General features: G+C 70.3%; 52 protein-coding genes, 1 tRNA gene and 1 pseudogene (1 of these 54 running past the window's edge). 23 read left to right on the forward strand and 31 right to left on the reverse strand.

What is annotated here, in order from left to right:
• Positions 1-198, forward strand: a 198-nt coding sequence (locus ACFCXS_RS25625; RefSeq protein ID WP_376645673.1) for a hypothetical protein, incomplete at its 5' end; no start/stop codon positions are given.
• Here the strand turns inward: ACFCXS_RS25625 and ACFCXS_RS25630 are convergent.
• Positions 176-1,207 (reverse strand): NAD(P)H-quinone oxidoreductase, encoded by a 1,032-nt coding sequence (locus tag ACFCXS_RS25630; protein WP_376645674.1) that lies wholly within the window; start codon positions 1,205-1,207, stop codon positions 176-178. The genes ACFCXS_RS25625 and ACFCXS_RS25630 overlap by 23 nt on opposite strands.
• Positions 1,208-1,400: 193 nt before the next feature.
• Here ACFCXS_RS25630 and ACFCXS_RS25635 point away from each other — a divergent pair, with 193 nt between their 5' ends.
• The 5 genes from ACFCXS_RS25635 to ACFCXS_RS25655 all read left to right on the forward strand — a co-directional run bounded on the left by ACFCXS_RS25635 (position 1,401) and on the right by ACFCXS_RS25655 (position 3,679).
• On the forward strand, positions 1,401-1,607 hold the full coding sequence (locus tag ACFCXS_RS25635) for a hypothetical protein (protein ID WP_376645675.1): 207 nt from the start codon (positions 1,401-1,403) through the stop codon (positions 1,605-1,607).
• Positions 1,591-2,112, forward strand: a complete 522-nt coding sequence (locus ACFCXS_RS25640) for a DUF6879 family protein (protein ID WP_376645676.1) — start codon at positions 1,591-1,593, stop codon at positions 2,110-2,112. The genes ACFCXS_RS25635 and ACFCXS_RS25640 overlap by 17 nt, the downstream gene beginning before the upstream one ends.
• Positions 2,102-2,950 (forward strand): Scr1 family TA system antitoxin-like transcriptional regulator, encoded by an 849-nt coding sequence (locus ACFCXS_RS25645; RefSeq protein WP_376645677.1) that lies wholly within the window; start codon positions 2,102-2,104, stop codon positions 2,948-2,950. The genes ACFCXS_RS25640 and ACFCXS_RS25645 overlap by 11 nt, the downstream gene beginning before the upstream one ends.
• Positions 2,951-3,017: 67 nt before the next feature.
• Entirely contained in the window at positions 3,018-3,449 is a 432-nt protein-coding gene (locus ACFCXS_RS25650; RefSeq protein ID WP_376645678.1) for an ATP-binding protein, read from the forward strand.
• Entirely contained in the window at positions 3,446-3,679 is a 234-nt protein-coding gene (locus tag ACFCXS_RS25655) for a hypothetical protein (RefSeq protein ID WP_376645679.1), read from the forward strand. Before ACFCXS_RS25650 ends, ACFCXS_RS25655 begins: the two co-directional genes overlap by 4 nt.
• Positions 3,680-4,199: 520 nt before the next feature.
• Here the strand turns inward: ACFCXS_RS25655 and ACFCXS_RS25660 are convergent.
• The 6 genes and pseudogenes from ACFCXS_RS25660 to ACFCXS_RS25685 all read right to left on the reverse strand — a co-directional run.
• Positions 4,200-5,540: a phage major capsid protein gene (locus ACFCXS_RS25660; protein ID WP_376645680.1), complete on the reverse strand. Its 1,341-nt coding sequence runs from the start codon at positions 5,538-5,540 to the stop codon at positions 4,200-4,202.
• Positions 5,541-5,751: 211 nt separating this feature from the next.
• The gene (locus ACFCXS_RS25665; protein ID WP_376645681.1) at positions 5,752-6,003 is read right to left on the reverse strand and encodes a hypothetical protein; all 252 of its coding nucleotides are present in this window, start codon (positions 6,001-6,003) and stop codon (positions 5,752-5,754) included.
• Complete coding sequence (locus ACFCXS_RS25670) at positions 6,003-6,338, reverse strand: hypothetical protein (RefSeq protein ID WP_376645682.1); 336 nt, start codon at positions 6,336-6,338, stop codon at positions 6,003-6,005. The genes ACFCXS_RS25665 and ACFCXS_RS25670 overlap by 1 nt, the downstream gene beginning before the upstream one ends.
• Positions 6,339-6,364: 26 nt before the next feature.
• Positions 6,365-6,613: a hypothetical protein gene (locus ACFCXS_RS25675; RefSeq protein ID WP_376645683.1), complete on the reverse strand. Its 249-nt coding sequence runs from the start codon at positions 6,611-6,613 to the stop codon at positions 6,365-6,367.
• Between the two features lie 1,741 nt (positions 6,614-8,354).
• Positions 8,355-10,112 carry a recombinase family protein gene (locus tag ACFCXS_RS25680; RefSeq protein ID WP_376645684.1) on the reverse strand — a complete coding sequence of 586 codons (1,758 nt, stop codon included), beginning with the start codon at positions 10,110-10,112 and terminating at the stop codon, positions 8,355-8,357.
• Between the two features lie 23 nt (positions 10,113-10,135).
• Positions 10,136-10,522: pseudogene (locus ACFCXS_RS25685) on the reverse strand (alcohol dehydrogenase catalytic domain-containing protein); the annotation flags it as partial.
• Between the two features lie 170 nt (positions 10,523-10,692).
• Between ACFCXS_RS25685 and ACFCXS_RS25690 the strand changes: the two are divergent.
• Together ACFCXS_RS25690 and ACFCXS_RS25695 are read left to right on the forward strand one after the other, a co-directional pair.
• Entirely contained in the window at positions 10,693-11,730 is a 1,038-nt protein-coding gene (locus ACFCXS_RS25690) for an ATP-binding cassette domain-containing protein (RefSeq protein ID WP_376645685.1), read from the forward strand.
• Positions 11,727-12,575: an ABC transporter permease gene (locus tag ACFCXS_RS25695; RefSeq protein WP_376645686.1), complete on the forward strand. Its 849-nt coding sequence runs from the start codon at positions 11,727-11,729 to the stop codon at positions 12,573-12,575. The genes ACFCXS_RS25690 and ACFCXS_RS25695 overlap by 4 nt, the downstream gene beginning before the upstream one ends.
• Positions 12,576-12,760: 185 nt before the next feature.
• Here the strand turns inward: ACFCXS_RS25695 and ACFCXS_RS25700 are convergent, their stop codons facing one another.
• From ACFCXS_RS25700 to pdhA, 6 genes are all read right to left on the reverse strand, one after another.
• The gene (locus ACFCXS_RS25700) at positions 12,761-13,870 is read right to left on the reverse strand and encodes a potassium channel family protein (RefSeq protein WP_376645687.1); all 1,110 of its coding nucleotides are present in this window, start codon (positions 13,868-13,870) and stop codon (positions 12,761-12,763) included.
• Positions 13,867-15,255 (reverse strand): molybdopterin molybdotransferase MoeA, encoded by a 1,389-nt coding sequence (locus ACFCXS_RS25705; protein ID WP_376645688.1) that lies wholly within the window; start codon positions 15,253-15,255, stop codon positions 13,867-13,869. The genes ACFCXS_RS25700 and ACFCXS_RS25705 overlap by 4 nt, the downstream gene beginning before the upstream one ends.
• Positions 15,252-16,307, reverse strand: a complete 1,056-nt coding sequence (locus tag ACFCXS_RS25710) for an NTP transferase domain-containing protein (protein ID WP_376645689.1) — start codon at positions 16,305-16,307, stop codon at positions 15,252-15,254. The genes ACFCXS_RS25705 and ACFCXS_RS25710 overlap by 4 nt, the downstream gene beginning before the upstream one ends.
• An 86-nt stretch (positions 16,308-16,393) precedes the next feature.
• Positions 16,394-17,884 carry a dihydrolipoamide acetyltransferase family protein gene (locus tag ACFCXS_RS25715; protein WP_376645690.1) on the reverse strand — a complete coding sequence of 497 codons (1,491 nt, stop codon included), beginning with the start codon at positions 17,882-17,884 and terminating at the stop codon, positions 16,394-16,396.
• A complete protein-coding gene (locus ACFCXS_RS25720) occupies positions 17,884-18,888 on the reverse strand; it encodes an alpha-ketoacid dehydrogenase subunit beta (RefSeq protein ID WP_376645691.1) in 1,005 nt (334 codons plus the stop codon). The genes ACFCXS_RS25715 and ACFCXS_RS25720 overlap by 1 nt, the downstream gene beginning before the upstream one ends.
• Complete coding sequence (pdhA, locus tag ACFCXS_RS25725) at positions 18,885-20,036, reverse strand: pyruvate dehydrogenase (acetyl-transferring) E1 component subunit alpha (protein ID WP_376645692.1); 1,152 nt, start codon at positions 20,034-20,036, stop codon at positions 18,885-18,887. Before pdhA ends, ACFCXS_RS25720 begins: the two co-directional genes overlap by 4 nt.
• 190 nt (positions 20,037-20,226) lie before the next feature.
• Here pdhA and ACFCXS_RS25730 point away from each other — a divergent pair, with 190 nt between their 5' ends.
• Positions 20,227-20,712 (forward strand): Lrp/AsnC family transcriptional regulator, encoded by a 486-nt coding sequence (locus tag ACFCXS_RS25730; RefSeq protein WP_234847412.1) that lies wholly within the window; start codon positions 20,227-20,229, stop codon positions 20,710-20,712.
• Between the two features lie 127 nt (positions 20,713-20,839).
• On the opposite strand, the gene ACFCXS_RS25735 is transcribed toward ACFCXS_RS25730, so the two are convergent.
• Positions 20,840-21,430 carry a TetR/AcrR family transcriptional regulator gene (locus ACFCXS_RS25735; RefSeq protein WP_376645693.1) on the reverse strand — a complete coding sequence of 197 codons (591 nt, stop codon included), beginning with the start codon at positions 21,428-21,430 and terminating at the stop codon, positions 20,840-20,842.
• A complete protein-coding gene (locus ACFCXS_RS25740) occupies positions 21,427-22,944 on the reverse strand; it encodes a 3-hydroxyacyl-CoA dehydrogenase (protein WP_376645694.1) in 1,518 nt (505 codons plus the stop codon). The genes ACFCXS_RS25735 and ACFCXS_RS25740 overlap by 4 nt, the downstream gene beginning before the upstream one ends.
• 160 nt (positions 22,945-23,104) lie before the next feature.
• On the opposite strand from ACFCXS_RS25740, the gene paaN reads away from it, so the two are divergent.
• A complete protein-coding gene (gene paaN / locus ACFCXS_RS25745) occupies positions 23,105-24,835 on the forward strand; it encodes a phenylacetic acid degradation protein PaaN (protein WP_376645695.1) in 1,731 nt (576 codons plus the stop codon).
• 113 nt (positions 24,836-24,948) lie between these two features.
• Here the strand turns inward: paaN and ACFCXS_RS25750 are convergent, their stop codons facing one another.
• From ACFCXS_RS25750 to ACFCXS_RS25760, 3 genes are read right to left on the reverse strand one after another with little or no spacing between them, the layout of a single operon-like run.
• On the reverse strand, positions 24,949-25,698 hold the full coding sequence (locus tag ACFCXS_RS25750) for a TrmH family RNA methyltransferase (RefSeq protein ID WP_376645696.1): 750 nt from the start codon (positions 25,696-25,698) through the stop codon (positions 24,949-24,951).
• Positions 25,695-26,906, reverse strand: a complete 1,212-nt coding sequence (locus ACFCXS_RS25755) for an HTTM domain-containing protein (protein WP_376645697.1) — start codon at positions 26,904-26,906, stop codon at positions 25,695-25,697. Before ACFCXS_RS25755 ends, ACFCXS_RS25750 begins: the two co-directional genes overlap by 4 nt.
• Positions 26,903-27,670, reverse strand: a complete 768-nt coding sequence (locus ACFCXS_RS25760; RefSeq protein ID WP_376645860.1) for a DUF5819 family protein — start codon at positions 27,668-27,670, stop codon at positions 26,903-26,905. Before ACFCXS_RS25760 ends, ACFCXS_RS25755 begins: the two co-directional genes overlap by 4 nt.
• Before the next feature lie 294 nt (positions 27,671-27,964).
• Between ACFCXS_RS25760 and ACFCXS_RS25765 the strand changes: the two genes are divergently transcribed.
• Positions 27,965-29,098 (forward strand): acyl-CoA dehydrogenase family protein, encoded by a 1,134-nt coding sequence (locus ACFCXS_RS25765; RefSeq protein WP_376645698.1) that lies wholly within the window; start codon positions 27,965-27,967, stop codon positions 29,096-29,098.
• 44 nt (positions 29,099-29,142) lie between these two features.
• Here ACFCXS_RS25765 and ACFCXS_RS25770 read toward each other — a convergent pair whose 3' ends face one another.
• From ACFCXS_RS25770 to ACFCXS_RS25785, 4 genes are all read right to left on the reverse strand, one after another.
• Complete coding sequence (locus ACFCXS_RS25770; protein WP_053670196.1) at positions 29,143-29,472, reverse strand: rhodanese-like domain-containing protein; 330 nt, start codon at positions 29,470-29,472, stop codon at positions 29,143-29,145.
• 65 nt (positions 29,473-29,537) lie between these two features.
• Entirely contained in the window at positions 29,538-30,371 is an 834-nt protein-coding gene (locus ACFCXS_RS25775) for a hypothetical protein (RefSeq protein WP_376645699.1), read from the reverse strand.
• A 117-nt stretch (positions 30,372-30,488) separates the two neighbouring features.
• The gene (locus ACFCXS_RS25780) at positions 30,489-31,928 is read right to left on the reverse strand and encodes a DUF2252 domain-containing protein (RefSeq protein ID WP_376645700.1); all 1,440 of its coding nucleotides are present in this window, start codon (positions 31,926-31,928) and stop codon (positions 30,489-30,491) included.
• A 129-nt stretch (positions 31,929-32,057) separates the two neighbouring features.
• Positions 32,058-32,753 carry a ScbR family autoregulator-binding transcription factor gene (locus ACFCXS_RS25785; RefSeq protein WP_376645701.1) on the reverse strand — a complete coding sequence of 232 codons (696 nt, stop codon included), beginning with the start codon at positions 32,751-32,753 and terminating at the stop codon, positions 32,058-32,060.
• A gap of 502 nt (positions 32,754-33,255) precedes the next feature.
• Here ACFCXS_RS25785 and ACFCXS_RS25790 point away from each other — a divergent pair.
• Both ACFCXS_RS25790 and ACFCXS_RS25795 read left to right on the forward strand, forming a co-directional pair.
• Positions 33,256-34,293 carry a ScbA/BarX family gamma-butyrolactone biosynthesis protein gene (locus tag ACFCXS_RS25790; RefSeq protein WP_376645702.1) on the forward strand — a complete coding sequence of 346 codons (1,038 nt, stop codon included), beginning with the start codon at positions 33,256-33,258 and terminating at the stop codon, positions 34,291-34,293.
• Positions 34,290-35,213: an NAD-dependent epimerase/dehydratase family protein gene (locus ACFCXS_RS25795; RefSeq protein WP_376645703.1), complete on the forward strand. Its 924-nt coding sequence runs from the start codon at positions 34,290-34,292 to the stop codon at positions 35,211-35,213. The genes ACFCXS_RS25790 and ACFCXS_RS25795 overlap by 4 nt, the downstream gene beginning before the upstream one ends.
• Here the strand turns inward: ACFCXS_RS25795 and ACFCXS_RS25800 are convergent, their stop codons facing one another.
• The 4 genes from ACFCXS_RS25800 to ACFCXS_RS25815 form a co-directional block, all read right to left on the reverse strand.
• Entirely contained in the window at positions 35,214-36,500 is a 1,287-nt protein-coding gene (locus ACFCXS_RS25800) for a cytochrome P450 (protein WP_376645704.1), read from the reverse strand.
• 187 nt (positions 36,501-36,687) lie between these two features.
• Positions 36,688-37,464: a ScbR family autoregulator-binding transcription factor gene (locus tag ACFCXS_RS25805; protein WP_376645705.1), complete on the reverse strand. Its 777-nt coding sequence runs from the start codon at positions 37,462-37,464 to the stop codon at positions 36,688-36,690.
• A gap of 105 nt (positions 37,465-37,569) precedes the next feature.
• On the reverse strand, positions 37,570-38,229 hold the full coding sequence (locus tag ACFCXS_RS25810; RefSeq protein ID WP_376645861.1) for a response regulator: 660 nt from the start codon (positions 38,227-38,229) through the stop codon (positions 37,570-37,572).
• Positions 38,219-39,490, reverse strand: a complete 1,272-nt coding sequence (locus tag ACFCXS_RS25815) for a sensor histidine kinase (protein ID WP_376645706.1) — start codon at positions 39,488-39,490, stop codon at positions 38,219-38,221. The genes ACFCXS_RS25810 and ACFCXS_RS25815 overlap by 11 nt, the downstream gene beginning before the upstream one ends.
• 157 nt (positions 39,491-39,647) lie before the next feature.
• On the opposite strand from ACFCXS_RS25815, the gene ACFCXS_RS25820 reads away from it, so the two are divergent.
• The 3 genes from ACFCXS_RS25820 to ACFCXS_RS25830 all read left to right on the forward strand — a co-directional run bounded on the left by ACFCXS_RS25820 (position 39,648) and on the right by ACFCXS_RS25830 (position 43,501).
• Complete coding sequence (locus ACFCXS_RS25820) at positions 39,648-40,373, forward strand: ABC transporter ATP-binding protein (RefSeq protein WP_376645707.1); 726 nt, start codon at positions 39,648-39,650, stop codon at positions 40,371-40,373.
• On the forward strand, positions 40,367-42,802 hold the full coding sequence (locus tag ACFCXS_RS25825) for an FtsX-like permease family protein (protein WP_376645708.1): 2,436 nt from the start codon (positions 40,367-40,369) through the stop codon (positions 42,800-42,802). Before ACFCXS_RS25820 ends, ACFCXS_RS25825 begins: the two co-directional genes overlap by 7 nt.
• A gap of 165 nt (positions 42,803-42,967) precedes the next feature.
• Positions 42,968-43,501 carry a winged helix-turn-helix transcriptional regulator gene (locus ACFCXS_RS25830; protein ID WP_376645709.1) on the forward strand — a complete coding sequence of 178 codons (534 nt, stop codon included), beginning with the start codon at positions 42,968-42,970 and terminating at the stop codon, positions 43,499-43,501.
• Between the two features lie 104 nt (positions 43,502-43,605).
• Here ACFCXS_RS25830 and ACFCXS_RS25835 read toward each other — a convergent pair.
• Positions 43,606-43,689: transfer RNA gene (locus ACFCXS_RS25835), tRNA-Leu, on the reverse strand.
• 471 nt (positions 43,690-44,160) lie between these two features.
• Between ACFCXS_RS25835 and ACFCXS_RS25840 the strand changes: the two genes are divergently transcribed.
• From ACFCXS_RS25840 to ACFCXS_RS25870, 7 genes are all read left to right on the forward strand, one after another.
• A complete protein-coding gene (locus ACFCXS_RS25840) occupies positions 44,161-45,027 on the forward strand; it encodes an FhaA domain-containing protein (protein WP_376645710.1) in 867 nt (288 codons plus the stop codon).
• A gap of 10 nt (positions 45,028-45,037) precedes the next feature.
• Positions 45,038-45,550 carry an FHA domain-containing protein gene (locus ACFCXS_RS25845; protein WP_376645711.1) on the forward strand — a complete coding sequence of 171 codons (513 nt, stop codon included), beginning with the start codon at positions 45,038-45,040 and terminating at the stop codon, positions 45,548-45,550.
• 140 nt (positions 45,551-45,690) lie between these two features.
• Positions 45,691-47,244 (forward strand): Stp1/IreP family PP2C-type Ser/Thr phosphatase, encoded by a 1,554-nt coding sequence (locus ACFCXS_RS25850; RefSeq protein WP_376645862.1) that lies wholly within the window; start codon positions 45,691-45,693, stop codon positions 47,242-47,244.
• Positions 47,245-47,266: 22 nt separating this feature from the next.
• Positions 47,267-48,724 (forward strand): FtsW/RodA/SpoVE family cell cycle protein, encoded by a 1,458-nt coding sequence (locus ACFCXS_RS25855; RefSeq protein WP_376645712.1) that lies wholly within the window; start codon positions 47,267-47,269, stop codon positions 48,722-48,724.
• On the forward strand, positions 48,721-50,199 hold the full coding sequence (locus tag ACFCXS_RS25860) for a peptidoglycan D,D-transpeptidase FtsI family protein (RefSeq protein ID WP_376645713.1): 1,479 nt from the start codon (positions 48,721-48,723) through the stop codon (positions 50,197-50,199). Before ACFCXS_RS25855 ends, ACFCXS_RS25860 begins: the two co-directional genes overlap by 4 nt.
• 169 nt (positions 50,200-50,368) lie before the next feature.
• Complete coding sequence (pknB, locus tag ACFCXS_RS25865; RefSeq protein WP_376645714.1) at positions 50,369-52,399, forward strand: Stk1 family PASTA domain-containing Ser/Thr kinase; 2,031 nt, start codon at positions 50,369-50,371, stop codon at positions 52,397-52,399.
• 195 nt (positions 52,400-52,594) lie between these two features.
• Positions 52,595-53,626: a restriction endonuclease gene (locus tag ACFCXS_RS25870; protein ID WP_376645715.1), complete on the forward strand. Its 1,032-nt coding sequence runs from the start codon at positions 52,595-52,597 to the stop codon at positions 53,624-53,626.
• A 94-nt stretch (positions 53,627-53,720) separates the two neighbouring features.
• Here ACFCXS_RS25870 and ACFCXS_RS25875 read toward each other — a convergent pair whose 3' ends face one another.
• The 4 genes from ACFCXS_RS25875 to ACFCXS_RS25890 form a co-directional block, all read right to left on the reverse strand.
• Positions 53,721-54,470, reverse strand: coding sequence for a class E sortase (locus tag ACFCXS_RS25875; RefSeq protein WP_376645716.1), 750 nt, complete (start codon positions 54,468-54,470; stop codon positions 53,721-53,723).
• A gap of 13 nt (positions 54,471-54,483) precedes the next feature.
• Positions 54,484-55,656, reverse strand: coding sequence for a class E sortase (locus ACFCXS_RS25880; protein WP_376645717.1), 1,173 nt, complete (start codon positions 55,654-55,656; stop codon positions 54,484-54,486).
• Positions 55,653-56,291, reverse strand: coding sequence for an aminodeoxychorismate/anthranilate synthase component II (locus ACFCXS_RS25885; protein ID WP_376645718.1), 639 nt, complete (start codon positions 56,289-56,291; stop codon positions 55,653-55,655). The genes ACFCXS_RS25880 and ACFCXS_RS25885 overlap by 4 nt, the downstream gene beginning before the upstream one ends.
• Before the next feature lie 211 nt (positions 56,292-56,502).
• A protein-coding gene (locus tag ACFCXS_RS25890; RefSeq protein ID WP_376645719.1) for a class E sortase crosses the window boundary here: on the reverse strand, positions 56,503-56,592 show its final stretch. 588 nt of this gene lie beyond the right edge of the window; the window shows 90 of its 678 coding nt (coding positions 589-678); the start codon falls outside the window, past its right edge — the gene reads right to left on this strand; its stop codon occupies positions 56,503-56,505.

Raw genomic sequence — 56,592 nt, forward strand, 5'->3', positions numbered from 1 at the left:
GGCACCTCGCAGGGCGGGCGGCACCTCGCAGGGCGGGCGGCACCTCGCAGGGCGGGCGGCACCTCGCAGGGCGGGCGGCACCTCGCAGGGCGGGCGGCACCTCGCAGGGCGGGCGGCACCTCGCAGGGCGGGTGGGACCTCGCGGGCACGGCCTGCGGGGCGGGCCCGGCGAGTGTCAGGTCGCGTGAGGGGCGATGAGCAGCACCTTTCCGATGTGCCCGCTCTCCTCCACCACCCGGTGCGCGGTGGCGGCGTCCCGCATCGGGAGTTCGCGGTCGACGACCGGGCGCAGGTGGCCGCCCGCGAGCAGGGGCCAGACGTGTTCGCGTACGGCCGCGACGATGGCGGCCTTCTCCTCCCGGGGCCGGGCCCGCAGGGACGTCGCGCTGATGGCGGCCCGCTTGGCCAGCAGGGCGCCGATGTTCAGCTCGCCCTTCACACCGCCCTGCATGCCGATGATCGCGAGCCGGCCGTTGACGGCGAGGGTCTTGACGTTGCGCTCCAGGTACTTGGCGCCCATGTTGTCGAGGATGACGTCGGCACCGGCACCGTCCGTCGCGTTCCTGACCTCCTCGACGAAGTCCTGCTCGCGGTAGTTGACCAGGATGTCGGCGCCCAGCTCGGCGCACCGCTCCAGTTTCTCCTTCGTACCGGCCGTCACGGCCACCCGCGCGCCGACGGCCTTGGCCAGCTGGATGGCCATCGTGCCGATGCCGCTGGAGCCGCCGTGCACGAGGAGCGTCTCGCCGGGCCGCAGATGGGCGATCATGAAGACGTTGGAGCTTGTGAAGTCTCCCCCATCAAACCAGCCGAAGAGGTTGGACCAGACCGTGCAGACGGCTTCCGGGAGCGCTGCGGCGGCCACAAGGTCCACCCCGTCCGGGATAGGCAGCACTTGACCAGCGGGGACGGTGACCTTCTCGGCGTACCCTCCGCCGGTCAAGAGGGCGCAGACCTCATCCCCCACAGCCCAGCCAGCGACGCCGGGGCCAACGGAAGCGATCCGACCGGAGCACTCCAAGCCGGGATACGGGGACGCGCCGGGCGGCGGGTCGTAGAAGCCCTGCCGCTGGAGGATGTCGGCACGGTTCACGGCGCTAGCCGCTACGTCAATGAGGACTTCCCCGGGGCCGGGAACCGGGTCGGGCACGTCCGCCCACTTGAGCACTTCCGGACCGCCGGGCTGCGTGATGGTGACTGCCTTCATGGGGCCGACGCTACCCCTGTGGCTCAGCAGGAAGCCCCGCCCACCCGCTATGTGACATCACATCAGAACGCCTTGCCCAAGATCCCTACCCGACAACGCGAATATTGGCGATGGCGCATAGACGGCCGGGTCTCCCCCTCGTACCGTCGTGTTCAAGAGCCCCAACAGGGGCCAGACACAAGGGGTTTCAGCCATGGCGCGCGAGGAACTGACACGGCTTACCGGCAACGGAAACGGAAACTGCAACAACGACGATTGCCCGAACGTGTACCGCACGGCGAACGGCTCGTTCGTCGTCCAGGGCGACGTCTCCGACGCCTTCAACCCGCCGACCGGCGAAGGGCTCGTAGAGATCCCCGAGCACGTCATGAGGGAGGCTTTCCGTGCTCTTGGATGGTGAGGCGTGGACGGCTCGAATCCAGGGGTTCGAGAGCGAGGCATGGCGTCTTGAGACGCTCCCCTGGTACAGGGTTCCGAGCGAAGACGGGGATATCCGGGAGTTCCTTGCAGGACAGCGAATCGACGCGTCTGACTACTCGTCCAGCTATACGGACAGTCTCCGGAAGCTGCGGGCCGAAGGGAAATCCAAAGGGCGGGTTCACGTCGTTTCCCGACCCCTCACAGACTATCTCCGGTTTGAGTTCATGTACTACGCCGTTCACGCGGCAGCCGGAGACGATATCCGCATCATGGACGTGACCGACCGGCCGAACCCCCTTGAAGGGGTGCAAGACTTCTGGCTTTTCGACCGGTCAGAAGTCGTACTCATGAACTACGAGACAGACGGTACGCAGATCAGCCGTGAAATCTTCGAGGGGGACGTGACCCCATTCCTCGAATATCAGCGCATCGCGCTGGCTGAGTCGGTGCCCTTCGAGGAGTACGTGAAGGGCCTTGACCTTTGAACCAGAGTCCCTAGGTCAATCAAGGTCAGACCTAGCGGAAGCACTACGCAGCGAGCGCAAGCGGGCCGGGCTGACTCAAACCCGGCTCGCTCAGCGCTGCAATATGTCTCAGACAAAGATCAGCAACATCGAGGGCGGAAAGCTCACCCCCACTATTGTTGATGTTGAACTAATCCTTGAAGCTATCGGGGCTGATAGTCCCGTCGCTACGAAAATACTTGCTCTTGCGCGCACGGCTAACACAGAGTGGCAAGACCTATGGGCGTCTCGCCGCCGAGGAATTGACAAAAAACAGAACGATCTAGCCCGCCTTGAAGCCGTCACGACAGAGTTTCGGTTCTTCCTGCCGACGATGATTACGGGCCTACTGGCGACACCCGATTACGTACGGGCGAGCCTCGCACGGAACCCCGGCGACATGTCCAAGACCGTAGCCAAAAAGCTAGAGCGGCAACAGGTCCTCATGGACACATCGAAGTTCTTCACATTCCTACTGACGGAACAGGCCGTGCGGTGGCCGCTGGCCTCACCTATCGCAATGGCTATGCAGCTCGACCGGCTAGCGTCCGTCTCGCGCATTCCGAACGTACAGCTAGGCGTGATCCCTCTCGGAATAGTCGGCCCCGTCTCCGAGACGCCGCTAAGCGTCTTCACCATGTACGACCGGCGACTAGTCCAAGTCGAGACCCACACAGGCGCATTGATCCTGCGAGACCACAGGGACGTAAACGCATATCGGGAAGACTTCGAGCGGTACGAGTCCTACGCCGTTTTCGGGGACGAGTGCCGGGAACTCCTCTCCGAGTGGGCCATGATCTTTACCCGACAACGCCAATAACGTCAGGTTCACTTCTGTACCGCCGCTACCGTGGTTCCACGACCAAAGCAGGCGGAAGGAACGGCAGATGACGGCCCTTCAGGAGGAGGCCCCGGCAGCGCGCTGGAGTTGGACACGAAACGCAAAATGCGTGCGCCTGGCCCGGTCCCAGTTGCGGAAATACCTTCAGCACTGGAAGGCCGAGGAACTGACAGATTCCGGCACGTTGCTACTGTCAGAGCTGCTGACCAATGCGGTACGCCATGCGCGCGTGTCGCCAGGACGCCGTATCGAGACCGTTTTCGAGGTCACCGAGGAAATGCTACGCGTCGAGGTTTCCGACGCTTCTAACGACCTTCCAGCGCTGCGCCACCCAAGCGACAGCGACGAAGAGGGGCGAGGATTGGCCCTTGTCGCGATGGTGGCCACGCGATGGGGCACGGCTCCCCGAATGGTGAATGGGCAATACGCCGTCGGCAAAACGGTGTGGTTCGAGATCGACCGGAAGGCCGAGGAATGACCCGCGCGTTATACCGCTTCGTTGAATACAAAGCCGTCCAGGACCCGACCGGGGAACTGTCCTGGTCTGCTGTATGCGTGTCGGGCGACGAAGCAGATTGCGGCGAGTCTTCCGGCGAGATGGACGAAGAAAAGGCCGTCCGGTGGATGGCCGAGCACACCCGCGATACCGGGCACACGCGCTTTCGGCGGACCTTCGGTGACTACGCCATAATCACCCCGAAGGAATAAGCAGGGGCCCCCTCAGCCGTTCCCCCGTGACTGAGGGGGCCCCGTATTGAGACCCCCGCCCCGGCCCTGCTTTGGTCGAGCGCCCCGGGGCGGGCCTTTCCTTATTTCTGACGACCCGTCAGGAAACAGCCGGCTGACCCAATAATTACCCTGGGTAACGGCAAATGATCAAACCCCCGGGGTCAGAATTTCGCGATTTTGTGTCCCCCCATGGGTGCCGGGTCTCTGGGGATGCATCCCCTAGACATTTACCCTCCCCCCGTCTCTCACGCAGAGTGACCAAAAAAGAAATGGCCAGCCACCCGAGAGTGACTGGCCATTCTCTGACTACTCGTCTTCCTGCCCGCTGTTGCTATCGGCCGTGACAGCGTCTCTGAGGACCCGGAAGGCACTCAGTAGCTCTCGCCGTTCGTTAAGGCCAGCGGGGACCGTACAGCGCCGTTCAATGACGCTGACGGCCCGTTCGTAGGGTGTAGGCATGGTGCACTTCCCTTCGATTCAGGAAGACGAGATATCAAGATCAGAAGGTAGGCGTCACAGCGCCGGTACCCGTGATCTTCGTAATGGATGCCGGATAGCGACCGGGAATGAATGCCGCGTAGTTGTACAGACGCACGAACACAGACATCTGATTCGCGTAAGTCTGCTGGAATGCCTCACCCCTGAGATTCGATTCCCAAAGGAAGAGATCAGACGAACGCAGCATCAGAATCGTGTCCTGATTCGTGCCCGCACCGCCATTCGTGGGAATGGACGGGTCTAGGTAGACGTCAAGCCCCTGAAGGCGACCGACGGCCCCCTCAGCGGCAATAGCCGTCTGTGAACCCATGGCATTCTGCGCACCGCCAGCAATCGGGACCACGACCGGCCGAGACTGACTGTCACTCTGCGCGGTAATCCACGCCCAGCGACGCGGGTGCATCACGAGGCAATCCGGCGGAAGGTAGCGGCTCGAATACATCTGCTGTGCGGCATTCGCGAGAACGCCGTACAGACCGCCCGCACCCGTAAGGGCCGGGGTCGCCTGAGTCCACGCAACGGAAGTCGTGCCGCTCAGCGTGAGAATTCCCGTTAGCTGACCGGAAGACCCGGAGCCGCTTAGAACCTGAACATCTAGCTTCTGCGCGTAGTCCGCTGCCAGGTCGGAGAGAACCACTTCGTCAATGTTCAGCGGCGACTGTTCCATTAGCTGAAGGGAAACAGTCTGACCACCGGCAATCGTGATCACCGGGGACGAAACCGAAGTCGTCGTCAGGTCGGTGTTCTGAATGGCCGTATTCTGCGAAGCCTGAACGGCCGTAGCCGTACCGGTATTCACCTTGGGAATGTTGATCGAGTCGGTACCGGGCGGAAGAGGATTCCACTCGCACCGGTCCGCCGTGGTCCGTGCCGGTCGAGCCAGACGAACCCATTCCTCTTCGAGCCACAGCGGAGGGACGAATTCGCCACCCGCGTTGGTCGTGGTCGAAATGGCGCGCTTCTCGGTGGCCATCCGGTTATTGCGGTCGAGCCTGTCAAGCGCGTCACGGTCGCCGTACTGACGGGCCCGGTAAAGGTCCCGGAAGTACGAGTGTCCGCCACGCTGGTAAACCTGCGGCTCACGCACTCCGCTAATGCTCGGCGCGTACTTGCGGGCCATCGGCGCGGAAGCTTCGTCGGCATTGACCTGAGCCTGAAGTTCGGAAATCCGCTCCCGGATCTCGTGAACGTCGCGCTCTGCCTCTTCGAAACGGGCCTTTTCGCCACTCGACAGGTTGCGATTGAACTTCTCGGCAACGCTTAGGATGCGCTGCATTTCGGCCTTCGAAGCGGCCTCTTTGGCGAGTAGATCCGTAATCCACTCGCGCCGGGTGTTACTCATCTGGGGCTCCATTGGTGAGCTAGAAACGGGAATTGCGACCCGCTTTGGCGAAGCCCGGCGGAGCCCCCATCCAGGGACCGAGCAGCGCGCGGCAGGTTGGCCGAATCCACGGGCCTACCGCTTTCACAGCGAGATAGACAGCAGACAGGCCCAATCGCCGATGGAGTCCACCACCGCAAAAGGGCCTGTCTGCTGGGTTTATGGGTTGTGCTTACGCGCCGTAGGCCGGGGGTTCCGGCAGGTCGGCGCTTGCGGCATCCGCTTCCGCTATGCGGTCACGGATAAGTTCGGTGCCGATTTCGGCAAGGCGGGCATCCTCGATCGCATTCGCGGCGAGGAGTTCCCGCGAAAGGGCCTGAAGGACCGGGTATTCCGATCCGCCCAGTATTCGGGCAATGGCTTTTCGAGTACGCATCGACGTTTTGTCGATGGCTACTTCGAGATTCACAAGGCGGTGAGACATCACTCACTCACCTTCTGCGGAACGGTCAGCGAAACGCGGTACGGAAGATCAGCGCGCTTGCGCGCCATTTCTGCCCGACGCTGTTCTACTGCTAGACGTTCCTGCGTGAACGCCAGTGCGCGCCGTTCCACGGCAAGGCGTCGCAAATCGGTACCGGCATGGATTAGGTCTGCCAGCGACGAAAGCAATGGGTTAGGATCGCCGTTTTCCAACACCGGCCCGTCATCCTCGATTGCTTCGATCAGCTCTGCCACTATGGCACCAATCCGGCCGCGCAGCGACGGGATATAGAGATCTTCGTCTGTTCGCTGGGGCATGTCATTGGGTGTCTTCATTTTGGTTTCTTTCTGAGGTATGGCGACTACTCGGCGAAAAACTCGCCGATGAACTGCACGGCCGATGCCGCATCACGGGCAGTCATGCCGTAGCACTCGACAACCGACTCAGTTACGAAGTCAGCGGATATCCCGCTGTCGAGTGCGGCCCGCACGGTCTTAGCGAAGTTCAAGACGCGCGGGAAGACCATTGCCGCGAGTACCGGCGAGCGATATGAAAGACCCTTTACGACCCTCTTGGCATCCTCGGGTGGGATGAACTGATACCAGTACATTTCTGTTCTTTCTCGGGTAGCCCGCCGGGGTGCGCGCGAATAGACCCTCGGCGGGCGGGATTTAGGGTGTGACTACTGACGTCAGTAGTCACAAAGCCTGGAATTCCAAGATCGCCAGCCGGCTCGGGGCGGGAATTTCTGGTTAGGCCGCAGCGAGACGATTCGATCGGAACACAACAGCGAAAGCCCGTAGCTCTTCGGCGGGCATCTTTCGCACGGTCCGGAGAAACACCCGGCACCGGGCGCAGTACCAGCCATTTGCCGGACGCTTGCGGCAGCGGACACAATCAGCGGTAACGCTCATCGGGGTTTCTCCTCAGACGACGGTCAAGCGGTCTTGCTAGCGCGGTAATGCGCTGTGCGGCAGCGAGCAGAGCAGAACTTCTTAGGGCGACCACGGCCGGACCATTCAACGGGTTGCCCGCATTTCTCCCGCTGGCACGTTGCCTCTTTGCGATCTTCCATGGCCAGCCAGGCGGCCTCTTCTAGGTCGTCCTGCATTTCCTGGCAATCGCGGTCGGCCTCGCCGTGGTAGTCGCAGAACCGTTTACCGCGCCTAGGAAACATAGGCTCGCAGCACAGTTCGCACGGGACAGTTCGCGGCAGTCCAGCGGCTTTCCGCTCTTTCTCGCGCTGTTCGTGGCGCCGGTAGCGCATTCGGCATACCTGGCTGCAAAATTGCTCTTGTCTGCCGCTCAACGGCTTGCGGCAGTCCAGACACTCAACAGATTGATTGTGGTAGTCGTAGTACATCGGTGTTTTCCGTCATGTGAAGCCAAGCCGTACGGCGGACCGCCGAGGGCCTACCCGCTGTGGCGCGGGGAGTCTGGAAACGGAAACGCCCCTGAATCAGGGACTCAGCGAACCCGGGGCTTCACTACCAGGTTTGCGAATCAACCCGATTCAGGGGCGTCTCATTGCGCGTTATGGCCGGACGCGCGCCGGGTCTGTGGCTGCGGATTGGTGTGAAGCCATCCGCTGACTACTGATGTCCGTAGTCTGGTCGGGAGGAATCTCTTCCCCCACTAACCGGATAGGGGGTCGATTGCGTGGCGCACGCGGGGAAAGTTGCTTCTACTACCCGGGTAGGGTGTCGTTCGAGTCGCGCGCGCGGGGAAGTTCTCTCAACAATCATTAAGGGGGTCGGTTGCGCCCCCTACAGTTCATTAAGGGGGTCGTTCGACCCCTCTACCTGTCTTCAGGGTGCCGATTGCACGGCTGCTAACGCTCCATCAGGTTCTGACGTGGGAAAATGCCACAAAACCCGGATTGGAGTGCCGTCAAATACTTTGCCAATTCTTTAACTTATTGGCGACGGTCGCCCGCTCGCGCTGCGCAGTCCAGGCGCGAGTGACGTTCCACGGTGGACCGCGCGTCTTTGACCTGGGGAGTTCTTTTATTCCGAGCCACGGTTAGGGTGGCCCGTTTTTCCCTTACCACTCTTTATTTTGTACGTGTAGGTGAATACCTAATGGTGTAACCGTCACTCGGAATAAGAGAACAGCGCAGGTCAGCCCCTCCCGCGCTGGTGACGAGCGGCCCGGACCGGCCGCGAAGCCCTGTGCGCCCGTTTGCGGGCATGAAAGAGCCCCGCTGGCACACCAGGTACCGGCGGGGCCGTATTCGGGGCTTACAACGCCTTCCAGGGCCCTTCTGGCCCCATGCTGCGGCCACGGATACGCGAGGGCATGAAAAAGCCCCGTCCGACCACACGGGGGCCGAACGGGGCTACGAGGGGCTGTTACGCGGCTTCTTCGGGCATGTCTCCGAAGTCCTCTTCGTCTTCCGTCTCTTCGGTGAGCGGGCGCGCCCAATGGATCACGACACGTTCGGAAACGATGACTTCCTTACTCCCAGGTGTGCCGGGGTGAATCTCAATGTGATCCACCCATAGCCTCAGGAAGTCGCGCCGTTCGGCCATCGTCCACCTTGACCACGGCGAGCCCTCACCAATCGGGTCCGCCCCGGCGTCCTCAATCCAGTCGTGCATGGGCAGGCGCACAGAGTTGGTCTGTTCCTCGCGCAGCTTCCGCAGCCGCGCCGTGCACGTCTCTTCGGTGAGCTGCATCGAGCGCACGGCGTCAGTGAACGCGGCATGGCCCACGGCCCCCTTGTAGAGCCCCGCCTTACGGTCGGCGTAGATCTGCCGCAGGCTCTCTTGGGTGTGCTTGATCTGCGCTTCCAGTTCGTTGCACTCGATGGCGATACCTGCGGTGTCCTGCTGTCGTGCGAAACGCTGCGCAGCAGCAACCAACAACGTCGCGTCCTCGGGGTCTTCCGGGTCGGCAGCCATCATCCGCGCCCACACCCGCCGCGCTACGTAGTCGTCTGTCGCCTCCACCTGGATGCTCACGCGCTGCTTTCCCATCTGACGCGCTGCGCTGACCTCCCGGTTACTCCGATAGCGGGGCACGCTCTTCGTGATGGTGGTGCTCATGGTCGCGCCGCAGTACGAGTACAGGAACGGCCAGCCGGTCAGCAGATACGTGCCACCGTGGTACTCGCGCCGGTGCTTCCCCTCCGTGGAGATCGCAATCTGAAGGACGTACCACTCAGCGGGCGTGATGATCGGCTCGTGTACGTGGATCGGGTCGCCGTTGGCGTTCCGCCGGATTTCCCACTTGTCGGAGCCGACACGGTTTGCGGCCATGCCCGCTATGCGCGGGTCACGAAGCGTCCGCAAAACGGCCTGCGGGGTCCATCTCGGCTTATCGGGGAACGCCTTGTAGGTCCCCCGCTTCCGCCGGGCTTCCACGCGCGCCTTGCCTTGCTCGGTCCTCCACCCGGGCGGCGGGGTGTCGGGGTTGTCGGTCAGTTTCTCGGCGATCTCCCCGGGCGTCAGACGCTCTTTCTCCGCCATGTCCCGCATGAGTAGGACTGTCTTTCGACCTTCGTCGGTGGGGACGACCTTGATGTATTTCACGCCGTCGTCCGTGAACGCCTTCTCGTTCGTGCCCCAGAACGGCGCTGTGCCGGACACGTGACCGCCTGCCTTGCGGGCAAGCTCTTTCGTGTTGCTGATGAATGCCGACTTTGTGTCGGATTCCTGCTTTGCGAGACCGGCGATGATCGCAAAGATTCCGGCACCGATCGGGTCGCTCGTGTCGAGGTACGGTTCCCTGACGCTGACGAGCGAGACGCCGTGGTCCCGCATCTCTTTCTCGATGGCGAACGCCTCTTGTGCGCCCATGCGGGTCAGCCGAGACAGCGTGAAGATCACAACCACATCGCATTTGGCCTCACGGACCCAGCGCATCATCTCTTCGAACCCGTCGCGCTGCGTGCTGGGGTCCCAACCTGACTTGCCAACGTCTTTGAAGCGGTGGACGACGCGGTAGCCACGGGCAGCGCAGAGCGCTTCCCCTGCCTCCCACTGCATGACGGGGCTTGCGTCGCTGCCGTCCTCGTTCAGCTTCGACTGACGGGCGTAGAGAACGGCGCGGGGCTGGTCGTTGGCGGCCGAGTCGGCCACGTAGCGATTCAAGGTGTTGGGTGTCATGGGGGTAGTTTCACATGCTCTTTCGACCAGACGGTGCAGGCCACCTCGGGCAGCGCCGCGGCCTGCGTCAGGCCGACGCCCTCGGGCACGGGCAGCAGCTGCCCGGCCGGGACGGCCACCTTCTCGGCATAGCCGCCGCCGGAGAGCAGGGCGCACACCTCGTCGCCGACGTTCCAGCCGGAGACACCGGTGCCGATCGCGGCGACCCGCCCGGAGCACTCCAGGCCGGGATAGGGGGACGCGCCGGGCGGCGGTTCGTAGAAGCCCTGCCGCTGCAGGATGTCGGCCCGGTTGACGGCGCCGGCCGCCACCTCGACCAGGACTTCGCCCTCGCCGGGCACGGGGTCCGGGACCTCGTCCCAGACCAGCGCCTCGGGCCCACCGGGTTCGGGAATCGTGATCGCATGCATGCAAGGGACCGTACCCGTCGGTCCCTGGACGGAGTCCTCTCCGTCCCGGGTCCCCCGGCCTCTACGCCATCGGTCCGGTCCCGGCGAAAACCCATGTGCGTCACCGATGAGTTTGCGCGACGGTAAAGGTCTCTCCATGCGTAGCCCAAGCACGCGGAAGGACCCGAAGCATGAGCACGCAGAAGTCCGGCCTGGCGATCGAGACCGCGGGCCTGGTGAAGACGTTCGGCGAGACGAGGGCCGTCGACGGCGTCGACCTGTCCGTGCCCGCGGGCCCGGTCTACGGCGTCCTCGGCCCGAACGGCGCCGGCAAGACCACCACCGTGAAGATGCTCGCCACACTCCTTCGGCCGGACGGCGGCGAAGCGCATGTCTTCGGTCACGACATCGTCCGGGAGGCGGACGAGGTGCGCGGCCGGGTGAGCCTCACCGGCCAGTACGCCTCGGTCGACGAGGACCTCACCGGCACCGAGAACCTGGTCCTGCTGGGCCGGCTGCTCGGCCACCACAAGAAGGCCGCCCGCGAACGCGCCGCCCAGCTCCTGGAGGCCTTCGGACTCGGTGACGCGGCCGCGAAGCAGGTCAAGCACTACTCGGGTGGCATGCGCCGCCGTATCGACATCGCCGCGTCCATCCTCAACACCCCCGACCTGCTCTTCCTCGACGAGCCGACCACCGGCCTGGACCCGCGCAGCCGCAACCAGGTCTGGGACATCGTGCGGGCCGTCGTCGCCCAGGGCACCACGGTGCTGCTGACCACGCAGTATCTGGACGAGGCGGACCAGCTGGCGTCCCGGATCGCCGTCATCGACCGGGGCAAGGTGATCGCCGAGGGCACCAAGGGCGAGCTGAAGTCGTCCGTCGGCGCCGGGTCCGTCCATCTGCGCCTCCGGGATCCCGACCAGCGCGATCTCGCGGCCGGCCTGCTGCGCCGCGCCCTCGACGCGCAGGTGCAGCCGGAGCCCGACCCGGTGGCCCTCACCGCCCGCCTCGGTACGGCGGCCGGCGACGACTCCGCGGCCGAGCAGGCCTCCCGTGCCCTGGGCGAGCTGGCCCGCGCCGGGATCACGGTCGACAACTTCTCGCTGGGCCAGCCCAGCCTGGACGAGGTGTTCCTCGCCCTGACCGGACACGACACGCACGACTCCGCCCGGCGCTCCGACTCCGGCCGGCGCTCCGACGACCCGAAGGACGAGGTGGCGGCATGAGCACCGCGACGACCACCGAGAGCAAAGAGCTCGCCCCGGTCAGCGCCGAGTCGCTCGCCGCCCTGCTCGTCACCAGGGAGCGGCCGCCGCGGCCCAGCGCGTGGTCGGCCTCGATGACCTTCGGCTGGCGGGCCATCCTCAAGATCAAGCACGTGCCGGAGCAGCTCTTCGACGTCACGGCGTTCCCGATCATGATGGTGCTGATGTACACGTACCTGTTCGGCGGGGCGCTGGCCGGCTCGCCGGAGGAGTACATCCAGTTCCTGCTGCCGGGCATCCTCGTGATGTCGGTCGTGATGATCACGATGTACACGGGTGTCTCCGTGAACACCGACATCGAGAAGGGTGTCTTCGACCGGTTCCGCAGCCTGCCGATCTGGCGGCCGTCGACGATGGTCGGCTATCTGCTCGGTGACGCCCTGCGGTACACGATCGCGTCGGTCGTGATGCTCACCGTCGGCATCATCCTGGGCTACCGGCCGGACGGCGGGGTCGCCGGTGTGCTCGCCGGGATCGCCCTGCTGGTGGCCTTCTCGTTCGCCTTCTCGTGGATCTGGACGATGTTCGGGCTGATGCTGCGCACCGAGAAGTCGGTGATGGGCGTCAGCATGATGGTGATCTTCCCGCTCACGTTCCTGTCCAACGTCTTCGTGGACCCGAAGACCATGCCGGGCTGGCTGCAGGCGTTCGTGAACAACAGCCCCATCACGCATCTGGCGTCTGCGGTGCGCGGTCTGATGGGCGGCGACTGGCCGGCCGGCGAGGTCGCCTGGTCGCTGGGCTGGGCTGCTCTGTTCGTGCTGGTCTTCGGGCCGGTCACGATGCGGCTCTACAACCGGAAGTAGCCCCGGATCGCCGCGCCTCCGGCCGGCCGTCGGGCACCGTACGGGTGCGGGCGGCCGGCCGTTCGCCGCGGATGTCAGGTGTTGCGGGGCACCGGGGGCATGGGGCGGATGGCAGGTGTTGCGGGGCACCGGACGCATCAGGCGGATGTCAGGTGTTGCGGGGCACCGGACGCATCAGGCGGATGTCAGGTGTTGCGGGGCATCGGGGGCATCGGGCGGATGTCCGGCGCGACCTGGGTCGCCGGGGTCTTGCGCACGATGGTGATGAGGCGGTCGGTCAGCTCCAGCCGTCCGACGGACGGATCGTCGTAGCCGAGGACCCGGTGACCGCGTATGACACTCACCACCAGGTCGGCGACCTCCCGCGGCGTCTTGCCCACCTCCGCCTTCACCACGGGCCGTTCGACGATGTCGAGCCCACTGCCCTGCTGGATGAGATCCTCCATCACCATGCCGGCCGACGGGCTGAGCACCGACAGGCCGAGCAGCCGTCCGGCGGCACTGGCGCTGGTGACGACCGCGTCCGCGCCCGACTGCTTGAGCAGCGGGGCGTTCTCCTCCTCCCGCACGGTGGCCACGATCTTCGCGCCGCGGTTGAGCTGGCGTGCCGTCAGCGTCACCAGGACCGCGGTGTCGTCGCGCTGGGTCGCGATGATGATCTGGCGCGCCTTGTGCACCTCGGCCTGCTTGAGCACCTCGCTGCGGGTCGCGTCCCCGACGATGCCCGCGTAGCCCTCGGCGGTCGCGGCGTCGATCACCTTGGAACTGGGGTCGACCACGACGACCTGCTCCTTCTTCAGACCCGTCGCGCAGACGGTCCGGATCGCCGACCGGCCCTTCGTGCCAAAGCCGATGACGACGGTGTGATCGCGCAACGTGGACCTCCAGCGGGTCAGTCGCCACTCCTCCCGGGTGCGTTCGGTGAGGGCTTCGAGGGTGGTGCCGACCAGGATGATCAGGAACAGCACACGCAGGGGCGTGATGACGAGGATGTTGGTGAGCCGGGCGCTTTCGCTCGCCGGGGTGATGTCACCGTAGCCGGTGGTCGAGAGCGTGACGGTCGCGTAGTAGAACGCGTCGAGGAGGCTGACGCCGCCGCCCGCGTTGTCGTTGTAGCCGTCGCGGTCGGCGTAGACGATGAGCGCGGTCAGGACGAGGACGAACAGCGCCATCGAGAGCCGCTTGGCGACCTGGCGGATCGGGTGCTCCACCACTTTCCTCGGGAGTTTCACCCGATAGGTCACCAGATGCTCGTCGGCCTGGCGGGCGATCGCGTCCTGGCCCGGAAGTTTCACGTGAAACACACCCCGATTCCTCCGGACGCCCAGGGCAGGTCGAGCAGTTCCGTCTCCTGCCCGGGACGTGCGCCGCCCGGCTCCACGACGGCCAGCGCGTCGGCCGCCGCGATGCCGCGCAGCATGGCGGGGCCGTTGTAGTGCAGCGGCACGGCCTCGTCGCCGCGCAGGACGACGGGGACGAGCCGGGTGTCGTGCGGGTGCCCGTGCACGGCGTCCCGGAGCGGCATCGTGTACGGCTCGGGCGCCGGACGCGCGGCGAGGATCCGCAACAGGGGCTCGGCGAGCGTCAGCAGGCCGGAGACCGCGGCGAGCGGGTTGCCCGGGAGACCCACGAGGTGCTGGGTCGGCGTGACGCGGGCCAGCAGCATGGGGTGGCCCGGGCGCACCTGGACGCCGTCCACGAGGAGTTCGGCGCCGAGCCGGCGCAGCGTGGGGTGGACATGGTCGACGGGGCCCGCCGCGGTGCCCCCGGTGGTGAGGATGACGTCGGCCCCGGACGCGGTGACGGCCTCGTGCAGGGCGTCGGCGTCGTCACGGATGCGCCGGACGGCGATGACCTCGGCGCCGAGCGCCCGCAGCCAGGGCGGCAGCATCGGGCCGAGCGCGTCCCGGATCAGACCGTCGTGCGGCAGGCCCTGGGTGAGCAACTCGTCACCGAGGACCAGGACTTCGGCACGTGCGCGAGGGACGGCGGTGACGGCGTCGTACCCGGCGGCGGCCGCGAGCCCGAGGACGGCCGGGGTGACGAGCGTGCCGACGGCGAGGAGCTGGTCGCCGGTACGGCATTCCTGGCCGCGCGGGCGGATGTCCTGGCCGTGGACGACGTCCCTGGTCGCGTACAGGCGGCCCTTGTCGTCGGTTCGGCCGTGCTCGCTGCGCAGGACCGCGGTGGTCTCCGGGGGGATGCGGGCGCCGGTGGCGATCCGGACGGCCTCGCCGTCGGTGAGGAGCACGGGCGCGGCATGCCCGGCGAGGACGCCCTCGTCCCGTACGTGCCAGGGGGAGGGCCCGCACACCGCCCAGCCGTCCATCGCCGAGGTGTCGAAGGAAGGGAGGTCGGTGAGGGCGTCCAGCGGGGCGGCGAGGGTCAGGCCGAGGGCGGTGTCGAGGGGCGCGGAGACGGGGTCGCGGCGGGCGGCCCGGGCGGCCGCACGGCCGGCGCGTTCGGCCAGGGCCCGGGCCTCGGGCCAGGGGGTGGCGCGGTGACGGGTGTCGGGCCGCGGGGAGGGATCCGGCGGGTGGGAGGTGCGGGCGCCGTCCGTCTCGCCCCGCTCCGCGGGGTCGGGCAGGTGATCGCCGTTGCTGTTCCTCACGAGGGCGAGCACCTCCTCGACGTCGAGGTCCTCGGCGTCCTCACCGGCACGGGCGCCGTGCGGGGTCATCCGGCGTCCGGGCGGGTGTCGGGCGTGGCGTCGGGGGCCACGTCGCCCTGAGGGGGCTGCGAGCCGTTCGGGGCCGCATCGCCCTGAGAGGGCTGCGCACCGCCCGTGGCCGCGTCGCCCCGAGGCTGCTGTGAGCCGTCCGCGGCGGGCCCGGCCTCGGAGGTGCTCTCCTTGGCCCAGCGGTCGGCCAGGGCCGCGGCCTTGCGGGCTGCCTCGGCCACCGCCTCGGGGCCTCCGCCCGCCTGTGCGGCCGCGTAGCCGACGAGGAAGGTGGTCAGCGGCGCCGCGGGCCGGGCCACCCCGTGGGCGGCGTCGCGGGCGAGGTCGAGCAGGCCGCGGGTGTCGACATCGAGGTCGAGCCCCAGTTCGTCCTTGACGGCGGAAATCCATTCATCCAACACGTGCCCATGCTCCCTGATACGTGCCCTGGCGGTGGCGATGTCGTCCCAGGTGTCGCAGTCGAAGGACGCGACGGGGTCCAAGATGCGGGTGAGGTCCAGCTCGGCGGTGAGGCGCCGCAGGGGGAGACCGGCGAGCGCGCCGTGCCGTTCGGCGAGACGCGCGAGCTCCTCGCGCAGCCGCGGCGCGCGGTAGGCGGCCACGAGCGGCTGGTCACGGCCCCCGGGGTCGGTCAGCAGCACACCGTCGGAGCCGCTCGCCCGCAGTGCGCCCAGCAGACGGCCCACCGTCGGCTCCTGAAGGAACGGCAGATCGGCGGAGAGCACGACGACGTGCTCGGCCGTGGTGTGGCGGAGCCCGGCGTCGAGCGCGGCGAGCGGTCCGCCGCCGGGCGGGTCCTCGCGGGCCCAGGTCACGGGCCGTGCGGTCGGCCGGGGCGCGGCGACGACGACGGTGGTGCGGGCGGTGGCGCAGGCCGCGAGCACCCGGTCGAGCAGCGGCCGTCCGCCCACCCGCACACCGGGTTTGTCCGTGCCGCCCAGGCGCCGGGCGGCACCGCCGGCGAGCACGACGGCGTCGTGTCCGGCGGGGTCCGCCCCCTGGCCGGGACCGGTTCCGGCAACGGGTTCGCCGGGGGACTCGTAGGCGGTCATCCCCCGAGTATGCGTGCCCCCGCGATCACACGGAACGCGGGGGAAGCGACGCGATCACGAACACCGGCACGGACAAGGAACAGGAATCACAGCGTCCGCAGCAGCACCGCGGGCTGCTCCACGCAGTCCGCGACGTACCGCAGGAAGCCGCCCGCCACGCCCCCGTCGCAGACCCGGTGGTCGAAGGTGAGCGAGAGCTGGACGACCTGCCGCACCGCCAGCTCGCCCTCGTGCACCCACGGCTTGGGGACGATGCGGCCGACGCCGAGCATGGCGGCCTCGGGGTGATTGATGATCGGGGTGGAGCCGTCGACGCCGAAGACCCCGTAGTTGTTCAGCGTGAAGGTCCCGCCGGTGAGTTCGCCCGGTGTCAGCGTCCCCGTCCGGCCCGCCTCGGTCAGCCGGGCGAACTCGGCGGTCAGCGACTCCGCGTCGCGCGCCTGCGCGTCCCGTACGACCGGGACGACCAGGCCCCGGTCGGTCTGCGCCGCGAACCCCAGGTGCACGTGGTCGAACCGGACGACCTCCCTGGCCTCCGCGTCGACCGTGGAGTTGAGCTCGGGGAAGCGGGCGAGGGCCGCGGTGCAGATCCGGGCCAGCAGGGCCAGGAGGGAGATCTTCGGTCCGCCGGCCGCGTTCATGGCCGCGCGCGCCCGCATGAGCTCCGTGGCGTCCGCGTCCACCCAGCAGGTGGCGTCCGGGATCTCCCGGCGACTGCGCGCCAGCTTGTCGGCGACGGCGCCCCGGATGCCCTTGAGCGGCGTGCGCGTCTCGCCGGTGAGCGGGGCGCGGGTCCCGCCGGGGGCCGCCGCCGCGGAGGAGCGGGAGGCGAGGGCCGGGCTCGGGGCGTGCCGCACGTCGACCGGCTGCGGTGCGGCCGGAGCGCCCTGGGTGCCCGAGGCGCGCAGCGCGTGCTCCACGTCCGCCCGCAGGATCAGCCCGTCGGGGCCGGACCCGGTCAGGTCCCGCAGGTCCAGGCCGTTCTGTCGCGCCAGCCGGCGCACCAGGGGTGAGATCACGGGGACGGGACCGCCCGCCGTGCGGGAGCCGTCGGCGGTGGTGCCGTCGGCCCGGCCGTGCACGGTCGACACGGAGCCGCCGGTCTGCGCCCGCGTCTGCCCCGGGGAGACCGGCCCCCGGGCCGCGGCGGCATCCGCCCGCCCGGCCGGCGACCCGGCGGATCCGGCCCGGCCGGCTGTCGCGGGCGCGCCGGACAGCGGCCGCTCCTGCCGTACCCGGCGGCGCCGCGCGGGCGCCTCGGAGGTGCCGTAGCCGACCAGGACGTTGCCCGACCCCCCGGAGCCGGTGTCCTCGGCGCCGGAAGTGGGTTGCTCCCCCACGGCAACCGTGATCAGCGGTGCCCCGACGGGCAGTTCCGTGCCCTCCTCGCCGAAGCGGGCCGTGACGACACCGCCGTAGGGGCAGGGCACCTCCACCATCGCCTTGGCCGTCTCGACCTCGACGACCGGCTGGTCGATCGCGACCACGTCGCCGACCTCGACCAGCCAGCGCACGATCTCCGCCTCGGTCAGTCCCTCACCGAGGTCGGGCAGCTTGAACTCCAGCACCTGTGCCATCAGCTCTCGGCCTCCCACTGCAGACGCCCCACGGCGTCCAGGATCCGGTCCACACCGGGCAGGTGGTGGCGCTCCAGCATCGGCGGCGGATACGGGAGGTCGAACCCGGCCACCCGCAGCACCGGCGCCTCCAGGTGGTGGAAGCAGCGCTCGGTGACCCGGGCCGCGATCTCCCCGCCCGGGCCGCCGAAGGAGCCCGACTCGTGGACGACGACCGCGCGTCCCGTGCGCCGCACCGAGGCGCTCACCGTCTCGTCGTCGAACGGCACCAGGGAGCGCAGGTCGACGACTTCGAGGTCCCAGCCCTCGGCCCGGGCGGCCTCGGCCGCCTCCATGCAGACGGGTACGGACGGCCCGTAGGTGATGAGGGTGGCGCTGCGGCCCGGGCGGCGCACCACGGCGCGGCCGATCGGCTCGACGGGCGCCGGTTCCTCGGGGTTCCAGGAGTCCTTCGACCAGTAGAGCCGCTTCGGCTCCAGGAAGACGACCGGGTCGTCGGAGGCGATGGACGCGCGCAGCAGCCCGTAGGCGTCGGCGACGGTGGCGGGCGTGACGACATGGAGCCCCGGAGTCGCCATGTAGTACGCCTCGGAGGAGTCGCTGTGGTGCTCGACGCCACCGATGCCGCCGCCGTAGGGGACGCGGATGGTGATCGGCAGGGGCATCCGGCCGCGGGTGCGGTTGCGCATCCGGGCCACGTGGGAGATGAGCTGCTCGAACGCCGGGTAGGCGAACGCGTCGAACTGCATCTCGACGACCGGCCGGAGCCCGTACATGGCCATGCCGACCGCGGTGCCGAGGATTCCGGCCTCGGCGAGCGGGGTGTCCGTGCAGCGGTCCTCGCCGAACTCCTTGGCGAGGCCGTCGGTGACGCGGAAGACGCCGCCGAGGGTGCCGACGTCCTCGCCCATGACGTGCACGGCGGGGTCGGCGGCCATGGCGTCGCGCAGCGCGCGCGTGAGGGCCTGCGCCATGGTGGCCGGCTTGACGGCGACGGTGGTCATCGGTGCATGCCCCCCTCCGGAGCGGTGTCGGCCTCGGCCTCCAGCTCGGCCCGCAGCTGCTCGCGCTGGTCCAGCAGCTGGGGCGTGGGCTCGGCGTAGACGTGGCTGAACAGGTCCATCGGGTCGAGCTCCGGGTCCTGGTTCATGTGCTCGCGCAGGGCCGCGGCCATGGTCTCGGCGTCCTGGCGGGCGGCTTCGATGCCGGCCTCGTCGAGCAGGCCGCGCTCGGTCAGCTCGCGCTCCAGCAGCCGGACCGGGTCGTGCTCGCGCCAGGTCTCGACCTCGGCGTCACCGCGGTAGCGGGTCGCGTCGTCGGCGTTGGTGTGGGCGTCGACGCGGTAGGTGATCGCCTCGACGAGGGTGGGGCCGCCGCCCGCGCGGGCGTGACGTACGGCGTCGGAGAGCACCTCGTGCACGGCCGCGGCGTCGTTGCCGTCGACCAGGCGGCCGGGCATGCCGTAGCCGACGGCCTTGTGGGCCAGCGACGGGGCCGCGGTCTGCTTGGCGAGCGGGACGGAGATCGCGAAGCCGTTGTTCTGCACGAGGAAGACGACCGGGGCCTGCCAGACGGCGGCGAAGTTCAGCGCCTCGTGGAAGTCGCCCTCGCTGGTGCCGCCGTCGCCGACCATGGCCAGCGCGACCACGTCGTCGCCCTTGAGGCGGGCGGCGTGTGCGAGACCGACGGCGTGCGGCAGCTGGGTGGCGAGCGGGGTGCACAGGGGGGCGACCCGGTGCTCGTAGGGGTCGTAGCCGGTGTGCCAGTCGCCGCGCAGCAGGGTGAGCGCCTCGACGGGGTCCACGCCCCGGGCCACCACGGCGAGCGTGTCGCGGTAGCTCGGGAAGAGCCAGTCGCGCTCCTGAAGGACCATGGCGGCGGCGACCTCACAGGCCTCCTGGCCGGTGGTGGAGGGGTAGACCGCGAGACGGCCCTGCTTGGTGAGGGCGGTGGCCTGCGCGTTGTAGCGGCGGCCCTTCACCAGCTGCGCGTACAGCGCCCTCAGCAGCTCGGGGTCGGCCTTGGCGGCCGCCTCGGTGCCGAGGACGCGGTACGGCTCCGCGTCGGGCAGCAGCGGCGCGGGGTCCATGCGCGGCTGCCAGGCGGGCGGCGGGGTCGGCCGGTAAGCGCCCCGCTGCTCCATGACCGTCATGACGGCACCTCCTCGTGGGAGCGGCTCGAAGAGACGCGTCGGCTGTGACCCGCCTCACCTACCGATTGTTCGGTCGACGGCGCAATTTGGCTATGGGTGGCCTCAGGCTGTGGACAAACGGTTCTCCACAGCCTGTGATGGACGCAGTACGTCCATGGCGGGGAGGTCGGCGCAGGTGACATCTGAACAAATGGCCGAAGGGCAGGACGACAGCGGCGTGCTGCCGCCGCCACGGCCCCTGGACGCCATAGATCAGGACATCCTGCGCATGCTCCAGGCGGACGGCCGGGCCTCGATCCGGTCGGTCGCCGAGCGGGTCCACGTCTCCCGGGCGAACGCCTACGCCCGCATCAACCGGCTCGTCGAGGACGGTGTCATCCGGGGCTTCGGCGCCCGGGTCGATCACCAGCGGGCAGGTCAGGGCACCTCCGCGTACATCACGCTGAAGATCGTCCAGAACTCCTGGCGCACGGTCCGCGAGGAGCTCAGACAGCTGCCCGGCGCCTCCCACATCGCCCTGGTGGGCGGCGACTTCGACGTGCTGCTGCTGGTCCACGTCTCCGACAACCGGTCCCTGCGCGAGCTGGTGCTGACCCGGCTCCAGGCGATCCCACAGGTGCTCAGCACACGCACCCTGCTGGTGTTCGAGGAGGAGGACCTGGAACCGCAGGGCTGAGCCCCGCTCCCGGCCCCCGTCGGCCCTGCGAGGACGGACCTGCAACCGCAGGTCCGAGCCCCGCTCCGCGCCTCGGGCGGCCCTGCGAGGCGGAGGACCTGGAACCGCAGGGCCGACAGGCCCGGGTTCACCCGGCCTTGCGCAGGCCTCCGAAGGCCACCTGCACCACCGCGTCGGCCACCTCGCGCTCGCTCATGCCGCGCCCGTCCGGCCGGTACCACTCGACGATCGAGTTGATCATGCCGAAGACCAGCCTGGTCACCAGCCGGACCTCTATGTCGGCGCGCACGTCCCCGTCCGCGGCGGCCGCCTTGAGCAGGTCGGCGACCCGGTGGTCGAAGTCGCGGCGGCGCTCCAGGGCCCACCGCTCGGTGTCGGTGTTGCCGCGCACCCGCAGCAGCAGGGTCACGTAGGGCAGCTCGGTGATCAGCACCTCGACCATGCGCCGGACGACGTGCTCCAGACGGTCCGAGGCACGCCCCACGCGCGCGTGCTCCTCGTCGAGGATCCCGAAGAGCCCGTCCAGGGCCCGGTCCACGGCCCGGCGCAGCAGTTCCTCCTTGCCGGTCACGTGGTGGTAGATCGACGACTTGGAGATGCCGGCCGCCTTGGAGAGGTGCTCCATGGAGGTGCCGTCGTAGCCACGCTCGTTGAACACCTGGACGGCGACGGACAGCAGCGTGTCCGGGGTGTAGGTGTCGCGTTTGGCGGTGGTCATGAGGCGGTGCCCTCCCGCTTGTCGGAGGCGTGGGCGTGGCGGTACAGCGCCAGGGAGGGCGCGTAGCGGCCCGAGGGGTCGCGCAGGTGGAGGTCGTCCAGGAGCGCGTAGGCCCAGGAGCGGCCGAGCCGGCGGCTCCACTCGAAGGGACCCAGGGGGTAGTTCACGCCTAGGCGCATCGCGGTGTCGATGTCCTCCTCGGTGGCGACGCCCTTGGCGACGGCGTCGTGCGCCAGGTCGATGATGCGCGCCACCGTGCGGGCGACGATCATGCCCGGCACGTCGCCGATGACCGTGACCCGCTTGCCGACCGCCTGGAACAGGCCGACGGCCTCGGCGAGCGTCTGCGGGGAGGTGTCCTGGGAGGCCGACAGGGCGATCCGGCCGGCCTTGCGGTAGTCGAGCGCGAGGTCGAAGTAGACGACGTCGCGGAACTCCACGGAGGTCTGCCCGTCGGCCAGGGCGAGCTGCCCGCCGCTCGGCAGCACCAGGCGGCTGCCGCTGTCCTCGTCCTCGTCGCGGACCGGGATGCCCGCCTCACGGATCATCGGGAGCAGCTCGGCGGCCGGGCCCAGATCGCCCTCGGCGACGACGTACGCGGGCGGCTGCCGCTTGTCGGCGGTGTCCGGTTCGGGGCGCTCGGCGTCCTCCCCGTGGTCGTACCAGCCGTGGCCGGTCTTGCGGCCGAGCCGGCCGGACTCGACCAGGCGCCGCTGGGCGAGGGACGGCGTGAAGCGCACGTCCTGGAAGAAGGACTCCCAGACCGACCGCGTGACCGACTCGTTGACGTCCTGGCCGATCAGGTCGGTCAGCTCGAACGCGCCCATCCGGAAGCCGCCCGACTCGCGCAGCACGGCGTCGATGGTGACCGGGTCGGCGCCCTGCGCCTCGTACACCGCGAAGGCCTCGGCGTAGAAGGGCCGGGCGATGCGGTTGACGATGAAACCGGGGGTGTCCGCGCAGGCCACGGGCGTCTTGCCCCAGGCCCGGGCGGTCTCGTACGCGCGCGTGGCGTAGGTGACGTCGGTGGCGAAGCCGGAGACCACCTCGACCAGCGGCAGCAGCGGGGCGGGGTTGAAGAAGTGCAGTCCGACGAAGCGGCCCGGGACGCGCAGGGCGCCTCCGATGGCGGTGACGGACAGCGACGAGGTGTTGGTGGCGAGCAGGCAGTCGTCGGAGACGATGCCCTCCAGCGCGCGGAACAGGTCCTGTTTGACGTCCAGCCGTTCCAGGACGGCCTCGACGACCAGGGCGCAGTCGGCGAGCTCGGGGAGGTCCTCGGCGGGCAGCAGCCGGGCGCGGGCGGCGTCCCGGTCGGCGCCGGTGAGCCGCTCCTTCTCGACGAGCCGGTCCAGGCGGGCGCCGATCGCGTCGGCCGCCTCCCGGGCCCGCCCCGGGAGCGTGTCGTACAGCCGTACGGGATGGCCCGCGACCAGCGCGACCTGGGCGATTCCCTGGCCCATGGTGCCGGTGCCGACGACGGCCACGGGGCTGCTGAGGTCGAGTGCTGTCATGTGCGCGATCCTCCCGCACGGGGTTTTCCACAGATGCGGCGGACCCCCTTGAACCGACCGATCGTTCGGTTACTCTAGCTCTGTCCGAGTGTTCCTGCCCAGGTTTCTGCCCAGGTCATGAACTCGACGAGGAGTTCTTGAGACGAGGAGTTGGTCACCCATGACCGCCGCACTCTCGGCGCACGAGCTGATCGCCCGGCACCGGTCCACCCTCGACCAGGCGCTGGAAGCGATCCGTACCCGCGCCTACTGGTCCCCGCACCCCGAGCACCCCAAGGCCTACGGGGAGAACGGCAGCCTGGACATGGCGGCGGGCAAGGCCGCCTTCGACGCCCTGCTCGGCTCCCGCCTCGACCTCGGCCAGCCGGGCACGGACGACTGGGTGGGCGGCGAGACCTCCCCGTACGGCGTCGACCTGGGCGTGACGTACCCGCACGCGGACCTCGACGTGCTGCTGCCCGCCATGAAGGCCGGACAGCGCGCCTGGCGGGACGCGGGCGCCGAGCAGCGCGCGGTGGTCTGCCTGGAGATCCTCAAGCGCATCAGCGACCGGACGCACGAGTTCGCGCACGCGGTCATGCACACCTCCGGCCAGGCGTTCATGATGGCGTTCCAGGCGGGCGGCCCGCACGCGCAGGACCGCGGCCTGGAGGCGGTGGCCTACGCGTACGTGGAGCAGGTGCGCACGCCGGACAACGCCGAGTGGACCAAGCCGCAGGGCAAGCGCGACCCGCTGGCGATGAACAAGCAGTTCACGCCGGTCCCGCGGGGCATCGCCCTGTTGATCGGCTGCAACACCTTCCCGACGTGGAACGGCTACCCGGGCCTGTTCGCCTCCCTCGCCACCGGCAACGCGGTCCTGGTCAAGCCCCACCCGCGCGCGGTGCTGCCGCTCGCCCTCACCGTGCAGGTCGCCCGCGAGGTGCTCGCGGAGACCGGCTTCGACCCGAACCTGGTCGCGCTGGCCGCCGAGCGCCCCCAAGCTCTCGGCTCCGCTCGAGCAGGGGGGACCCCCATCGGCGAGGGCATCGCCAAGACCCTCGCGCTGCGCCCCGAGATCCGCATCATCGACTACACGGGCTCGACCGAGTTCGGCGACTGGCTGGAGGCCAACGCCCGCCAGGCGCAGGTCTACACGGAGAAGGCCGGCGTCAACACGGTCGTCGTCCACTCCACGTCCGACTACAAGGGCATGCTCTCCAACCTGGCCTTCTCGCTGTCCCTGTACAGCGGCCAGATGTGCACGACCCCGCAGAACCTGCTGGTCCCCCGCGAGGGCATCTCCACCGACCAGGGCCCCAAGTCCTACGACGAGGTCGTCGCGGACCTCGCCCGGTCCGTCGACGGGCTGCTCGGCGACGACGCCCGGGCGAACGCGCTGCTCGGCGCGATCGTCAACCCGGACGTGAAGGCCCGCTTGGAGGCTGCTTCGGGGCTGGGCGAGGTCGCCCTGGCCTCCCGCGAGATCACCAACCCGGACTTCCCGGGGGCCGTCGTCCGTACGCCGGTGATCGTGAAGCTGGACGGGGCCAAGCCGGACGACGAGGCCGCTTACATGAGCGAGTGCTTCGGGCCGGTGTCCTTCGCCGTCGCCGTCGACTCCGCTGCCGACGCGGTGGAGTTGCTGCGGCGGACCGTGCGGGAGAAGGGCGCGATGACCGTCGGGGCGTACACGACCGACCCGGACGTCGAGCAGGACGTACGGGAGGCGTGCCTGGAGGAGGCGGCGCAGCTGTCGCTGAACCTCACGGGTGGGGTGTATGTGAACCAGACGGCCGCGTTCTCCGACTTCCACGGGTCGGGTGGCAATCCGGCGGCCAGTGCGGCGCTGTGTGACGGGGCGTTCGTGGCCAATCGGTTCCGGGTGGTCGAGGTGCGGCGGGACGCGTAGCTGAGCTCGGGGGCGCTAGGAGGCCGGGGGTTCTCGTTGGCGCGCGGGGGCCGGACAGTTGTGGTTGTTCGCGCCCGCGCGGCGGAGCCGCTCATCGATACAGCCCCGCGCCCCTATCGGGGCACTCCAGAACCCGCGCTCCAGTGGTACAGCGTCATCGCCACACTCGTCGCCAGGTTGTAGCTGCTGACCTGGGGGCGCATCGGCAGGGACAGCAAGTGGTCGGCGCGAGCGCGTAGTTCGGGTGACAAGCCCGTGCGCTCCGAGCCGAACGCGAGGACGGCGTCGTCCGGGAGCTCGATGCCCCGGATGTCGTCGCCCTCGGGGTCCAGGGCGAACAGCGGGCCCGGCGGCAGCTCCTCGACGGCCAGCCGCTCCACCGTCGTCGCGAAGTGCAGGCCCGCCCCGCCCCGCACGACCGTCGGGTGCCAGGGGTCGAGCGTCCCGGTCGTCACCACGCCCGTGGCGCCGAAGCCGGCGGCCAGGCGGATCACCGCACCGGCGTTGCCCAGGTTGCGCGGATGGTCGAGGACCACGACCGGGGTCCCGCGCGGCGCGGCCGCCAGCTTCGCGAGGCCGGACGAACGGGACGGCCGTACGGCCAGCGCGGCCACGGCCGTGGGGTGCGGGCGGGGCACGAGCGACGCGTACGTCTCGTGCGGCACCTCGCTCAGCAGCCCGGCCAGCACGTCCCGCACGTCAGGGGCCAGCTCGTCGGCGAGCGCGAGCGCGGCCACCCGGTCGGCCGTCACCGCGACCGGCACCCGCGCGCCGAAACGCAGCGCGTGCTTGAGGGCGTGGAAGCCGTCGAGCAGGACGGTGTCACCGGCGAGCCGGTGCCAGGTGGTCACGGGGTCGGTCATGGCCCGAAGCCTACGGGCGTGGTCTCGGGGCTCTCGGGCGCACGCTGTCCGGGGACCGGCGCCCGGCCGCCCCGGCGCGGCAGCCGCTCACGCGCGCGTGCCGCCCTGTCGCCCAGGCGGCGCAGGAAGCCCGTCGGCAGGAACACCGCGTCCGCCGCGATCATCGCGAGCGAGAAGAACGGCAGACCGAGGACCACGGCGATCACGGCGTGCTCGGTCATCATCACCGCCAGCAGGACGTTCTTCACCCTCCGGTTGAACAGGGTGAACGGGAAGGCGACCTGCACCAGGACCGTCCCGTAGGTCACCAGCATCACCATGGTGCCGCTGGCCGACAGCAGATCGGCGAGAGCGGGCCAGGGCGAGAAGTACTCCAGGTGGAGCGGGTAGTAGACCGCGGTGCCGTCCTGCCAGCGGGAGCCCTGGATCTTGTACCAGCCGGCCGTCGCGTAGATCAGGCACGCCTCCGCCATGATCACGAGCAGCGCGCCGTTGTGCACGATGTTGGCGACGACGTCCAGCATGATCCGCGGCTCACCGGTCCGGGCCCGGCGCCCGGCCAGCCACCACAGCCCCTGCACCACCCACACCGTCCACAGCAGCGCCGGTATCAGCCAGTCGCCCTGCATCCGGCCGGCCAGGGTCACCGCGACCGGCACGAGCCCGAGCACACCCCACAGCACCGGTCCGGTCCGGTCCGTGACCCGCTCTCCCCGCGCGCGGGCCGCCCGCTCCCGCGCGGCCCGCCGGGCGTCCAGCGACCACACCTGGGCGCACCGCGTGAACACCAGGTAGATCGACATCAGGTGCAGTACGTTGTCGCCGCCGTCGCCCATGAAGACGCTGCGGTTCTGCAGCGACAGCACACCCACCATGAACACCACCGACATGGTGCGGGTGCGCCAGCCCAGCATCAGCAGGGCGCTGGAGAGCACAGCGAGCGCGTAGACGGTCTCGAACCAGATCCGGCCGTCCGACCACATCAGGGCGGTGAAGGAGCCGTTGGAACCGACCAGCTGCCGGGCGAGATCGAAGCTCCAGGGGCCGTCGGGACCGTACAGCTCGTGCCGGTGGGGGAGTTCGCGGAGCAGGAACAGCAGCCAGGTGGCGCTGAAGCCGATGCGGATGACGGCCGTCTGGTAGGGGCCCAGGGCGGCCTCGGTGACGCGGGCTATGGCGCCCGAGACGGCCAGCGAGAGGCGGTTCACCGCACCCCTCCCTCGGCCTCGGCCCGCGGCACCCTCCACCACGGCAGCTCCCGGTAGGACGGCGTCATGGAGACCTTCTCCCGGCTCCACCCGGGCGGCGGCACATTGCTGGTGCGGGAGCGCACCTGCACCCGTTCGACGACACCGGCGCCCCCGGTCGCGGCCCGCACCGCGTCGTCGTCGTGGAGGCGCAGCACCATGATCCGGCGCAGATACGACTCCGAGAGCGCTCCGCGCAGGCCCACCGGGCGGTTCTCGCCGTCGTGTGTCGCGACGTAGAAGTCCCAGGCCCGGCGCAGCTCGTTCTGCTGGGTGTGGCTGGGCAGCAGGTTGCCGTCGATGGCCCGGCCGTCCTCGGCGGACAGGTCGTACCAGCCGGTGGTCGACGTCATGCCGTCGGGCCCTCGGACCCCGGCGCGGACCTGGATCGAGATGTTCTGCTGGAGCGGGTTCGGTGCGAAGAGCTTCCAGTTCTGCTCGAACTCCGGATAGATCCAGTCGTCGACGGCCTCGCCGTGCGCCCTGGTGACCGTGTTCACGGGCGCGACGTGCAGGAACGTCATCCCGAGGTGTACACACACCCCGATGGCGACGACCGCCAGCGCCAGGGCTACACCGACCTGGTAGCTCGGGGAGAGTGCCGCGATGCCGGTACGGGGTTCACCGGGCGGGTCCACCGGTACGTCCTGCTCCGCCCGCGGGGCCGGAAGGCTCGGCGCGTCGGGGCCGTGCCGGGCGTTCGAGCCCTCGTCGTACGCGTCCATTCCGCCCCGTTCCACGATCCCGGTCCGTCGTTCCGTCCGCCCGGCCGGTCGCGAGGGCGTCGCACCGCCCGCACGGCACTGCGCACGGCATCGGCACGGGCACCGTACTCAGCGCACCCACCCGCGCACAGCCCCTGGCCGCCCCTCCCACCGTGGCCATCGCCACACCGGGAGGCCGCCCGTACGGCGAGTGACACCCTACGGCGCCCGCCCGTACACCCATTCCCTTCTTCTAGAACCTGTTCTATCTTGACGCCCCGTCAGCTCACCGGGATCGCCGGAAGGACAGGCACCGTGGACTTCACCTTCACCGAGGAGCAGCAGGCGGCGGCCGAGGCGGCGAAGGGCGTGTTCGCCGGGGTCGCCCCCGACGCCGTGCCCAGCCCGGCCCTGACCCCCGGCGCCGTCGCCGAGACCTACGACCGCGCCCTGTGGGCCCGGCTCGCCGACGCCGACCTGCTGAGCCTGCTGCTCGACGCGCGGTACGGCGGGGCGGGCCTGGACGCCATCGCGCTGTGCCTGGTCCTGCGGGAGTCGGCGCAGGTACTCGCCAGGGTGCCCCTGCTGGAGAGCAGCGCGGCGGCCGCGGCCGTCCAGGCCTACGGCGGTGCGGAGGCGAAGGCGGACCTGCTCGCCCGGGCCGGCCGCGGCGAGACCGTCCTGACCGTCGCCGCACACGGCCGCACCGGCCACGACCCGGCCGAGCAGTCGGTGACCGCCCGGCAGGACGGCGGGACCTGGGTGCTGGACGGCGTGCAGACGGCGGTGCCGTGGGCCTACGACGCGGACGTCACGCTCGTCCCCGCGCACACCGGGACCGGCCGGACCGTGCTGGCCCTGGTGCCGCGCGGGCACGAGGGGGCCCACCTCGCCGAGCAGTTCTCCACCAGCGGCGAGCGGCTGGGTGAGCTGCGGCTGACATCGGCACGGCTCGCCGCCCGGGACGTGATCGACACCGACGGGGCGTGGGAGTGGCTGCGGGACCTGCTGGCCACCGGGACGTGTGCGCTGGCGCTCGGGCTCGGGGAGCGCGTGCTGCGGATGACCGGGGAGTACACGAGCGAGCGGGAGCAGTTCGGGTTCCCGATCGCGACCTTCCAGGCCGTCGCCGTGCAGGCCGCCGACCGCTACATCGACCTGCGCGCCATGGAGGCCACCCTGTGGCAGGCCGCGTGGCGGATCGCCTCCGGGGCCCCGGGCCCGCTGCCCACCGCCGGTGACGTGGCCGTCGCCAAGATCTGGGCTGCGGAGGGCGTGCGCCGGGTCGTGCAGACCGCGCAGCATCTGCACGGCGGGTTCGGCGCCGACGTGGACTACCCGCTGCACCGCTACCACGCCTGGGCCAAGCACCTGGAACTCTCACTCGGCCCGGCCGCGGCACACGAGGAGGCCCTGGGCGACCTCCTGGCCGCCCACCCCCCGGCCTGACCCGTGGCACAGGGCCGCGGCAGTGTCCTTGGAGGACGAACCGCCTAGAGGACGAACCCCTGCTGCCCGTCGTCCGTCACGACGGGACGGCCCGCCGCCTCCCACACCTGCATGCCGCCGTCGACGTTCACCGCGTCGACGCCCTGCTGGGCCAGGTACATCGTGACCTGGGCGGACCGGCCGCCCGAACGGCAGATCACATGGACCCGGCCGTCCTGCGGGGCGGCCTCGGTCAGCTCGCCGTAGCGGGCGACGAACTCGCTGATCGGGATGTGCAGCGCCCCGGCGGCGTGGCCGGCCTTCCACTCGTCGTCCTCCCGGACGTCCAGCAGGAAGTCACCGTCCTTGAGGTCCGCGACCGCGACCGTGGGCACACCAGCTCCAAAACTCATGGGCCCGACGCTACCGGAACCGGCCGGAACGCCGGCCGGGGCACGGCTCAGCCCCTGCCCTGGTCGTCCCCGCCCTCGAGCAGCGCGGCCAGCTCCTTCTCCCGCTCGGCGACCTGGGTGAACAGGCCCTGCCCGATCTCGTCCAGGAGCCGGTCCGGGTCGTCCGGGGCCAGCTGGAGCATGTGGCCGATGGCACTGTCCTCCAGCTCCCTGGCCAGCAGCCCGAGCAGCTCCTTGCGCTGGGCGAGCCACTCGAGGCGGGCGTAGAGCTCCTCGGCGCGGCTGGGGACCCGCTTCAGCTCGGGTCCCTCGGCCCACTCCGCGGCGAGCTCGCGCAGCTCCGCCTCGTCGCCCCGGGCGTAGGCGGCGTTGACCCGCGTGATGAACTCCTCGCGCCGCGCGCGCTCCTTCTCCTCCTGCGCCAGGTCCGGGTGGGCCTTGCGGGCCAGGTCGCGGTAGAGCTTGCGGGCCTCCTCGCTGGGGCGGACCCGCTGCGGGGGCCGGACCGGCTGCTCCGTGAGCATCGCCGAGGCCTCGGGGAACAGACCACTGCCGTCCATCCAGCCGTGCAGCAGTTCCTCGACGCCGGGGATCGGGGCCAGCCGCGCTCTGGCCTCCTCAGCCCGCTGCCGGTCCGCGGGGTCGCCGCTGCGGGCGGCTCTGGCCTCCAGGATCCGGGCGTCCAGCTCCTCGAGCCGGGCGTACAGCGGGCCGAGCTTCTGTTCGTGCAGCCGGGAGAAGTTCTCGACCTCGACACGGAAGGTCTCCACCGCGATCTCGTACTCGATCAACGCCTGCTCGGCGGCCCGCACAGCCCGCTCCAGCCGCGCCTCGGGCCGTGCGGCGTCGCCACCATCCTGCTCAGCTTCCGGGGTCGTCACCCGACCAGCCTAGGGGACGCACGGACCAGGCCCGGCCTCGGAGGAGAACGGGCCCGGGGTGGCACACCGACCGCTGCCGGCGCCCCGGGCGGGGCTTGGGCGGCCCGCCCTCACCCGTCACACCCCCGTCTCCGCCGCGACCTTCCCCGCCCGCGCTCCCGCCAGCAGCTCCGCGTGATCCGCCTCGGTCCGGTCCGCGTACGCCACGGCGAAGGACGCCATCGCCTCGTCCAGCTCCTCGTTCTTCCCGCAGTACCCGGCGATGAGCCGCGGATCGGCGCTGTGCGCGTGCGCACGCGCCAGGAGGGCACCGGTCATGCGGCCGTAGTCGTCCAGCTGGTCGGTGGCCAGGGCGGCCGGATCGACGCTGCCCTTGCGGTTGCGGAACTGGCGGACCTGGAAGGGCAACCCGTCCACCGTCGTCCAGCCCAGCAGGTTGTCGCTCACGACCTGCATCCGCTTCTGGCCCAGCACGACCCGCCGGCCCTCGTGGCCGGCCGCCGGCGTCTCGAAACCGGCCGTCGCCAGATGCGGGACCAGCGCCGACGCCCGCGCCTCCTTGACCTGGAGCACCAGCGGCTCGCCGCGATGGTCCAGGAGCAGCACGACGTAGGAGCGGGTGCCGACGCTGCCCGTGCCGACGACGCGGAAGGCGACGTCGTGCACCGCGTGCCGGGCGAGGAGCGGCAGGCGGTCCTCCTGGAGGGTGCCCATGTACTCCTCCAGCGACGCGGCCACGGCCGCGGCCTGGGCGTCGGGGACCCGCCGCAGCACCGGTGGCGCGTCCACGAACCGGCGTCCGCCGCCCTTCGTGGCCTCGGTCGACTTGGCCGCGAAGCGGCCGCTGGTGTTGTGGCGGGCCTTCTCGGAGACCCGCTCCAGCGTGCCGAGCAGATCATGGGCGTCGGTGTGGGAGACGAGCTCCTCGTCCGCGATGGCGTTCCACGCGTCCAGCACCGGGAGCCTGGCCAGCAGCCGCATGGTCCTGCGGTAGGCGCCGGCCGCGTCGTAGGCCGCCTTGCGGCACTGGTCCTCGTCCGCTCCGGCCACCCGGCCCGCGAGCACCAGGGAGGCCGCGAGTCGTTTGAGGTCCCACTCCCAGGGGCCGGGCACCGTCTCGTCGAAGTCGTTCAGGTCGATGACCAGGCCGCCGCGCGCGTCGCCGTACAGGCCGAAATTGGCCGCGTGGGCGTCGCCGCAGAGCTGCGCCCGGATCCTGGTCATGGGCGTGCGCGCGAGGTCGTAGGCCATGAGTCCCGCCGCGCCGCGCAGGAACGCGAACGGGGTGGCGGCCATGCGGCCGACGCGGATCGGGGTCAGCTCGGGCAGCCGCCCGCGGCCCGACTCCTCCACGGCGCTCACCGCGTCGGGCCGGGACGCGTCCAGGTCGAGCGAGGCGTGCGAGCTGCGCGGTATCCGCTTGCGGAGGGCCTTGCCCTCGTCCTTGGGCGACCCGGCGGACGGCCACTCGGCGAAGCCACGCACCCGCGGCAGCCTGGGCGGCGCCCCGGCTGCCGCCGCCGTCCCGCTCTCGTCCCGGTCTCCGGTGCTGGTCATCCCGACCGCCTCCCCCGCACGCGCACGAACATCAACTCGTGCCGACCGTACAACCGGTGGCCGAAACGCGTCAGACCCTGTGGACAACTCCAGCGCTGTGGACACCCATGGCGGGCCGTACGGCAGTGGCTACGCCCCCCGGGACACGTGGGCCTGAGCGGGTACGGAGGCCTGCGCCGACACGGCCGTCGGCTCCGTCAGGACCTGCGCCAGCACCCGCTCGGCCCTCTCCGCCGAGATGTCGAGCCGTGCCAGCACCGCCGGCACGGCGATGCTGGGCAGGAAGTGCTCGAACAGCACGACGACACGGCGCTCCAGATCCTGCCGCTGGCAGCGCAGCTGGGACAGCAGCTGCACCCCGGAGAAGCTGCCGACCAGCAGCTCGGCCGTCTCCGCCGCGTCGACGTGCTGGAGCAGCTCGCCCCGCGCCTTCGCCTCGGCCAGCATCTGCGTGTTCTGGTCGATCCACATCCGGAAGGCCGGGGTGCGGTCGAGGTCCATGGCCCCCTGGTCGAGGGCGAGCCCCACACTGGCCCGCACCATGGGTTCGGACCGCAGTCGGCGGGCCATCACCAGACCGGAGTCGACGAGTTCCTGGAGCTTGCTGGTCTGTGACGGGAGCGTGAGGGCGAGCTGCTCCTGGAACACGCCCGCCGCCAGCTCCTCCTTGGAGCCGAAGTGGAAGTACAGCGCGCCCTTGGTGACGCCTGCCCGGTCCAGGATCTCGCCGATGGTCGCCGAGGTGTAGCCGCGTTCGTCGAAGACGGCAGCTGCCGCCTCCAGGATGGTCCGCCGGGTGCGGATCGCGCGCTCCTGTCGCGCCATCGGATGCCTCCTGATCTCCGTCGATCCCTGTGAAGTCGCTGTGTGCGAGGGCGCGAGAGCCTGTTCCGGGTGCTTGGCTCACCCTTTGAAAAAAACCGGCTCGTCCGTATCTTAGTCAAGCGTCGATCGCGGTCAGGCAGTTGAACTGGGGGTTCTCATGCCGCAGACAGGGCCTTTAAGCGCACTCACGGAGGATCAGACCGGACGTGGGGGCCTTCCGGCAAACGGAAGTGCTACGACCGTCGAGAACTCGCCACAAACCTCCGCCCCCCGGGGGAGCTCCCCACCGCGCCCCGCCACAGCGGCCCCGGCCACCACCACCGCAACACCGGCTCCCACCGCCGAAGCGTCCGCACCACCGGCTCCCACCGCCGCGGCATCCGCACCACCGGCTCCCACCGCCGCGGCATCCGCACCACCGGCTCCCGCCATCGCGGCACCGGCCACGGACACGGCCGTCCAGGAACCGTCGGCACCGCTCACCGAGAACCCGACGGCACCGGTGCCCGACATACCCGCGCCCCCGGCCACCACCGCCGGACAACCCCCGGCACCGGCCGACGTCGCCCGAGAACCCGAAGCCGCCCAGGTACTCGCGCCGCCCTCCCCCGTCACCGGACGCTCCACCCCCCACTCCCACACCACCGTCGTCACCAAGGAACTCGCCCATCGCACCACCGAGACGGACGTCTTCCCCACCCGGTGGGCCCGAATCTCCGACAACCGCTTCCGCTTCACCGCGCACTGGCCGGCGGCCCACCCCTTCTTCGGCCCCGTGGACGACCTCCACCAGGACCCGATGGTCGTGGGCGAAACGTTGCGGCAGGCCTCGATGGTGCTGGCGCACGCCGAGTTCGGTGCCCCCGCCGACACGCACTTCGTCATGTGGGACATGACGGTCCGCGTCGACCCGGCCGCGCTGCTGCTGGCGGACGCCGCCGAACCGGTCGAGTTCGACGTCGTGTGCTCCGAGGTCCGCCGCCGCGGCCGCGGGCTGCACAGCATGCGGACCACGATGGAGTTCCGCCGCGCCGGACAGCTCGTCGCCCGAGGCACCGGAAGCACCGGCTGCACCTCCCCGCGCGCCTACCGCCGCCTGCGGGCGGACAGGCTGGACGCCATGGACCGGCCGGTTCCCCTCCTGCCGGGCATAGCGCCGCCCACCGCGGGCCGGGCCCGCGCCGAGGACGTCGTCCTCGCTCCCGGCGACCGCCCCGGCGTCTGGAATCTGCGCGTGGACACCGGCCACCCGGTCCTCTTCCCGCGGCCCAACGACCACGTCCCCGGCATGGTCCTGTTCGAGGCGGCCCGCCAGGCCGCGACCGCCGCGTCCGGCGTGCACCCCTTCCTGCCGAACAGGATGACGGCCGACTTCACCCGGTACGCCGAACTGCACAGCCCCTGCCGCATCGAGACCGAGGTGCTCGCCGGAAGCCCCGGGGAGGCGACGGTGCGGGTGTCGGGGCGACAGGACGGCGAGTCCGTCTTCACCGCCACCCTGACCTCCGCCACGCCCTCGCAGGTACGGTCCCTGCCGTGACGTCCAAGATCCTCGTCACAGGCGCGAGCGGCTTCGTCGGCAGCCGGGTCGCGGCCACGGCGCAGCGGCAACCGGGCGTCCACGTACGCCTGTTGTCCCGGCACGCGCCGCAGGGGCCCGAGTACGTGCACGGCGACCTGTGCGCCCCGCCCTCCCTGCGCGGGGTCTGCGCCGACACCGACGTCCTGGTGCACTGCGCCACGACGGTCGGCGGCGACGCCGGAACCGTCGAGGCGGTCAACGACCACGGCACCCGCGCCCTGGTCGAGGAGGCCGTGCGCGCCGGGGTGCGCCGGATCGTGTACGTCAGTACCGCCGCCGTGCACGGCCGGGGCCCCTTCCGCGGCGTACGCCCCGGGGACGTCCCGATCGCGCCCGCGTCACCCACCAGCCGCTCCCGGGCCGCCGCCGAACGGTACGTCCTCGACGCGGGCGGCCTGGTGCTGCGCCCGCACCTCGTGTACGGCGAGGGCGACCGCTGGGTGATCCCCGGCCTGGTGTGGCTGATGAACGAGCTGTCGGCCACCCTGACCGGCTGCGCGGCGCTCCAGTCGATGATCGACGTCGACACCCTGGGCCGTGCGGCGGTGGCCGCCGCGCTCTCATCGGCGCACGGCGGCGGTGTGCACCATGTGAACCACCCCGAGCCGGTGGCGGTCGCGGACCTGCTGGCCGCCGTTTCGCGGGAACTGGGGGAGCCCGGCGGCGGTGCGGCCGTGGACGTCGCCACCGCCCTCGACCGGGCCGCCGGGTCACCCCTCGCCCTTCACCACCTCGGCATGCTCACGGTCGACCACTGGTTCGTGGACGACACGTTCTTCAAGACATTCGACTGCTCGCCGGGCGAGGGGTTCGAGGCCGGGTTCACCCGCGCGGCCCCCTGGTACCGCGCGTTCCTCCAGGGCCGGAAGGTCTCCTGATCACTCCGGCCGCACCCCCGGCGCCTGGGGACGCGGGCCCGGGCCCGGGCCGTGCAACAGCACCGGCAGTTCCTCGTGCCCGGTGGAGATGATGGACCGCAGCCGCCTGGGCGGATGCGACGGATCGGCCAGTGCCAGCCGCGGGAAGCGCGCGAACAGCGACGTCAGGGCCACGGTCGCCTCGGCCATGGCCAGGGGCCGGCCCAGACAGTGGTGCACGCCGTGGCCGAAGGACACGTGGTCGCGGCTGGTGCCGCGGGTGAGGTCGAACCGGTCGGCATCGGGCCCGTGCCGCTCGGGGTCGCGCCCGGCACCGGCGAAGGAGACCACGAGCGGGTCGCCCTGGGGGATGGTCAGGCCCGGCTCGATCTCGATGTCCCGCACGGCGTAGCGCAGACCCGACATGGCACCCGGCGCCTCGAAGCGCAGTGATTCCTCCAGTGCGTCCTCCCAGGTGGACCGGCCGGAGCGGACGAGGCCGAGCTGGTCGGGGTGGGCGAGCAGGCTGTGCACCGTGTTGTCGATGAGGTTGACGGTCGTCTCGAAACCGGCGGTGAGCAGCAGGATCAGATTGTCCATCAACTCCTGTTCGCTGAAGCTTCCTTCGTCGCGTGCGGCGATGAGCGCCGTCGTCAGGTCGTCGGCCGGGTGCTCGCGTTTGTGCTGGAGGAACGCGGTCAGCGTGCCGTAGAGGTCGACGGCGTTGGCCTGGGCGTCCTCCAGGGAGATGGCGGTGTCGAAGAAGCGGTTGATGATGCGGTAGAGGTCCGCGCGGGGGCCGTCGTCGCCGCGCGGTACGCCGAAGAGCTCGCACACCACCTCGTGCGGGATCGGAGCCGCGAACGCGGCCCGGAGGTCGACGACTTCGCCCTCCGGGACGCGCTCCAGTGCGTCCAGTGCCCGGTCGACGATCTCCTGGACGCGCGGCATGAGCGCGTCTACGCGGCGCTTGGTGAACGCGGCTGCCATCGGCTTGCGCAGCCGGCTGTGGTCGGAGCCGTAGGCGGTGACCATGTTGCGCACCGAGACCCAGATGGCGAGCGGCCAGGTACGGGAGATGTCCCCGTTGATCCAGGCCGGCCAGTGCTGGAAGGCGTCCTTGCTCGTCTCGGGCCCGGCCAGGAGCCGCTTGTTCAGTTCCAGGCCGGTGATCCACCACGCCCGTACGCCGCCGGGGAGTTCGACCTCCACGGCCGGGCCACGGGCACGGATCCGGGCTGTCTCCCCGTACAGGTCCTGACCGGACGGGTCGATCGACAGGAAGGGGCAGGCCTGCTGTTCGGCCATGACTCAACGCTCCTCGGTCCAGGGGCTGGGGAACCATCCTGCGGTCAGCGGGCCGGAAAAACTTGGCATCCGGTTTGTTTTGGCCATGGATTCACCAGCGGTCGACCAGAGGCGGGTCGCCACCGCGGCGCGAACCCCACCCGCACGCGTATGTCCGAAGCCCCCGCCACCGCAGCGCGCCCCACGATCACCGCAGCGCGAGCCCCACCCGCAGCACGTCCGTCCGAAGCCCCGGAGCGGCCGGCGCCCCGCTCCCCGCAGGCCCGCCCCCCGCCGGACCGCTCCCCGCAGGCCCGCCCTCCACCGACCCGCTCCCCCCCGATTCACCCTGTGCCGATTCACCTCGTGCCGAACCACTCCCCGCCGGGTCCAGCACCCCCACCAGCCCCGGTGCCGCCACGCTCGGCAGCAGCAGCTGCCACAGGTCGGTCAACGAGGGGCGCGCGAGCCGGCCCTGGTCCTCCCGGGCCAGCACCTCGATGCCGGTCGTGGCGGCGAGGACCACGGTGCCGGTGCGCTGCGGCGTGACGCCGGCGGCGAGTTCGCCCAGGCGCTCCGCCTCGGCCAGCAGCCCGTGCACACACTCCCGCCATTCCCGGCGCAGGTCCCGCGCCCGCACGGCGCCCCCCTCGGCGTTCAGCCGCAGCCCGGCCCGCACCACCACGTCGCCGCACAGCAGCCGCGCGACGTGATGGGTGACGTCCACGAGGCGTTGCAGAGCGTGCCCGCCGCCGCCCCGGCCGCGCTCCGCGGCCCCGCGCAGAGCGTCGGCGGCCGCGTGCTCGACGGCCTCGCCGACGGCGGCCTTGTTGGCGAAGTGGAAGTGCAGCGCACCGGAGCTGACCCCGGCCCCCGCGCTGATCTGCGCCAGGCCGGCCCGGACGTACCCCCGGTCCTCGAACAGTTCGGCAGCGGACCGGATCAACGCGAGACGGGTCCGGACGGCCCGGTCCTGTTTGGTCACCCGTGGCTCCCCTGCAGGGCTCTGATGGCGACGCAATGAAACCAACTCGCTGGTTTTTGCACAACGTGCCGACACCACAGGGGCTTTGGAGCCGGCTCCCGGCTCCTAGGCCCGCAGATACGCCAGCACCGCCAGCACCCGCCGGTGGGTGGCGTCCGCCGGCGGCAGGTCCAGCTTGGTGAGGATGCCGGAGACGTGCTTGCCCACGGCCGCCTCCGAGACCACCAGTTCGCGGGCGATCGCACTGTTGGACCGGCCCTCCGCGATCAGCGCCAGCACCTCCCGCTCGCGCGGGGTGAGCCGCTCCAGCGGATCACGGCGGCGGCGCAGCAACTGCCGTACGACCTCGGGGTCGACGACCGTGCCGCCGTCCGCGACCTCGCCGAGCGCCTCGACGAACTCCTCGACCTGGCCGACCCGGTCCTTGAGCAGGTAGCCGACGCCCGTGCCGTCGCCGGAGTCCAGCAGCTCGGCGGCGTACCGGCGCTGCACGTACTGGCTGAGGACCAGCACGGGCAGTGTGGGCCGCTCCCCGCGCAGGCGCACGGCCGCGTGCAGGCCCTCGTCCTGGAAACCGGGCGGCATCCGCACGTCCGTCACGACCACGTCCGGGTCGTGCTCCCCGACGGCCGCGACCAGCGCCCCGGCGTCCCCCACGGCCGCGACCACCTGGTGCCCGCAGCGCTCCAGCAGTCCGACGAGCCCGTCCCGCAGCAGCACGCTGTCCTCCGCCAGGACGACACGCAGCGGCCGCTCAACTCGCAGGGTCACAAGGGATCTCCACACGCAGCAGGGTCGGTCCGCCGGGCGGACTGGACAGGGAGAGTCTGCCATCGAGCACCGACACCCGGTCGGCGAGACCGGTCAGGCCGCTGCCGTCCCCGGCCCGCGCCCCACCGCGCCCGTCGTCGCGTATCCGCAGCAGGAGCCGGCCGTCGCGGTGCCCGCCGCTCACCTCGGCCCGGCTCGCCCCGCTGTGCCTGCCGACGTTGGCGAGCGCCTCGCACACCACGAAGTAGGCGGCGGCCTCGACCGCCGGGGAGAGCCGCCCGGGCAGCTCCAGGTCGACGTCCACGGGCACGGCCGAACGGTCGGCCGCGTCGGCGACGGCCGCTTCGAGCCCGAAGTCGGCGAGGACCTTGGGGTGGATGCCGTGGATGAGTTCACGCAGCTCCGCGAGGGCCGTGCCCGCCTCCTGGTGCGCCTTGGCGAGCTGGTCGGCCAGCGGGCCGGGCGGGGCGTCGAGGCGTGCCAGCCCGAGCGTCATCGTCAGCGCGACGAGCCGCTGCTGCGCCCCGTCGTGCAGATCGCGCTCGATCCGCCGCCGCTCCGCCTCGAAGGCGTCCACCAACCGCACCCGGGAGCGGGCCAGTTCGACCACGCGGGCGTCAAGGTCGGCCTCCCGCGGCGCGAGCAGCAGCCGGGTCAGCCCGGCCCGGGCCCCGGCCACGACGCCCAGCAGCCAGGCGCCCACCGCGAGCAGGACCAGTCCGAGGAGTGCGCACCCCACAGCAGCGGGCCAGGTGGTGACCAGCCACACCTTCAGGACCTTCGCCTCGCCGAGGACTGCCAGGAGCAACGGGGTCGCCACCACGGAGAGCGGGCCCAGCAGGAACACGGCGAACGCCAGGGCGTCGACCGGCCACAACAGCCCCGCGAACAGCAGGGCGTGGCCCAGCTCCCGCCAGGTGGCACGCTCCCGCAACCGCGTCGACAGCCAGGCCCGCAACCCCGTCTCCCGGGGCGTCTCGTGCGGGTCGGGCGCCGGCTCCGCGTCGACCAGCCGCAGCCGGTACCGCTCGAGGGCCGCCACCGGAACGCCCGCCAGGACCGTCCCGAGCAGCAACGGCAGCCCGACCAGCGCGAGTACGAGCACCCCGCCGACCACCGCCGAGAGCACGAGCCCCACCAGTACGACCACCCCGACGAGCGCGCCGGTGAACAGATAGGCGGCCGACCGCCACGGCCACGCCGACAGCGGATAACCGGGGCGGGACATGGCCTGCCACACGTTCCGAGGCTGCATGGGGATCACCGTAGAAGCCGCTCCGCACCACGGCCATGGGCCCAGACGGAGGCCCGGGGGTATGCCTGGCCCTACCCCAGGTCTAGGCCCTGCCGCACTGCGTCGGCCCGCCCCCGCGCGGTTTCGTGGTGATCGACACCGACACCAGGGGGAACCCATGACGCACGACGCCGTCCGGCTGGACTCGGTCACCAGGAGATACGGATCCCTGACCGCACTCGACGGGGTTTCCCTGTCGTTCCCCGCGGGGACCTTCACCGCCGTCATGGGCCCCTCCGGCTCAGGCAAGTCCACGCTGCTCCAGTGCGCGGCCGGGCTGGACCGTCCCACCTCCGGGTCGGTCGCCGTGGGCGGCACCGAACTCACCGGGCTCGGCGAACGGCGGCTGACCCTGCTGAGGCGCGAGCGCGTCGGGTTCGTCTTCCAGGCGTTCAACCTGCTGCCCTCGCTGACCGCGGAGCAGAACGTGGCCCTGCCCCTGCGCCTGGCCGGCCGTCGCGTTCCCACCGCCCGGGTGCGCCAGGCGCTCGGACAGGTCGGACTCGCCGACCGGGCCCGGCACCGGCCGCCCCAGCTCTCCGGCGGCCAGCAGCAACGCGTCGCCCTGGCCCGCGCGTTGATCACCCGGCCCGACGTGCTGTTCGGCGACGAACCGACCGGCGCCCTGGACACCCGGACCGGCCGGGAGGTGCTCGACCTGCTGCGCGGCATGGTCGACCGCGAGGGCCAGACGGTCGTCATGGTCACGCACGACCCGGTGGCCGCCGCGTACGCCGACCGTGTGATCTTCCTCGTCGACGGCTGCGTGAGCGGGGAGTTGACGGGCGCCGGCGCCGATTCCATCGCCACCCGCATGACCCGCCTGGAGGCCGTGCCGTGCTGAGTGTCACCCTGCGCACGCTGCGCGCCCGCTGGGCCTCCTTCACCGGCAGCTTCGTGGCGCTCTCGCTGGGCGTCGCGCTGCTCACCGTGATGGGCCTGGCCCTGGCCTCGACGGCCGGCGCCCCGGAGCGCGGTCCCGAACGCTTCGCCGCCGCGCCGGTCGTGGTCAAGGGGCAGGACACCCTGCGCGTGCCGACCCCGATCGGCATCCGGGAGTCCCCGCTCGCGCAGCCGCGTCCCGTACCGGCCGCGACCGTCGCGCGGCTGCGGACGCTGGGCCCGGTCGTCGAGGACCGCTCGTTTCCCGTACCGGCTCAGGGCGCTCCCGCCGGCCTGGTGGGCCACCCCTGGTCCACCGCCGCGTTCGCCCCGTACGACCTCGCCACCGGCCGGGCGCCCCGCACGGCCGGCGAGGTCGCCGTCACCGGCGACTGGGCGCGCCCGGGCCAACGCCTGCGCACCGATGCGGGCACCGTACGCGTCGTCGGCACGCTGACCTCCCGCGGCTTCGAGAACGCCGTGTTCTTCACGGACACCCGCGCCGCACAACTGCACCCGTCCACCACACAGTTGGCTGTGAGGGCCGACCCGGCGGCCGTGCGCGCGGCGGTGGGCGACAGCGCCCGGGTGCTCACCGGCACGGCGCGCCGCCTCGCCGACGCCGACCCGGGCCGGGACCGTGAGGCACTCACCGCGATGAACGCCCTGTTCGGCACCGCCGGCGGTGTCACGGCCTTCGTGTCCGTCTTCGTCGTGGCGTCGACCTTCGCCTTCGCGGTCGCCCAGCGCCGAAGGGAGTTCGCCCTGCTGCGCACCGCCGGGGCGAGCCCGGGCCAGCTCCGCCGGGCCGTCCTCGCCGAGGCCCTCGCCGTCGGCGTCCTCGCCTCGGTGGCCGGCTGCGCGCTGGGCTCCTACGGGGCACCTCTGCTGGCGGCCCGGGTCGTCGAAGAGGGCCTGGCCCCGGCCTGGTTCACCATCGGAGAACACACCTGGCCGTATCACGCGGCCTTCTGGACGGGCCTGCTCGTCGCCCTGGGCGGAGCCACCGCGGCCTCCTGGCGGGCCGGCCGCACGGCCCCCACCGATGCCCTGCGCGAGGCGGCGGCGGACAGCGGCCCCCTGACCCCGGGGCGCCTGCTCTGCGGCACGGTCCTCCTGCTCACGGCCGCCGTGACCCTGGCCCTGTCCCTCACCGGCGATCCGTCCGACCTGCTCCAGCGCAAGACGTACATCAGCCGCCCCATGCTGCTGATCACCGCGGCCGCCCTGCTCGCGCCACTGGTGCTGCGGCCCCTGACCCGCCTGGCCTGCCTCCCCTCGGCCGTGGGCATGCTGGTCCGCGAGAACACGGCCACCGAAGTACGCCGCACCGCCGCCCTCGCGGCCCCCGTCCTCGTCACGGTCGCGCTCGCCGGTTCGCTCCTCGGCGCCACCGCGACCCTGAACCACGCGAAGTCCACCGAGACGAGCGAGCGCACCACCGCGGCCTTCGTCGTCACCCCGGCCGCCGGGCGGGGCTTCGACGCCGCCGGTCTGAGCAGGCTGCGGGCCGTGCCGGGCGCGCGGATCTCAGCGACGTCGTCGACGGCCGTCACCGTCCTGGAGGACGGTGTGGCCCTGATCCGTTCCGAGGCCCGCGCCGCGACCCCCGCCGACCTGGCGGCCACCAGCCGCCTGCCGATCGGCGCGGGCAGGACGGCCGACCTCGACGACGGCTCGATCATCGTCAACGAGGAGTGGCAACGGCACCGGGTGGGCGACCGGGTCCGGGTATGGCTCGGCGACGGAACGCCCCGCACGCTCCGTATCGCCGCGGTGATGCCGACCGGCACGGGCGGCAACGGCGTCTACGTCACCCCGCGCAACGCCCCGGGCGCCACGGCCGACCGCGTGGAGGTGACGCTCGAGGACGGCGCCGCCCCCGGCACCGTGGCCGCCGCCCTGCGCGAGGCGGCCGGTGCGGCAGGCGGCCGGGTCCTCACCCGGGACGCGTGGATCGACGCCACCCGGCCGGACACCAACCGCACCACCCGTCTCGGTGTCTTCCTGGTCCTCGGCATCGCTCTGCTCTACACGGGCATCTCCGTGGCGAACACCACGGTCATGGCGGCGTCCGACCGGGTCCGCGACCTGGCGGTGCTGCGGCTGACCGGAGCCACCCGGGGGCAGGTGCTGCGGCTGACCGCGGCCGAGGCCCTGACGGCCACCGCGGCCGGTGCGCTCCTGGGCGTCCTGGTCACGGGCGTCAACCTGGCCGGCATGTGGGGCGCGCTCGGCCTGCTGTCGGTGAGGCCCACCGTCACCCTGCCGTGGCAGGCTCTCGGCGCGACGGCGGCGGCCTGCGCCCTGCTGGCCTTGGTCTGCGCGACGGTCCCCGCCGCCCTCGCCCTGCGCCGCCGCCCGGCGGACCTTGCGGGGATGCGCGAGTAGCCCGGCGGACCCGGCGGGCGTGCGCGAACAGCACGGCGGACCTGGCGGGCATGCGCGAACAGCCCGGCGGACCTGGCGGGCATGCGCGATCGGCCCGCCCCGTCCAGCCCGGGAGGCCGATCTCATCATGAGACCGAAAAGGGGACGGCCTTCTACAGTGAATCCATGAGACGGACCTCGTTCAGCACCTGGCCCTGCTCGATCGCCCGCACCGCGGACATCCTGGGCGACGCCTGGACCCTCCTGGTGCTGCGCGAGGTCTTCTACGGCGAATCCCGCTTCGACGGCTTCATCGGCACCCTGGGCATCGCCCGCAACACCCTCACCGACCGGCTGCGGCGGCTGGAGGCCGAGGGCCTGCTGCGACGGCACGTCTACCAGCGGGACCCGGTCCGCCACGAGTACCTGCCGACGGACAAGGGCCGCGACTTCTTCGGCGTCCTCGCCGCGATCAACGCCTGGGGCGACCGCTGGCTGGCCGGCGACGAGGGCGCCCCGGTGGTCCTGCACCACCGGCCCTGCGCCCACGACACCGAGGCCCGGGTCGTCTGCTCCGACTGCGGCGAGCCCCTGGAGCAGCGGGACATGAGCGTGCGCACCGGCCCCGGCTACCCGCCCCGCCTCCTCGACGACCCGGTCGTGCGGGAACGCTTCGCCCCCGGCAGGATCCTGGGGGACGGCCCGGCCGAACAGGCCTGAGAGCTTCCTCACATGCCCGGAGCGCGGACCGGCACGAGACAACCGTCACATTCGCAGACACGAAGAACGGGCGGCATCTGATCGATGCCGCCCGTTCTCGACGGTGCGCGAGGGGGGAGTTGAACCCCCACGCCCTTGCGGGCACTGGAACCTGAATCCAGCGCGTCTGCCTATTCCGCCACCCGCGCATTGGGTGTGTCCTGGGCGTCTGCCCCTTGGGGCCGGCGCCTTCCGACACCCAGAACATTAGCACGCTGGAAGGGGTGGGTTCACATCCCTTATCCCCGCAGGCAGACCCCCTGCCGAACCTTCGATGTCCCTGCCACGTATCAAGGCGTACCGGTTCACGTATCAACCTCGTACCGGTACCCGTCGTCTCCGCAGGAGGGGTCCGGGTCCACAGTCAGGTGCGGGACACTGGTCTTCAGCCGCCTCTACGATCCTTGTCAGGCATAGCGGAGGCGGATACGCGCAGCAGTAACACCGGAGGAGTTCGAAGAGGAGCTCCACAGGGAACCTCGTCCTGCGTCGACACCCGTCGGCGGGGCCGACAGGGGGAACCAGCCGATCGAGCGGCGCGTGGATACGATCAGTAAGCAGTACCAGCCGAGCGTCCCGCTGGGCGGTACACAGGACGGCAGCTACGGAGGAGGTGCCTCATGGGAGTCCTGAAGAAGTTCGAGCAGCGTCTCGAAGGTCTGGTCAACGGCACCTTCGCCAAGGTGTTCAAGTCCGAGGTCCAGCCCGTGGAGATCGCCGGAGCGCTCCAGCGCGAGTGCGACAACAACGCCACGATCTGGAACCGCGACCGGACGGTCGTACCCAACGACTTCATCGTCGAACTGAGCACGCCCGACTTCGAGCGTCTCAGCCCCTACTCCGGCCAGCTCGGCGACGAGCTCGCCGGCATGGTGCGCGACTACGCCAAGCAGCAGCGTTACACCTTCATGGGCCCGATCAAGGTGCACCTGGAGAAGGCGGACGACCTCGACACCGGCCTGTACCGGGTGCGCAGCCGTACGCTCGCCTCCTCCAGCAGCCAGCAGGGCGGCCCAGGAGGCGGCGGCGCGCCCGCCGCCCCGCAGGGCGGACGCCCGGGAGGCTACGGCTACCCGCCGTCCGCCTCGCCCGCCGGCGCCCCGCCCATGCCCGCCTCGCCGCCGCCCGGCGGCCGCCCCGGCGGTTACGGCTACCCGCCCGCCGCGAGCGGCCAGCGGCCCCCTGCCGCCCCGGCCGCCGGCGGACGCACCCGCCACTGGGTCGAGATCAACGGCACCCGCCACCAGATCTCCCGCGCGACGCTCGTACTGGGCCGCAGCACGGACGCCGACGTGCGGATCGACGACCCCGGCGTCTCCCGCCGGCACTGCGAGATCCGGACCGGAACGCCCTCGACGATCCAGGATCTCGGATCCACCAACGGCATCGTGGTGGACGGGCAGCACACCACCCGCGCTACGCTCCGCGACGGCTCGCGGATCGTCGTGGGCAGCACCACCATCATTTACCGGCAAGCCGAAGGGTGAAGCGGGGGCAATGTCAGAGCTGACCCTCACGGTCATGCGGCTGGGTTTCCTGGCCGTACTGTGGCTGTTCGTGATCGTGGCCGTGCAGGTCATCCGCAGCGACCTCTTCGGTACGCGTGTCACCCAGCGCGGCTCGCGCCGCGAGGCGGGCCGCCAGCAGCAGGCCGCCGCCCGCCAGGCACCACCGCAGCAGCGCCAGCAGCCCGCCGGCGGCCGCCGGGGCCGTAACGCCCCCACCAAGCTGGTCGTGACCGAAGGCACCCTCACCGGCACCACGGTCGCGCTCCAGGGCCAGACCATCACCCTGGGCCGGGCGCACGACTCGACGATCGTGCTGGACGACGACTACGCCTCCAGCCGCCATGCCAGGATCTACCCGGACCGCGACGGCCAGTGGATCGTCGAGGACCTCGGCTCCACCAACGGCACCTACCTGGACCGGTCCCGGCTGACGACTCCCACACCGATTGCACCGGGCTCGCCGATCCGCATCGGCAAGACCGTCATCGAGCTGCGGAAGTAGTGCTACATCATGGATAGGCGCGAGCGGAGCGAGCACGCAGTGGCGGGCCCCACCCCGGCCCCCCGCGCGCTCCCGACCGGAGGGTGGGCAGTGTGGCTCGACACGACCGGCTGTACCCGGAGCCGACGGGCGAGGTGCGCATGAGTCTGTCACTGCGCTTCGCGGCCGGATCGCACAAGGGCATGATCCGGGAGGGCAACGAGGACTCCGGATACGCAGGCCCGCGCCTGCTCGCCATCGCCGACGGCATGGGCGGCGCGGCGGCCGGTGAGGTCGCCTCCTCCGAAGCCATCTCCACCATCGTCGCCCTCGACGACGACGTCCCCGGCTCCGACATCCTCACCTCGCTCGGCACCGCGGTGCAGCGCGCCAACGACCAGCTGCGCTCCATGGTCGAGGACGACCCCCAGCTGGAGGGCATGGGCACGACCCTGACCGCCCTGCTGTGGACGGGACAGCGCCTCGGCCTGGTCCACGTCGGCGACTCGCGCGCCTACCTGCTCCGCGACGGCGTCCTCACCCAGATCACCCAGGACCACACCTGGGTGCAGCGCCTGGTCGACGAGGGCCGCATCACCGAGGAGGAGGCGACCACGCACCCGCAGCGCTCGCTGCTGATGCGCGCCCTCGGATCCGGCGACCACGTCGAGCCGGACCTCTCCATCCGCGAGGTCCGCGCCGGCGACCGCTACCTGATCTGCTCCGACGGCCTGTCCGGCGTGGTGTCCCACCAGACCCTGGAGGACACCCTCGCCAGCTACCAGGGCCCCCAGGAGACCGTCCAGAACCTGATCGAGCTGGCACTGCGCGGCGGCGGCCCGGACAACATCACGGTCATCATCGCCGACGTCCTCGACCTCGACACCGGCGACACCCTCGCCGGGCAGCTGTCCGACACCCCCGTCGTGGTCGGCGCCGTCGCCGAGAACCAGCACCAGCTGCACGACAACGGCATCATGCAGACGCCCGCGGGCCGCGCCTCCGGGCTCGGCCGCCACGGCCGCGGCGGCACAGGCGGCGAGTTCGGCCCGCCCGGCTCCGGCGACACCACCGGCTACATCCCCGCCGACGGCTTCGACTACGGAGACGACGACTTCACCAAGCCCCGCCGCAAAAAAGGCCGCTGGCTGAAGAGATCCCTCTACGGCGTCCTCGCCCTGGCCGTCGTCGGCGGCGGACTCTACGGCGGATACCGCTGGACGCAGACCCAGTACTACGTCGGCACCCAGAACGAGCACGTCGCGCTGTACCGGGGCATCAGCCAGGACCTGGCCTGGGTCTCGCTCTCGGACGTCGAGAAGGACCACCCCGAGATCGAACTCAAGTACCTGCCGCCCTACCAGCAGAAGCAGGTCGAGGCGACCATCCCCGAGGGCGGGCTCAAGAACGCCCAGGCGAAGATCCAGGAACTGTCGGTGCAGGCCTCCGCGTGCAAGAAGGAGGCGCAGCGGCGCGACGCCGAGAGCAAGAACAACTCCAAGACCGGCGAAGGCGAGGCCGGGGGCACCACGGGAACCACTCCCGCCTCCTTCACGTCCAAGGCCACACCGACGCCGAACCCGTCCAGCCCGTCGGGTTCACCGTCGGCCCCGGAGAAGTCCAAGCCCCCGACCACGACCGCACCCACCCCCAGCCCCGGCCCCAGCCTCTCGGAGGAAGAGCAGAAGGTCGTCTCGCTGTGCGGTAAGCAGTAGCCGTGAGAGGCCCTGTCACACGATGAGCGGTACGAATACGTCGCACTCGCCGACGCACCACACGTCCACGATCGGCGCCATCGGCGCGCCGAGCCGGCGCAACACCGAGCTCGCACTGCTGGTGTTCGCCGTCGTCATCCCGGTGTTCGCCTACGCCAACGTCGGCCTGGCCCTTCACGACTCGGTGCCGCCGGGCCTGCTGAGCTACGGGCTCGGGCTCGGACTGCTCGCGGGCGTCGGGCACCTGGTCGTCCGGAAGTTCGCGCCGTACGCCGACCCCCTGATGCTGCCGCTGGCCACCCTGCTGAACGGGCTCGGGCTGGTGGTCATCTGGCGGCTGGACCAGTCGACGAAGCTTCAGGCGAGCAAAACCTTCGTCGAAGCGGCACCGCGCCAGCTGCTGTACTCGGCGATGGGCGTCGCTCTGCTGGTGGTCGTGCTGATCTTCCTCAAGGACCACCGCGTCCTTCAGCGCTACACCTACATCTCCATGGCCGCGGCCCTGCTCCTGCTCGTGATGCCGCTGATCCCCGGCCTCAGCGCCCCCACCTACGGCGCCAAGATCTGGATCAAGATTCCCGGTATGGGCACGCTCCAGCCCGGTGAGTTCGCGAAGATCGTCCTCGCGGTGTTCTTCGCCGGCTACCTCATGGTCAAGAGAGACGCCCTGGCCCTGGCCAGCCGCCGCTTCATGGGCCTGTACCTGCCGCGCGGCCGCGACCTCGGTCCGATCCTCGTCGTCTGGGCGATCTCGATCCTCATCCTGGTCTTCGAGACCGACCTCGGTACGTCCCTGCTGTTCTTCGGGATGTTCATCATCATGCTGTACGTCGCCACCGAGCGGACCAGCTGGATCGTCTTCGGTCTGCTGATGTCCGCGGTCGGCGCCGTAGGCGTGGCGAGCTTCGAACCGCACATCCAGACGCGTGTGCAGGCCTGGCTCAACCCGATGCGTGAGTACGAGCTCTCCCGCGCCGCCGTCCAGGACGGCGTCGTCCACTCCGAGCAGGCCATGCAGGCCCTGTGGGCCTTCGGCTCCGGCGGCACCCTCGGCACCGGCCTCGGGCAGGGCAACTCCGACCTCATCGGCTTCGCCGCCAACTCCGACTTCATCCTCGCCACCTTCGGCGAGGAGCTGGGCCTCGCGGGCGTCATGGCGATCATGCTGCTCTACGGCCTGATCGTCGAGCGGGGTGTGCGCACCGCCCTCGCGGCCCGCGACCCGTTCGGCAAGCTGCTGGCCGTCGGCCTGTCCGGCGCCTTCGCCCTCCAGGTCTTCGTCGTGGCCGGCGGCGTGATGGGCCTCATCCCGCTGACCGGTATGACGCTGCCGTTCGTGGCGTACGGCGGTTCCTCCGTGATCGCCAACTGGGCCCTGATCGGCATCCTGTTGCGCATCAGCGACACCGCCCGCCGCCCGGCCCCCGCCCCCGCCGCCAACCCCGACGCCGAGATGACCCAGGTGGTCCGCCCGTCATGAACAAGCCCCTGCGCCGGATCGCGATCTTCTGCGGCCTGCTCGTTCTGGCACTGCTGATCCGCGACAACTGGATCCAGTACGTCCAGGCCGACGAGCTCCGGACCGACAAGGAAAACCGCCGCGTCACCATCGAGCGCTACGCCTCCCCCCGCGGCAACATCATCGTCGACGGCAAGGCGATCACCGGCTCCTCCGAATCGTCCGGCAGCGACTTCAAGTTCAAGCGCACCTACAAGGACGGCGCCATGTGGTCGCCGGTCACCGGCTACGCCTCGCAGGCCTTCGGCGCCAGCCAGCTCGAGAACCTCGAGGACGGCATCCTCACCGGCAACGACGACCGGCTGTTCTTCCGCAACACCCTCGACATGCTGACGGGCAAGAAGCAGCAGGGCGGCAACGTCGTCACCACCCTGAACGCCGCCGCACAGAAGGCCGCGTACGACGGTCTGAAGAAGCAGGGCGGCAAGGGCGCCGTCGCGGCGCTCGACCCCTCGACCGGCAAGATCCTGGCGCTCGCCTCCTACCCGTCGTACGACCCCTCCTCCTTCGCGGGCAACTCCACGTCGAAGGACGGCGGCGCCTGGTCGAAGCTGCAGAAGAAGAACAACCCGAACGACCCGATGCTCAACCGGGCGCTGCGCGAGACCTACCCGCCCGGCTCCACCTTCAAGGTGGTCACCGCGGCCGCGGCGCTGGAGGACGGCAAGTACACGTCCGCCGACACCAAGACGGACTCGCCGGACCCGTGGGTCATGACGGGCACCAACACCAAGCTGCCCAACGAGGGCAACATCCCCTGCAAGAACGCGACGCTGCGGGTGGCCCTCCAGTACTCCTGCAACACCGTCTTCGGCAAGATCGGCGCCGACCTCGGCAACGACAAGATGCTGGACATGGCCAAGAAGTTCGGCTTCGACGAGGAGCACTTCACGCCGGTCCGCGCCAACGCCTCGGTCTTCTCCGACGACATGAACCCCTCTCAGACCGCGCTGTCCTCGATCGGTCAGTTCAACACCGCCGCGACCCCGCTGCAGATGGCCATGGTCGCCTCCGCGGTCGCCAACGACGGCAAGCTGATGAAGCCGTACATGGTCGACGAACTCCAGTCGCCCGGCCTCGACCCGATCGCGAAGACCGACCCCCAGGAACTGAGCCAGCCCCTGTCGCCGGAGAACGCTCAGATCCTCCAGTCCATGATGGAGACGGTCGTCGACAAGGGCACCGGCTCGAACGCCAAGATCGACGGCGTCAAGGTGGGCGGCAAGACCGGTACCGCCCAGCACGGCGTCGACAACAGCGAGAACCCCTACGCGTGGTTCATCTCCTACGCCAAGGGCGCCGACGGCAGCTCGCCGGTCGCCGTGGCGGTCGTCGTCGAGGACGACAACGCCGTCCGTGACGACATCTCCGGTGGCGGCCTCGCGGCCCCGATCGCGAGGAACGTGATGGAGGCGGTCATCGACAGCAAGAAGTGACCCCGCTCACGCCTGCTTCACATCGGTGCACGTTGCGATACCGGTCCTGTATCGGCTGACGGGCTTGGCCAGGTCACACAGAGCGAGCCGGGTACGGTAGGCCCGGACGGCAGCCTCCGACCGTACAAGCATGCCGGTCGGGACCGACGGAGAGGGCTGGTAGGTAGCTATGGAAGAGCCGCGTCGCCTCGGCGGCCGGTACGAACTGGGCCAGGTGCTCGGGCGTGGTGGCATGGCGGAGGTCTACCTCGCGCATGACACCCGCCTCGGCCGCACCGTGGCGGTGAAGACGCTGCGCGCGGATCTCGCGCGTGACCCTTCCTTCCAGGCCCGGTTCCGCCGGGAGGCCCAGTCGGCCGCCTCGCTCAACCATCCCGCGATCGTCGCGGTCTACGACACGGGCGAGGACTACATCGACAACGTGTCGATCCCGTACATCGTCATGGAGTACGTGGACGGCTCGACCCTGCGTGAGCTGCTGCACTCCGGCCGCAAGCTGCTGCCGGAGCGGGCCATGGAGATGACCATCGGCATCCTCCAGGCGCTGGAGTACTCCCACCGCGCCGGCATCGTCCACCGCGACATCAAGCCGGCCAACGTCATGCTGACGCGCAACGGCCAGGTCAAGGTCATGGACTTCGGCATCGCGCGGGCCATGGGCGACTCCGGCATGACGATGACGCAGACCTCCGCGGTCATCGGCACCGCCCAGTACCTCTCCCCGGAGCAGGCCAAGGGCGAGCAGGTCGACGCCCGCTCCGACCTGTACTCCACCGGCTGTCTCCTCTACGAGCTGCTGACCGTCCGCCCGCCCTTCGTCGGCGACTCCCCGGTGGCCGTGGCCTACCAGCACGTCCGCGAGGAGCCCCAGTCCCCCAGCGTCTTCGACCCCGAGATCACGCCCGAGATGGACGCGATCGTGCTGAAGGCGCTCGTCAAGGACCCGGACTACCGCTACCAGTCGGCCGACGAGATGCGCGCCGACATCGAGGCCTGCCTCGACGGCCAGCCCGTCGCCGCCACGGCCGCGATGGGCGCGGTCGGCTACGGCGGCTACCCCGACGACCAGCCGACGACGGCCCTGCGCGCGGACTCCGGCGCGGGCGCCACGTCCATGCTGCCGCCGATGAACCCGGACGACGGCGGCTACGGCTACGACGACCGCCCGGACCGCCGCCGCGGGCAGCAACGCAAGTCCAACACCTCCACGATCCTGCTGGTGGTGGCGGGCATCCTGGTCCTGGTCGGGGCGATCCTGATCGGCCGGTGGGCGGTCACCAGCGACGGTGTGGGCAACGACAAGGTTCCGACGCCCAGTTTCGTCGGCGAGACGAAGCAGAGCGCCCGGAAGCTGGCCGAGAACGGCGACGTCGAAGTGACCTTCTCCAACAAGCCCTGCGAGAACCAGACCAAGGGCAACATCTGCTCCCAGGACCCGAAGGCCGGGGTGAAGGTCGACAAGGGCGACACCATCTCCCTGGTGGTGTCGACGGGTGCGCCGAAGGTGGCGGTGCCGAGCGTCGTCGGCGACAGCCTGGAGGACGCCAAGGCCACACTGGAGGCCGACAAGTACGGCTTCCAGGTGGATACGAAGACGAAGGAGTCCTCCGAGGACCCCGGCACCGTCCTGGAGCAGAACCCGGAACTGGGCGAGGAAGTGGAGAAGGGGTCGACCATCACCCTCACCATCGCCAAGGAAGAGGCGAAGTCCACCGTCCCGGACGTGCTCGGCCGGGACTGCAACGCCGCCAAGCAGCAGATGCAGGCCAACGACCTGGTCGGCGACTGCACCGAGGTGGAGACCGACGACGACAGCCAGGTCGGCAAGGTCATCCAGACCACCCCGCAGGCCGGCACGTCGGTCGAGCCGAACTCGTCGGTCAACATCCAGATCGGCAAGAAGAAGCAGCAGCAGAAGGTCAAGGTCCCGCAGGTCGTCGGCCAGACCGTCGGCCAGGCCAAGCAGACCCTCGCACAGGCCGGCTTCACCAACATCCAGTTCGCGGGCGGCAGCGACCAGAGCGACAACGCCCTCGTCGCCGGCCAGAACCCCGGCGCCGACCAGGAGGTCGACGACCCCGCGGGGACGACGGTCACCCTGCAGACGGTCGGCTTCGGAAACAACGGCGGCAACAACAACGGCGGCGGCGGAAACGGCGGCATCTTCGGCGGCCTGAACGGCAGCAACGAGGACGACTGACCCCGCCCACCACACCGTCACTCCACAGAGCCCCCGGCCCCCACAGAGGCCGGGGGCTCTGCCGTTGACGACCGAGGACAGGACATCTCCCGCAAAGGCGTACGTCTATCGATCGTGTCTTCATATGTCCTGACTCGTTCACCGGTGGGGTGGGGCATCGGAACCCGCCCGGCCATACAAGCCGGAGGACAAGGCGTGATCAACGAAACGGCCCTGCTGGAATCGCAGACCCTGCGCGGCAGCGTGCTCGAGCGCACGGACGTACTCGACAGGGTCAAGGCCCTGTCGCTACTGCCGGACGGGATGCACGTGACGACCGCGATGGTGGCGTCGTACTTCTCGGTGACGGTGGAAGTCGTCCGTGCCCTCGTGCACGACCACCGTGCGGAGCTCGAAGCGAGCGGATACCGAGTTCTGGCCGGGACGGAACTGAGTGACTTCAAGCAACTCAGTGGAATCCAGTCACGCACCCGATCCCTCGCGCTCTTCCCCCGACGCGCCGTCCTCAACATCGCCATGCTGCTCCGCGACAGCGAAGTCGCACGTCAGGTGCGTGTCCACCTCCTCGACATGGAGTACCTGGCACGCACACAGCCTGTGGAAAACTCCGCCCCACAGGACGCCACCTCCCTCGACGCCCGCATCGACCAGCGCATCACCCACGTCCTGGGAAGGACCGTCGTCCCCTTGTTCAACGCCCTGATCGAAACCTCGGGCGAGCACCGGCGAGAGCTCACCGCCCTCCGGGCAGGCGTCCAGCGCATCGAGAAGCGGCTACGGCAGCACCACGCCCGGCTGCAGCGACTGGAAGCCCCCCGGGAAGGCCGGCCACTCGCCGGAGTCATGGCCGCCATGGACGCCATGAACGGGCGCGAGTTCGAAGAACACGTCGCCGAACTGCTGCGCCGCGACGGCTGCACCGACGTCGTCGTGCAAGGCGGCGGAAGGGACCGGGGCATCGACATCACCGCACTCACCGCCGACGGGCGGCGCATCGTCGTCCAGTGCAAGAGGTTCGCGCCCCACCTCTCCATCACCAGCCCCGAGATCCAGAAGTTCCTCGGGGCGGCCAAGGTCCTCCACGACTCCGAGGTGGCCCTCTTCGTGGCGACATGCCCCTTCACCCGCGACGCCCTCAACATCGCCGCCGAAAGCGGCATCACCGCCGTACACCGCGGGCTGGTGGAGGAATGGAGTGCCGGGGCGGCTCTGACCGTCCTGGAGTGACGGCCCGACCCGACGCAAAGGCCCGAAGCCGCAAGGGTTGGTTGCGGCTTCGGGCCTCCGTCATGCTAGCGGCCCGCCTCCCACGAAGCGGCGGTCAGTCCAGTTCCTTCGGCGGTGTCCGGTCCGCGTCCACCTTCTGCACCCGCTCCAGCTCCCCCCACACCACGTACCGGTACGTGCTCGTGTACACCGGCGTGCAGGTCGTCAGCGTGATGTAGTGGCCCGGCTTCTTCTTACCGGACTCCTCCGGGACCTGGGAGAGGACCTTGACGTTGAACTTCGAGGTCTCCGGCAGGATGTCGAAGACCTTGTAGACGTACCACTTGTCCTTCGTCTCGAAGACGATCGGGTCGCCCTTCTCGATCTTGTCGATGTTGTGGAACTTCGCGCCGTGACCATCACGGTGCGCGGCGAGGGAGAAATTGCCGTCCTTGCCCGACATCGGCAGCGTCGCCTTCACCGGATCGGTGTAGTAGCCGGCGACACCGTCGTTGAGGATCTTGCTCGACGTGCCCTTCTCGACCAGGACCTCGCCGTTGCGCATCGCCGGCACGTGCAGGAAACCGATGCCGTTCTTGGTGTCCAGCGCACCGGGACCGCCCCGGCCGTGGGCCCAGTCGTCACGGACCTTGTCGGCCTGCTGGCCGGCCGCCCGGTCGGCGACCACGTTCGTCCACCACAGCGAGTAGACGACGAACAGGCCGAGAACCAGGCCCGCCGTGATGAGAAGTTCCCCGAAGAAACTGACCGCCATGGCGATCGGACCGGGCCTGCGGCGTGCCGCAGGCGGCCGGGACGCCCCGCCGGTGTGCTTCTCGTGGTCCGTGTCGGTGGTCGCTGCCACTGGTCATCTGCCCTTAACTGACGAGCGCATCCGGCTTGCCCTTGCTGCGCGGCCGTTCCTCGACCATCTTGCCCCAGACGATCATCCGGTACTTGCTGGTGAACTCCGGCGTGCACGTGGTCAGCGTGATGTAACGGCCGGGCTTGGTGAATCCGGACCCCGTCGGCACGGGATTCAGCACGCTCGTGTTGCTCGGCGGCGTCACCGGAAGGATCGACGCCATCTTGTAGACGAAGTACTCGTCCTGCGTCTCCACGACGATCGGATCACCCGGAGCGAGCTTGTTGATGTACCGGAACGGCTCTCCGTGCGTGTTGCGATGGCCCGCGAGCCCGAAGTTGCCGGTCTTGTCACCGGGCATCGCCGTCTTCAGCGCACCCTCGCCGTAGTGGCCGACCATCCCCCGGTCGAGCACGCCCTTGCTGCTGGTGCCCTCGGCGATCGGCACCACCACGTCCAGCTTCGGAATGTGCAGGATGGCGAAACCCTGCCCCGGCTCGAACACCCCCGGATTGCGCTTGCCGCTCGCCCAGTCGTTCTGGAGGCTGCTGGCCTCCTGTCCGGCCTCGGCATGCGCCCGGACGTTCGTCCACCACAGCTGATAGGTGACGAACAGCAGCATCAGCACCCCGGTGGTGATGAACACCTCGCCGATGGCCCGGCTCGCGACGACCGCCGGACCGGGCTTGCGCGCCCGTGCCTGCCGCCGCGCCTCGACCCGCGACAGCGGCGCCCGCGCCGCACCACCGGAATCCAGGTCGCTGTCCTCACGGACCGACGCCGGAGTGTCCGCCGCACCCCCACGGCGCCCGTGACGGCGTTTGGCGGCCTTTCTGCGGGCCGCGCGGCCACCGGGGGCAGATCCATCCGGCCGGGCGCCGGAAGAAGCCGGAGAACCCGCCCTGGGATCGCCGCCCTCCGCGGGAGGATCCGGAATCCGCAGCGCCACCGTCTCCTCGTCGGCGGGAGGCAGATACGCCTCCTCGGGGACGGGCTCGTACGACGCGTACTGCCCCGGATGCCGCACCCCGGACCGAGGCCGCACGTCCGGCCCCGGCGGATACGGCTCCTGCTGCGAGGACGCCCCGTACCCCCCGCCCGACCACTCCTCGAACGCGCCCGACACCCCGTACGACTGCTGCCCGTACGAGGTGCCGGACTCGCGCTCGGGGCGCAGCGCGGTCACGCCGTGGCCCTGCCCACCACCGGGGCGAGCCCGGCCGACCTCGCCACCGCACCCTGATCGCCGCACTCCACCAGCCAGTTCGCCAGCATCCGGTGCCCGTGCTCGGTCAGCACCGACTCGGGGTGGAACTGCACTCCCTCGACCGGCAGTTCACGGTGCCTGAGACCCATCACTATGCCGTCGTGCGTACGCGCCGTGACCTCCAGCTCGGCCGGTACCGTCGCCGGCTCAGCTGCCAGCGAGTGGTAGCGCGTCGCCGTGAAGGGGGAGGGCAGGCCCGCGAACACACCGCCGCCGCCGTGCTCGACCAACGACGTCTTGCCGTGCAGCAGCTCAGGCGCACGGTCCACCACACCGCCGTACGCGACCTGCATCGACTGCATGCCGAGGCACACGCCGAAGACCGGGACACCTGTGTCGGCGCAGTGCCGGACCATGTCGACACAGACGCCCGCCTGCTCCGGCGCGCCGGGGCCCGGAGAGAGCAGAACCCCGTCGAAACCGTCCTGGGCGTGCGCCGTCGACACCTCGTCGTTGCGCAGAACCTCGCACTCGGCACCCAGCTGGTACAGGTACTGGACCAGGTTGAAGACGAAGCTGTCGTAGTTGTCGACGACGAGAATGCGCGCGCTCACTGGTTGTCCACCGTCACATCGTTGAAGGGCAGCAGCGGTTCCGCCCACGGGAAGACGTACTGGAAGAGGACGTAGACCACGGCCACGACCAGGACGAGTGAGATCACTGCCTTAGCCCACGTGTTTCCCGGCAGATGCCGCCAGATCCAGCCGTACATGCCGTCCCTTCCGTCGTACCACGGCACCAGACCCACGCCGTACAGCCACCAGACTAACGGCGCAGCGCCTCTGGTTTCCCGGCCTCCACAGGCTGAGTGGAGTCCAGGTGCGCCCAGACGATCAGCCGATGACTGTGCCCCCA

Origin of the sequence: Streptomyces sp. NPDC056373, from assembly GCF_042262425.1 — a bacterium.
Lineage (GTDB): Bacteria > Actinomycetota > Actinomycetes > Streptomycetales > Streptomycetaceae > Streptomyces.

Coding starts and splice junctions, on each gene's coding strand:
- ACFCXS_RS25630 (WP_376645674.1), bottom strand. CDS start 1,207: ATGAAGGCAGTCACCATCACGCAGCCCGGCGGTCCGGAAGTGCTCAAG.
- ACFCXS_RS25635 (WP_376645675.1), top strand. CDS start 1,401: ATGGCGCGCGAGGAACTGACACGGCTTACCGGCAACGGAAACGGAAAC.
- ACFCXS_RS25650 (WP_376645678.1), top strand. CDS start 3,018: ATGACGGCCCTTCAGGAGGAGGCCCCGGCAGCGCGCTGGAGTTGGACA.
- ACFCXS_RS25655 (WP_376645679.1), top strand. CDS start 3,446: ATGACCCGCGCGTTATACCGCTTCGTTGAATACAAAGCCGTCCAGGAC.
- ACFCXS_RS25660 (WP_376645680.1), bottom strand. CDS start 5,540: ATGAGTAACACCCGGCGCGAGTGGATTACGGATCTACTCGCCAAAGAG.
- ACFCXS_RS25665 (WP_376645681.1), bottom strand. CDS start 6,003: ATGTCTCACCGCCTTGTGAATCTCGAAGTAGCCATCGACAAAACGTCG.
- ACFCXS_RS25670 (WP_376645682.1), bottom strand. CDS start 6,338: ATGAAGACACCCAATGACATGCCCCAGCGAACAGACGAAGATCTCTAT.
- ACFCXS_RS25675 (WP_376645683.1), bottom strand. CDS start 6,613: ATGTACTGGTATCAGTTCATCCCACCCGAGGATGCCAAGAGGGTCGTA.
- ACFCXS_RS25680 (WP_376645684.1), bottom strand. CDS start 10,112: ATGACACCCAACACCTTGAATCGCTACGTGGCCGACTCGGCCGCCAAC.
- ACFCXS_RS25690 (WP_376645685.1), top strand. CDS start 10,693: ATGAGCACGCAGAAGTCCGGCCTGGCGATCGAGACCGCGGGCCTGGTG.
- ACFCXS_RS25695 (WP_376645686.1), top strand. CDS start 11,727: ATGAGCACCGCGACGACCACCGAGAGCAAAGAGCTCGCCCCGGTCAGC.
- ACFCXS_RS25705 (WP_376645688.1), bottom strand. CDS start 15,255: ATGACCCCGCACGGCGCCCGTGCCGGTGAGGACGCCGAGGACCTCGAC.
- ACFCXS_RS25710 (WP_376645689.1), bottom strand. CDS start 16,307: ATGACCGCCTACGAGTCCCCCGGCGAACCCGTTGCCGGAACCGGTCCC.
- ACFCXS_RS25715 (WP_376645690.1), bottom strand. CDS start 17,884: ATGGCACAGGTGCTGGAGTTCAAGCTGCCCGACCTCGGTGAGGGACTG.
- ACFCXS_RS25720 (WP_376645691.1), bottom strand. CDS start 18,888: ATGACCACCGTCGCCGTCAAGCCGGCCACCATGGCGCAGGCCCTCACG.
- pdhA (WP_376645692.1), bottom strand. CDS start 20,036: ATGACGGTCATGGAGCAGCGGGGCGCTTACCGGCCGACCCCGCCGCCC.
- ACFCXS_RS25730 (WP_234847412.1), top strand. CDS start 20,227: ATGGCCGAAGGGCAGGACGACAGCGGCGTGCTGCCGCCGCCACGGCCC.
- ACFCXS_RS25735 (WP_376645693.1), bottom strand. CDS start 21,430: ATGACCACCGCCAAACGCGACACCTACACCCCGGACACGCTGCTGTCC.
- ACFCXS_RS25740 (WP_376645694.1), bottom strand. CDS start 22,944: ATGACAGCACTCGACCTCAGCAGCCCCGTGGCCGTCGTCGGCACCGGC.
- paaN (WP_376645695.1), top strand. CDS start 23,105: ATGACCGCCGCACTCTCGGCGCACGAGCTGATCGCCCGGCACCGGTCC.
- ACFCXS_RS25750 (WP_376645696.1), bottom strand. CDS start 25,698: ATGACCGACCCCGTGACCACCTGGCACCGGCTCGCCGGTGACACCGTC.
- ACFCXS_RS25760 (WP_376645860.1), bottom strand. CDS start 27,670: ATGGACGCGTACGACGAGGGCTCGAACGCCCGGCACGGCCCCGACGCG.
- ACFCXS_RS25780 (WP_376645700.1), bottom strand. CDS start 31,928: ATGACCAGCACCGGAGACCGGGACGAGAGCGGGACGGCGGCGGCAGCC.
- ACFCXS_RS25785 (WP_376645701.1), bottom strand. CDS start 32,753: ATGGCGCGACAGGAGCGCGCGATCCGCACCCGGCGGACCATCCTGGAG.
- ACFCXS_RS25800 (WP_376645704.1), bottom strand. CDS start 36,500: ATGGCCGAACAGCAGGCCTGCCCCTTCCTGTCGATCGACCCGTCCGGT.
- ACFCXS_RS25815 (WP_376645706.1), bottom strand. CDS start 39,490: ATGCAGCCTCGGAACGTGTGGCAGGCCATGTCCCGCCCCGGTTATCCG.
- ACFCXS_RS25820 (WP_376645707.1), top strand. CDS start 39,648: ATGACGCACGACGCCGTCCGGCTGGACTCGGTCACCAGGAGATACGGA.
- ACFCXS_RS25830 (WP_376645709.1), top strand. CDS start 42,968: ATGAGACGGACCTCGTTCAGCACCTGGCCCTGCTCGATCGCCCGCACC.
- ACFCXS_RS25840 (WP_376645710.1), top strand. CDS start 44,161: ATGGGAGTCCTGAAGAAGTTCGAGCAGCGTCTCGAAGGTCTGGTCAAC.
- ACFCXS_RS25845 (WP_376645711.1), top strand. CDS start 45,038: ATGTCAGAGCTGACCCTCACGGTCATGCGGCTGGGTTTCCTGGCCGTA.
- ACFCXS_RS25850 (WP_376645862.1), top strand. CDS start 45,691: ATGAGTCTGTCACTGCGCTTCGCGGCCGGATCGCACAAGGGCATGATC.
- ACFCXS_RS25855 (WP_376645712.1), top strand. CDS start 47,267: ATGAGCGGTACGAATACGTCGCACTCGCCGACGCACCACACGTCCACG.
- ACFCXS_RS25860 (WP_376645713.1), top strand. CDS start 48,721: ATGAACAAGCCCCTGCGCCGGATCGCGATCTTCTGCGGCCTGCTCGTT.
- pknB (WP_376645714.1), top strand. CDS start 50,369: ATGGAAGAGCCGCGTCGCCTCGGCGGCCGGTACGAACTGGGCCAGGTG.